Raw genomic sequence first — 53,867 nt, forward strand, 5'->3', positions numbered from 1 at the left:
GGGGAAACGGGCCAGTCGCAAGGCTGACACCGCACCCCGGTCCGACCCAACAGCCTGAGCTTTCGCTGCTCTAGCGGCGCAGGGTTGCCTAAGTCGGCGCGGAAGCCATCGATCGTTGCAGTCGCAACCACATAGTTTCTTCATGTGGCCGGGCTTGAAGAATTTTCGTCCATGACATGCGCTGCATCTAGCACAGGATACAAGAACATGTCGTCAACTTTATCGGGATGAAATCCATTCGTTGTGAGAGCAATATCCAATATTCTGCTGAGGGTCGCCATAGCAAGACGCGTGGCATGGATTGGTGTATTGTCCAGATATAGAAGCTGCTTCTTGTGGGGCCCTGGTACGCCATGCACAACTCTAGATCGGTAATTGTAAATATCTTTTATGCTGCTCAGTGTTTCTTTACTAGGACCCCAGCCAATACGAGAGAGCATCACAGCGGCGCGCAGGGAAATTCTGTGGATTATTTCACCACCACCAGAACCTCCCCCTAGGAGTGCTTCCAGACCTATACATAGGTCTACTATGCGGTCTTCGTCATCTCCTCGATTCCATGCAGCCACATAGCGCCGCGCAGCTACTCTAAGACTTGGATGTCCTCGACCAAGTTCGCCGTAGTAGACATTTATACGAGATATTTCGTCAGCCGATACTGGATACGCGTGTCTACAGTAATTGTCCAGCCGTGTCGCATAATCCCTGAGAAGGTAGACGGAACTCGTATTGCCATTACTGTCTATGTTGCCGAACCAGCCAATTGGTTCTAGCAACATTTGTGCATAGCCGACAGGGCTGGGATTTGCTAACGACGCAGCCTCGAAAAACCTGTCTACAGAGTCAATCGTTGACAGGTATGGAACAAGTTCAAAGTAGCTGCCGCAGCCACCGGCACTCGCGGCGGCATTACTCATTTTTAACGCGTGCGTGGCGCTAGCCATCATCCTTTGATCACGAGGGGATACGTGCGGCACCCTTCCGAGCAACGCTCGTTGACTGTCACATAGGCGAACTACCGAGTAGTCTTCAAAATCCCCTTCTGTCTCAACTGCAGCTCCGAGAATCGGGACATAGATATCCATCCGGAGGTCATCGCTTAGAAGATATTCTATCTGGTCATCAAAAAGGTCGCGTAAATGCGACACATCGATAGCACTCTCAATCGGATGAGCTGCCACATACCGTGCCGCTAGCAACACAGGGATCATGGCAACTTCGTGAAGCAGTACCTTGCTAACATCCAAAGGATCGCTTTCACGTATATCCGGCAGCAGAAATTTCCATGCAATTATCGGGTTCAGCTTGATATAGGAGTAAAGGTCGTCCAGGCCACTCAAGTCTTCGTAGCTATATAGACTCGACCGACTTCCCGACGGAGGCGCGTCAAATAATGTTTTGTAGCCATGCTTCTCTACTCTCGGATCAGCAACTACCATTCCTTCCGCCAGCTCGTACTTATAGTTATAGATCCTAGCGATCGCATCCAGCGCGGGAACTCGGACTTTTCGCCACAACTCGTCCACATCGGGGCTAAGCTCCAAATCCATGAGTACATGGTAGACCCGAGATATCAAAGGTGGGCTCATGACGAACGACCGCACTAGAGAGCGACGCGCTCGAACCTGCCAAGAAGATGACCTCCCGCAAGGCGGTGTAGCCCTGCTCGCTCAGGCGTGTTTACCTGGGAGGATGCACGATGAGATCGTTTATCCGCTACTCGGAGGAAACGAGACGAAGATACCCAAACGGAACAAATGCTAAGCAATATGCTGAGAGGTTGCAGTGACGTCACCAGCCTCGTTTCGCTTCCATGCACGTGGGCGGGGCCGGCCGCGACCGGCCGAAGAGCCGCAGCGCGGACGGCATCCGTTCACGTGCAGCGGCCCGCCTGCGGGCCGCCTTGAAGGTGTAGAGAAGATCCTCATCCAGACGAGCCGGTCTTCGTGATGACGTGTGGCTCTGTGCTCATCCCCGTGTACCTCGGGGATGTTGGCCGGTAACTTCGCTGTGTGGCTACCAACGAAGAGCAGACGCGCTGGGTCGTGCATGGGGAGCGGCTGGTCTATGACAACCGGTGGATCCGGTTGGGGCTGGTCGATGTGGCGATCCCCGGTGGGGAGCGGTTCGAGCATCATGCGGTGCATCTGGATCGGGCGGCGATCGCGGTGGTGGTCGATGAGCAGGATCGGGTGCTGATGATGTGGCGGCACCGGTTCCTGTTCGACCGGTGGGGCTGGGAGCTGCCCGGCGGCCTGGTCGACGCGGGTGAGGACGCCATGACGACGGCGGCCCGTGAGGTGGAGGAGGAGACCGGGTATCGGCCCAAGGAAATCGAGCACCTGATCACCTACCAGCCGATGGCCGGCATGGTCGACTCCGAGCACAGCCTGTTCCTGGTGCGGGGCGCCGAGCTGGTGGGGAGCCCGACCGGAGAGGTCGAGGCGGATCTCATCGAGTGGGTGCCGATGGCGGAGATCCCGGCGATGATCGCCCGCGGGGACATCTGGACGTCGGGGACGTTGATCGGCCTGTACGCGGCGCGGGAGCGGCTCAGCGCAGCGAGCGGGTGACGGCGCGGACGAGTTCCTCGACGCGCCGGCGTTGCCGGCGGGATCCGGTGATGGTGGCGAGCTCCTGGGCGCGCTGGATATGCGGCTGGGCAGCTTCGGGGTCACCGGCGGCCAGCAGGGCATGGCCCAGGTCGCAGCGGACGCCGGATTCGGCGCGGTTGTAGGTGCCGTCCATCCCGGCCAGGGCGGAGCGCAGGTCCTCGACGGTTCCCGGATCGCCGAAGCGCACCAGGCAGCTGCCGCGCCAGCGGGCCAGGTGGTGGGTGTTGATGGACAGGTAGGGCATGTCGGGGTCGGCGTCGCCGTCCGGCAGGAGTGCGGCGGCCTGGTCGAGAGCTCTGCGACAGGTGGTCTCGTCGCCGAGGATGGCGGCGCCTTCGGCTTCGGCCGCGGACATCCAGGTGCGCAGCCGGGCGGGGATGCGTTCGCGGTAGGTGGCGTGGATGTACTGGAGGAGCTCGGTGCCTTCGGCCGGGCGGCCCAGCTCCATGAGGACGTAGGCCTGTTCTCCGGAGACGTAGGCGAGGAGGGCGGGGTCGTCAGCTTCGCGGGCGGCGGCTTTGGCCTGTTCATAGTGGTTCCAGGCGTCGTTGAGCGCGCCGGAGTGGATAGCCTGCCACCCGGCCAGGGATTCGGTTTCGGCGAGGACGTGTGCGAGTTGGGCGCGGATGCCGGGCCGGATGGCGTGCCGGTGGGCGCGGGTGACCTGGGAGATCTGGGCGCGCATCTTGTCGGCGATGGCGACCGCGCCGACCTTGCGATCCAGTAGGCGCAGGTTGTTGGTGTCGGTGGTGAGGATCATGACCGTGGTGGAGTCGACGACGGCGGCAGCGTTGAGACGTGCGGTCAGTTCGTCGGCCTGCTCCTGGTGGGCGTCGGCCTGGTGGCCGGCGGAGACGGTGGTGTCGGTCGGGGCCAGGCCGAGGAGCATGCGGGCGTGGTCGGGCAGGCCGAGGCCGGTGGCGATGCGCTCGTAGACCTCAAGTTCGGTGATCTGGCGCAGCCCTCGGGACAGTTCGCTGATGCGGCCCTGGGAGATGCCGGTGGCGGTGCTGATCCGTACCTGGCTGGCGCCGCTGTACTTGACGGCGAGTTTGAAGAGTCCGGCTATGTCGCGACTCTTAAGGATTTCTCTGCTTTCTTCCCGATCCCATATCTCGTCCGGGATCATGATCGGTTCGAAAGCGCTCCCGTGCATTCCGTCTCCCCGGCTGTCGGCCTTCGAGGTGGTGCGTCGCTACAGGACGGGACTCTATATCTCGCGGTGGGATATCAGCGTGAAATAGGGGGCCCAACTTTGTTCGTCCATGCTTTCCGGCATGACAACGCCAGTTAAGTGCGACGAATGCGACGGACGCGGCTGGAAGATCGTCACCCGGCGGGGGTGCGTGGCGGCGGCAAGCCTGCACATGGAGGCGTCCGCGCGGGAGGACTGCCTGTACTGCGACGGTGCGAAACAGCTCGTCGAGATGTTCGAGTGGGAGGTGTTCCTCACCGCCGGCGGGACCGACGAGCTCGGACCGTGCGGCATCAGCTCCGGGCAGGCCACGGCGATGGACACGCTGCGTACGACACTGCGCCGGATGGCCGCAGAAGCGACAGTGTGGGGACGCATCACGCACCGGGTCTACGATTTCGGCACCGTCCCGGACGACTGGTCGCGGCGAGTGATCTTCAAGGCGACGATGGACCCGGCCGGAGAGGTGCGCTTCGAGCGGATCGCGCCGTGAGCGGACGGACCGGGGCATGGGGTGCGTCGTGTTCGGCGCCGCACCTTCCACCGCCGCTGGAAAGGCATTTACCGCTGTCGTGGTACGCGCCACGCCGTTTCGAGCGCGTGCGCGTGGTGGCCTGGACCTGCCATGAGCATCGGGTGACGTTCTACGAATTGTGCACGGCGGGCGGCTTGGCCTTTATCCGGCGGACGTTCACCGAAAAGGGAAAGCCGCTCGTTTCACACAGCGATGCCTGGCGCCATCGGGAGGCGGTCGGGATGTGGACCGGTTTGCTGTCCGGCGCGGTGAGATAGACGTTCTGGCTGCGGGCAGAGTCCTGACAGGGCGGCGCTCAGCCAGTACTGTGCTTATGCAGACAAGTGCAAGAGTGATCGGGCGGTTGAGATGAGCATGGGCTTCGCCCCGCCGAAGTATGCCCAGGTGATGACGGCCATTCAGCAGCGGATCGAGGCCGGCGAGTACGCCCCCGGGGACATGCTGCCGTCCGAGACTCAGCTGGTCCGGGAGTTCGGGGTGGGCCGCACCACCGTGGTGCGCGCGTTGCAAACGTTGGCCATGCAGGGCTGGATCGAGCGCGAACACGGGCGCGGCTCGTTCGTCAAAGGGCGGCCGGACAGCGCCCCGGACCGGGTCCGGCCGGGCCTGACCGTGGCCGAACAGGCCGAGAGCGCCGACAGCGTGCTCGACGTGCGCCGCCTCCCGGCGCCGCGGCACATCGCCCGGCTGTTGGGGGTGGAGGAACGCACCCCGGTGATCGCCCGCCGGCGGGTGACCACCCAAGGCGGGCAATCCTCCGCGGCCGAGACCTTGTGGTTCCCGCTGGAGGTCGCGCTCGGCACCGACGTGGACAAGCCCGAGCCGCTCCGGCACGGAGTTCGCCAGCATCTGCAGGCGGTCAAGCATCTGCGCTTCGACCACATCACCGAGCGGCTGACCGCGCGCACCCCTCGCAAGGAGGAGATCGAGCTGCTCGGCTCGTCCAAGCCGGTGCTCGGGGTGCTGGCCACCGTCCACGACGCGACGGGGACGGTGCTCATGGTGCTGGACGCGGCCTTGCCTGGTGATCTTCACGAGCTACAGGACGTCTACCCGGTGACCTGAACCCGCCCCCTCGTGCGGCAAGCGGGGTGTGCTGACCGATCATGGCGGCGGGTGTGCCTTGCCCAGTGATCTTCGCGGGTGAAGGATGGCTCCTCGAACTGATCGCGGCCTGCGGAGGTGTGATGTCGACCGATTCCCCGATCGATCCGCAAGACCTCCTCCGACGGCCTTCCCTGTTAGGAAAGCCCGGGGTCGGCTGTCTCGTTGCTGTGGTGCTTGCGTTGCTCTTCCCGGTCCTCCTCATCATGGCTCCTATGTGGATCAACGACGGGAAGCTGGATGACCTCACCGAGCGATTCTTCGCCCATCCACTGCCTCCACAGACGAGCTTCACCGACCACAGCGCCGATGGGTCCATTGCGCTGCGGGGGAACGGCAACCACTGCGACTACCTCGTCAGGTTCTCGCTCACCACGGGGCTCTCCGAGAAAGAGATCTTCGACTACTACGCCAAGGCCCGCATCCGCGGCATCGAGACGGAACCGGTGACGGTGACGGTGTACGGCCCCATGCACTCAAGCACGTTCGGCCAGATCGGCCACCACAACCGTCCCGTCGTCGTCGAGCTCTTCGACAGCACCGACGCTGGCTTCGATCTTCGCTGCCACTGATCCTCGGCAGCGCGCCCTCTCAGACATGAAGCTGGCGGACTCGCCCCCCTTAATCACTTGTGCGGACGAGTTGGAGAAGCTACTCTCAACTCAATCGGACAAGTGGACGAGCGGACATCGAGCGTCCCGATGAAAGGAACACCACCATGGCCATCCAGGGCCCCATTGCGATCAGCTTCGGGCAGGTCTTCCCGCACGGCTGCTACATCGTCGGCGACGTCGAGGCGGTCAAGGACTTCGACGCCTCCACCAACGGCCGGTTCGTCCAGGCCCGCGACAAGTCCACCGGCGAGCCGGTCTGGCAGGTCGCCGTCATGGACGCCGACCCCGCGGTGAAGGCCGCACAGAAGACCGTCGCGGTCAAGCTCCTGTCGGCGGTCCAGCCGGTTCCCCCGGCTCCGCCGGCGGACTCGCCGTTCGTCCCGGTGGAGTTCGACGGCATGACCGTCACCGCCTACGTCGGCCAGAACACCGGCCGCCTGGCCTGGTCGATCCGGGCGCGGGCGATGCGCACTCCCCGCACCACCACGGCGACGACAACCCCGGCCAAGCCGACCGCCGCGGCCGGCAAGGAGGCGGCGGCATGAACGAGCACACGCCCTACACCCACGTCACGGCGGCGATCGACGAGGGCATCACCCGGCTCAATGTCTCCTTCCGCACCCCTTACCTGCGGGTCATGGTGCTGAACGTCGGAGACAGACGCCCGGTGCTGGGCCTGTACGGCTCCGAAGGGGAGGTGTCGATCTCCACCACGGGCGGCGGGCCGGTCACCGAGCGGGACGTGACGCTCGCCCGGGAGCTCGCCGACGCCACCGCGCGCTACCTGGCCGACTGCGAGCGCCTGCACGCCGACCAGACGCCCACCCAGACCACCCGGCCCGGCGAGGCCTCGGCCTGACACGTAAGCGGGGCCGCCAGAAGCGGCAACTTCCGGCGGCCCCCGGTTCTCCCTCTCACGCGAATTCAAGGAAGAAGGCTCCAGCCTAATGTTCAGGAAACTTCCCGGCGATGAGGCACAACACCTCGTCACCACCACCCCCGACACCGCCGTGGTCTTCCGCCCGGCCGTCGTGCAGACCCCGGCCATCATCACCCTCGTCATCTTCGTCTGGCGCATGCTGGCCGGGCTGGTGCGGCTGCTGTGGCGTCACCCGATCGCCTCGGCCATCACCGCCGTCCCCGGGGTGACCTGGACCCTGTACGGCTGGTCGTGGGCGCTGCTCACGATCTTCGGGCTGCTGGCCGTCCCCATCGGCTGGGCGCTGATCCACCGCGCCTCGTTCCTGCGCCTGATCGGCTGGCGGCTGCTGGCCTTCTGGCGCCTGACCTGGGTGTATCGGCGGCACTGGCAACCGGTGATGATCATCTCCGGGCTCGGCCGGCACTTACGCGGCCGGGACTACCTGCCGCACCTGGGCAAGGTCACCTGCACCTCGTGGGCCGACCTGGTCACGGTGCGGATGCTCACCGGGCAGTCGGTCAAGGACTGGGCCGACCGCACCGATCACCTGGCGCACGGGTTCGGGGCGCGCTCCTGCCGGGTGTCCGTCGCGAGAGCTGGCCGGCTGCTGCTCGTCTTCCCCCGGCACGATCCTCTGGCCACTCCGCTGCCGGCCGTGCCGGTCCCGGACGAGGCGTCGGTGGGGCCGGTGGAGGTCGGCACCTGCGAGGACGGCAGGCCCTGGCGGCTGAAGGTTCACGGCACCCACGTCCTGGTCGCCGGTGCCACCGGGGCGGGCAAGGGCTCCATCCTCTGGTCGGCGATCCGCGGTCTGCTGCCAGCCGTCCGCGCGGGCCTGGTGCAGATCTGGGCCCTGGACCCCAAGCGGATGGAACTGTCCTTCGGCCGAGACCTGTTCGGCGACCGCTACGCCGCCACCCCAGAGCACTGCGCCGAACTGCTGGAGGCGGCCGTGGTGGTCATGCAGGAGCGAGCCGACCGCTTCGCCGGACTCCGGCGCACCCACACACCCACCGTCGAGGACCCGTTCGTCCTGGTCGTCGTCGACGAGGTCGCGTTCCTGACCGCCTACCAGGCCGACAAGGGATTGAAGCTGCGCATCTGCGCCGCGCTGGCCACCCTCACCACGCAGGGCCGCGCGGTCGGCGTCGGCGTCCTGGCGGCGTTGCAGGACCCGCGCAAGGAGGTCATGAACATCCGCAACCTGTTCCCCGACAAGATCGCACTCCGCCTCGACGAGTCCGAACAGGTGGACATGGTCCTCGGCGACGGGGCCCGCGACCGGGGCGCGCTCGCCGATCACATCTCCCCGATCCCCGCCCAAGGGGCCGGCGTCGGCTACGTCCGGCTGGAGACCTCCCCCGACCCGATCCGGGTGCGCGCGGCCTACGTTTCCGACACCGACATCCGCGCCATGGTCGAGGCGGTGACCGCGTGAGGGTCTGCTTCTACGGCACCGACGAGGAGATCACCCGCGTGTGTGAGCGGCCCGTCCTGGCCGTCCTGGGCCCGCGCCACGCTCAGCCCGTCCTGGCCTTCGAACTGTTCAACGTCCGCGTCACCGCCGACCCGTACGGGGCCGTCTTCCGACTGGCGGCCGACCTGTCCGAGGTGTGGGAGAGGGGCGAGCGTGACTGACCTGGCTTCCATCCTCGACGGCCTGCGCTGCGCGGTCTGCGGCGCGGTCGACACCCTGTGGCTGGACCTGCTCCACGGCCTCATCGAGTGCCACGCGTGCGGACAGGGCGCACTCCTCGACCCCGGCAACGACCTCGACGACCCCGAGGGGGACAGGTGAACAACCCGAACGACCGCAGACTGTCCCGGGCCACGCGGCAGAGGATGCCCCGCGCGCTGGACGTGGCGGTGGAGATCGCCAAGCACAACGGCGTATGCATCCGGCCGGTGGTGCTGCGGCGGCTGGACACCCACACCGGGGTCACCGAGGACGTCAACGTTCCCTGCGGGGCCACCATGGAGGCCAAGTGCCCGCCGTGCGCCAAGCGCAACCGCTACCTGCGCATGGCCCAATGCCGCGAGGGCTGGCACCTGGAGGCCGAACCCTCCGTCACCCCGGACGAGCCCACCGAGGAACAGCGCTGGCTGGTCGAGTTCCGCGCCGACATGCAGGCCCAGCGCGATGCCGCAGCGAAGGCCGGCGACGACACCACCGACCTGGACGCGGTACTCGCCGGGCTGGATGAGGAGATCACCGCGGCCGGAATGAGGGGCGGCCTGCTCGGCCGGGCCACCCCCAAGCGCACCCGGTCGACCCGGCGGCGCCAGGACGCCCCCGACCTGCCCCGGCGGGTCCGCCGGAACACCACCCTCGGGCAGACCTTCACCGGCCCGAACGGGGCGACCTACCGGCCGTCGCTGTTCGTCACCCTGACCCTGCCCTCCTACGGCAGGGTCCGCAACGGTGCCCCCGTCGACCCGGCCACCTATGACTACACGCGGGCTGCTCGGGACGCGCTGCACTTCTCCAAGCTCGTCGACCGGTTCGTGCAGAACCTCCGCCGGGTGGCGGACTACGACGTGCAGTACTTCGCCACCGTCGAACCGCAGAAGCGACTCGCCCCGCACCTGCACATGGCCATCCGCGGCACCCTGCCGCGCGCTGAGATCAAGGCCATAGCGGCGGCCACCTACCACCAGGTGTGGTGGCCTGCGGCCGACGAGGTGCGCTTCGACGGTGAGCATCTGCCCGTGTGGGCCGAGCGTCCGCAGCGGGAGGACGGCACCCCGTACCCGGACGGGCAGGCCGGCGACTACCTCGACCCGGCCACCGGGGAAGTGCTGCCCACCTGGTACGAAGCGCTCGACCGGCTCGGCGATGACGAGGACGTCGAACCGCTGCACGTGGTCCGCTTCGGCACCCAGGTCGACGTCCAGGGCGTCCTGGCGGGCTCCCCCGACGCCGACCAGTGCATCCGCTACCTGAGCAAGTACCTGACCAAGAGCCTGGGCGACACCCTCGACCCCGACAACTCGGCCCAGCGCGCGCACGCCGCCCGAATGGTCGAGGCCCTGCGGTACGAACCCTGCTCCCCTGCCTGTCCGAACTGGCTGCGCTACGGCGTGCAGCCCAAGGGTGCCAAGGCGGGCATGGCGCCGGGCCGGTGCCGGAGCAAGGCGCACAAGCCCGAGCACCTCGGCTACGCCGGTCGCCGCGTGCTGGTCTCGCGCAAGTGGTCGAACAAGACCCTGGCCGAGCACAAGCGCGACCGCCGTACCTGGGTCATGGAAGCGCTCGGCCTGGCCGACGAGCCCACCGATCCGCACCGCTACGTCTGGAAGCCCGTCCCGGCCGGTGACGGCGACGTTCCATCTCTCGCCCTGCGGCTGCTGCGTATGGTCGCCCAACGCCGGCGCTGGCGAGCGACCCTGCTCGCCCTGCAGGCCGGAGCCAACGAGCAAGATCTTTCGGCAACTCCAGCAACGAGGGAGGCGGCGTGACGGATGACCTCGACCTCGTGCTCCTGCGGCCGGAGAAGGCGGCGGAGCTTCTCAGCGTCAGCCGGACCACGGTCTACGCGCTGATGCGGTCGGGCGCCCTCCGCTCGGTCCGCGTCGGCACCCTCCGCAGGATTCCCCCCACCGCGCTCGCCGAGTTCGTCGCGCGCCTCGAACAGGAGCAAGCAGCATGAGCACCAAGAAGCGTGGCCACCACGAGGACTCGATCTACAAGGACGGCGACCGGTGGCGCGGGGCGATCTCCCTCGGGTACGGGCCCAACGGGGAGCGCGTCCGCAAGAAGGTCTCCGGCAAGACGCGGGCCGAGGTCGTCGAGAAGGTCCGGAAGCTCCGCGAGGGCATCGCCAAGGGTCTGCCGGTCCCCGATGACAAGATCACCGTGGGTGCGTTCCTCGACCGGTGGCTGTCCACGCTCCCCGGGCATGTCGCCGACTCGACCTTGGACGACTACGAGGACACGGTGCGGCTGCACCTCAAGCCGGGGCTCGGGCGGCACAAGCTCACCGCGCTGACCGTGGCGCACGTCGACGCGCTCTGGCAGGCCAAGCGGGCGACGTACAAGCCCAACAGCGTCCGGATCATGCGGGCGGTGCTCCGCAAGGCGCTGGGGCAGGCCGAGCGTGAGGGCCTGGTGGCGCGCAACGTCGCGGCGCTGTCAATGCCTCCCCGGATCAACACCGACGAGGGCCGCACGCTCACCGTCGACCAGTCCCGCCAGCTCCTCGACGCGGTCGCCGAGCACCGGATGGGAACGCTCGTCCTGCTCTCCCTCGTCTTCGGGCTCCGCCGCGGGGAGGCGCTCGGACTGATGTGGAGCGCCTTCGATCCCGAGGCTCGGACGCTGCGCGTGACGCACGCGGTGAAGCGGGTCAAGAACCGCGACACCGACACCGGCCGCAGGACCAAGCTCGTCATCTCCGAGCTGAAGACTCGCAAGTCACGCCGGACGCTGTGCCTGACGCCCGAGCTGGTCGACGCGCTCAGGCGGCACCGGGCCCTGCACAACGCCGAGCGCCTCCAGGCCGGACAGGAGTGGGCCGAGCACGGGCTGATCTTCCCCACGTCTTCCGGCAACCCGTCCGACCCCGACACCTTCTCGCACCTGTTCTCCAGGCTGGCGCAGAAGGCCGGCCTCGGCCACTGGCACCCGCACGAGCTCCGCCACTCCGGCGCCTCGCTCATGCTCGCCCAGGGCACGCCGCTGCACGTCGTCTCCGACGTCCTCGGGCACGCGAGCATCTCGATCACCAAGGACGTCTACGGGCACCTGATGGAAGGCGACAAGCGCGCGGCGACGGAGGCAATCTCCGGGGCCCTGCTGGGCAGGCCGGTGCCGTTGGCTCCCAAGTTGGCTCCCACCGACGCCGAAGAGACCGGTTGAGCACCACAACAAGAAAGGCTCCTGAGCGGATAATCCCTGCTCAGGAGCCTTCTTACATCTGCGCGGCCGAGAGGACTCGAACCCCTAACCTTCTGATCCGTAGTCAGATGCTCTATCCATTGAGCTACGGCCGCTCGCTGCGTAAGTAATCATAGCGGGTCCTGAGGGATGCCTCGAACCAGTTAAGCGATCGCCTTTCGGTCTGCGTCTCCGCGGCGGGCGCTCCGAACCGGGAGTGGCTCCGTCACCTGGGGATTCGCCTCGTGGGAGAAGACCAGACAGCATGGAGGACCGAGGAGAGGAACCCGGGTAGCGAGCCTCCATCTCGGCCGGGGGAAGCCGGGGGAAGCCGGGGAAGCCGGGGACTGCGGGAGTTCGTGATGGGGGAAGCCGCCTTTGGGATGACGCGACGGTGGACGGGGAGGGCACCCTCAGGACGGCTTCGCAGGTCCGGGCCGATCACTCTGCCACAAGAACCGGACCCCTGCCGGACAACCACAAGCCGGGCTCCCCGGAACCGGGGCTCCCGGATGCGTGCTCCCGGATGCGTGCTCTAAAAACCGGACTCCGAAGAACCAGCCCTCCGAGAGGCGGACTCTGAAGAGCTGATCTCCCGAGAGCCCGGTCCCCGGGAGCCGGTGCCGACGTCCAGTGTGCCCGCCGTCTTCTCCGGCGAGTCAACGTCCTTCTTTGGGAACGAGTCGGCGTCCTTCTTCGGGAACAGGGTGTAGCTCACCGGCCAGATCACGGCAATCAGCGGGATCTTGAGCAGGCCACCCATGAACTCGGTCAGCGCCGCGGTCCGCGCGGGGTCGTCGACGACGCGGATCAGGACGATCAGCAGGGCGCAGGTGATGCCGTACGCGAGAACGATCCGGAACCAGATGCCCCATTCGTAGCGGGCCCTGGCCATGCCGCCGGCCGGGGGGCGCCAGGGTTCGGGACCACCGGCGAAGCGGTGGGCGAACTTGGCGTCGGCCCATTTCACGGTCCGGTGGCCGAACATGATCGAGTAGCCGAGGTAGGCGGCGGCCAGACCGTGGTGCCACTGCGCCTGGGCGCCGCCGCGCATGTCGACGACCGCGGCGGCGAGCAGGACGATGTCGAGCAACGGCACCGACAGGAGCAGCACGGTGCTGAGCCGGCGCATGTCCCACAGGTAGCGTGCGGCGAGTCCGAGTCCCAGCAGGACCCAGAAGCCGATCTCGCAGCCGATAATGATCGCCAGAATCATGGCTCCAGGATCGCCGGGCAGTCCCGGCACGGGCATCGTCGGCACTGATGAACCGTTCTACATCCTTTTATGTACGGCGGACCCGCCCGCTGCCGGACCGCCGACCCCTACCTCGGATGATGAGATGAGAGGCATGAGACGGGATGACGCCCTGTGGGCCCTGGCGTCCTTCGCGTGCGGCCTCGTCCTGCTGGCCGTGGGCTCCTACCAGCACCGCTGGGCGTCCGCTCCGTTGTTCGTCGGACCACTGGCGGTCACGTGCGCCGGGGTCGCGGTACGCCGGAGCAGGCCGCTGCTCTCGCTGGGGCTCGGGGCGGCGGCCTTTGTCGGCGACTTCGCCATGGGCCCATCCCTCGGTACCGTCCTGATCGTCACGGACAACCTCTATGCCGGGGTCAGGTACGGCCCGCGCGCCCTGGGCAAGTGGATGCTGGGCGTCACCTCGGTCCTCGCGATCCTCATGGGCGTGGCGGCGTGGATCGTCCTCAACCATGTGGGACTCGGGGTGGCCCTGCTGGTGCAGGCGGGTCTCGTCGGGGTGACACCGGTCTCCACCGGAATGATCATGAGGCAGCTGGAGGACCAGGCTGCGGCCGAGCGGGCCAGGGCCGAGCAGGTGGCGCGCCTGGCGGAGCTGGACCGGACGGCGGCGGTGCAGGCCGAACGGAACCGGATGGCCAGGGAACTCCATGACATGATCGCCAACCACTTCAGCGCGATCGCCATCCAGTCGACCGCTGTGCTGTCCCGCAAGGACCTGGACGCGCAGTCCGTACGAACGGTGCTGGAGTCCATCCGGGAGAACAGCGTCGAGGGCCTGGGGGAGATGCGCGCGATGATCGGGCTGCTCCGGCAGGACGGCGAGGAGCCGGAGGCGGTCCGACGGCGGGTGACCGAGGCCGGAGAGCTGGCCGAGCGGGCGCGGGAGGCGGGTCTGGACGTGCGACTGCGTGTGGACGGTGACGTCCGGGAACTGCCCGCCTCGGTGGATCTGGCCGGCTACCGGATCGTCCAGGAGTCGCTGACCAACGCGCTCAAGCACGGCGGCAAGGCCGCCGACGTGGTGATCGGCTACCGGCCGGGGCTGGTCACGCGGGTCGTGGACAATCCGGTCAGCGGCGCGGGGCGGGGGCTTCCCCCCGGCGCGGGGACGGGGATCGTCGGCATGCGGGAGCGGGCCGCTCTGGTCGGCGGCCTCCTGGAGGCCGGTCCCCATGACGACGGCTGGCGCGTCCGCGCCGAACTGCCCACCCAGGAGATCGTATGACCATCCGAGTCCTCGTCGCCGACGACCACGCGGCGGTCCGGGCGGGCATCGTCCTCATCCTCGGCGGACACCGGGACATCGAGGTCGTCGGCCAGGCCGCGGACGGGGACCAGGCTGTGGCGATGGCCATCGACCTGCGGCCCGACGTGGTGTTGATGGACATCAGGATGCCCAAGCTCGACGGGATCTCCGCGACGCGCCGACTGAGCGGGGTGACGGACGTGCTGATCCTGACCACGTTCGACATCGACGAGTACGTCTTCGGCGCGCTGCGGGCCGGGGCCGCCGGCTTCCTGCTCAAGAACACCGAGGCCGACGCCCTGGTGGACGCGGTGCGCGTGGTGGCCAGGGGCGACGGCCTCATCGCGCCGTCGGTCACCCGGCGGCTGATCTCGGCCTTCGGCGCGTCGGTACCGGAGCGCAGGCCCCGGAAGACCGACGGCCTGACCCCGCGTGAGCGGGAGGTGCTGGCCTGCATCGGGCGGGGACTGTCGAACGCGGAGATCTCCGCCGAGCTGGACATGGCGGAGGCGACCACGAAGACCCACGTCAGCCGGTTGCTGAACAAACTGGGTCTTCGTAGCCGCGTCCAGGCCGCGATCCTGGCTCAGGAGCTCTCCCCGGAGAGATGACCGGCGGACCGGTGAACCCGCGCGTGTCCGAGCCACCGAGTCCGCAGATCCTCAAGTCCGGGGAGACGTGCCCGGGGGACGGGCACGCGAGCCACCGGACGGGGGTCCTACGGGTTCTCCGCCGGGACATACAGGGAGAGGGTCTCCGCGACGCACGCGGGCTTGATCTGACCCTCGACCTCCACGGTCAGGCGCATGTTCGCCAGGTAACCGGTGGGGGTCCGCTTGAGGTCGACGAGCTCGGCCCCGGCCCGGACCCGCGAGCCGACCGGGACCGGCGCGGGGAAACGGACCTTGTCGAGCCCGTAGTTGACGCCCATCGCCAGGCCGTTCACCTTGAACAGCTCGCCCATGAAAGAGGGCAGCAGCGAAAGGCTCAGGTAGCCGTGGGCGATGGTCCCGCCGAACGGACCCTGTTTCGCCTTCTCGACGTCCACGTGGATCCACTGGTGGTCGCCGGTCGCGTGGGCGAACAGGTTGACCTGTTCCTGAGTGATCTCGCGCCAGTCGGTGTGGCCCAGATGCTCTCCGACGGCGGCCTTGAGCTCGGTGACGTTGCCGAAAATCCTCATGAATGGAACTTTATTCGGTCGAGGGTACGGCGAGAAGGTTCACGACCGTGAACTCCTTCCCTCCGCCCACGTCCTTCGTCACGCACGTCGTGACCGGTCCGGTGGGAGCGGGCGCTTCGGACGGGCGGGAGGGAACGGCCGTGGCCGCAGGGCCGGGCGCCTCCGACGGGTGAGAAGGAACAGCCGTGGCCGCAGGGCCGGGCGCCTCCGACGGGCGGGAGGGAACGGTACCGCCGGGATCGGCCGTCTTGCACTCCTCCACCTGCTTCCTGCCCTCGTCCCAGTAGACGATCGAACTCGGCGAGGAGGAGATGCCCCGCCAGAAGCTTCCACCTCCCCGCTTGCCCTGCTGCGATATCCCGGCGAAGACGCCGCTCACCGGGTCGTACAGCGTCATGACGGGCGCGTACCCACCCGCCGCTCCGTCGCCGGAGAAGATCGTCAACTTCCCGAACCTGTCGAAGACCCCGTCCCCGACGCCGAACCCGGTGCTGAACCCCGGCAGGAGCCTGCGGCCGGAGCCGTCCAGCCGCTGGACCAGGGCCGTGTTCTTCATCTCTCCGAAGCACCAGGTGGGACCGCAGTGCAGCGCCTCGACCCCGCCGGGGACGTTCACCCCGGTGGTCTGCCCCGTCTCCAGGTTGACCACCTTGCTCTGGTTCTCCTTCCCGCCTTCGCCTTCCCTCTCCCCGACGTCGGCCGCCAGCGGCCAGGTCAGCAGGTGGAGGCCGTCCGTCCCCCGGAGGCGTTCCGGATTCCCGCCGCCCAGCGGGAGGCGGTAGACGCCCCCACCGTGCACCGACCACAGGAGGGAGTCCGTGGTGACGGCGATCCGGGTCACCTTGGACAGGTCGCCCGTGACCTCACCGACCCGTCTCGGCGTGCCACCGGATCGGGGCACGACCCAGAAGTCGGCCCACTCGTCGGGGTCGCCGGGCGTCGAACCCCACCATGCGATGTGATCGGCGCCCACCTCGAAGTCCTGCGCGAAGTACCCCTTTACCCCCGTGGCCGGCATGTTCGCGAGCACGGTGCTCCTGCGGGACACCGTGTCGTAGACCTCCAGGCGACCTGCCTTCTCGAACGACGACTCCGCGGAGAGCAGCAACTCCGTCGCGCTCAGGCCGGTGATCGGGCGGTAGCGCCGGCCGTCCGCGCTCTTGGCGGGGATCGTCGAGACCGCCTCGGGCCAGACCTCCGCGACGGGCCTGACCTGGGCCCGCGCGGTCTTCTCCGCCGCGGCCCTCTCGCCGTCGCTTACGGGGGTCGCCCCGTCCTCCGACGGCGGTGTGGCGCTGCTCACCGTGGCACCGTCCCCGCCCCCGCTGGAGAAGGTGTCCTTGGCCACCACCACGCCGCCGACCAGCGCGATCGTCCCCGCGACCGCGAGCATCGTCTGGGCCCGTACGCGGGTCCGCCGCCTGCGTTTCCGCAAAACCGCCGAGACCAGATCCTCGGCCGGATCGGGCGCGCTCTCCGCCGCCCTGGCCAGCACGCGGACCAGGGCCTCCTCATCCCTGTCGTCCATCACACTCGCTCCTTCTCAAGAGCGGCGGCCCTGACCCTGAGCTTGTCCAGGGCGCGGGCCGCCTGGCTGCGTACTGTGCCCCGGGAGACGCCGAGCAGGTCGGCGATCTCCTGGTCGGACAGATCCTCGTAGTAGCGCAGGACCAGTACCGCGCGCTGCCGGGGCGGCAATCCCTTCAACTCGTTCCACAGGCCGGCGTCGCCGCCGAGGCGGTCCTCGGTGTACGAGCCTTCGGGTACCGCGGCGACCAGCCGTTCCCTGCGTAATCGCCGCCAGGTGCTGACATGCAGGCGGGCCATGGTGGTGCGAACGTACCCTTCCGGGTCCTCTCGCTTCCTGACCCGCAGCCAGGCTCCTCCCAGACGCGCGAGAGCCTCCTGCGTCAGGTCTGCGGCGTCATCGGCGTTGCCGGTGAGCACGTAACCGTACCGGTACAGCGCTCGGCCCCGCGCGGCGACGAAATCAGCGAACTCCACGACCCCAGGACGCCCGTGGGACCGGATCTGTTGCATCCTTTGCGTCCTCTTTCTCGCCCGGGGTCGCCGCTTCGCGCGGGTCGGCCGCTCCGCAGAGGTCCACCGGTTCGCGCAGGTCCGCGCCTCCCCGAGGCCGGCCGCCTTTCCGGTCGCTCCCGAGCCGCCCGCTGAGCCGCCTCCCGAGCCGCTCGCTGAGCCATCCGCTGAGCCGCCTCCCGAGCCGCCCGCTAAGCCACCCGCTGAGCCGCCTCCTGAGCGGCTCGCATCACATTCCGGACAGGCCGTATCTTCTTTTCGCTGTACGGTCCGCGGCGCAATACCGGCCGTTCACGCGGGCTCCCTAGCGTGCCGCCATGAGACGACGTATGACGATCACCATTGGCGCGGCCGCACTCGCACTGGCGATGTCCGCACCGGCGATGGCCGACCCCGCCCCCGAACTCGGCTCCGGCTCCGGGCAGAGCGGCCTCGGGCGGGGTGACTTCGGGCGTGCCACGCTGACCGGTTTCGCCTCCTTGCCCGCGCTGACGTTCGTGCCCGGCAGCGAGCCGTCCGGGTCGCAGCTCGGCACGGCACCGATCAACGGGGTGACGCCGCCGTTCACCGGGCAGCCGGTGCAGGGTTTCAGCGGCATCGTGCGACGGCACGACGGCACCTACGACGTGCTTTCCGACAACGGCTACGGTGCCAAGGCGAACAGCGCCGACTTCCTGCTGCGGGTGCACCGGATCAAGCCCGACTTCCGGCGCGGCGAGGTCGCGGTGCTGGGCGGCTTCGATCTGAGCGACCCCCAGGGTCACGTGACCTGGCCACTGACCCGCTCCGACCGGAAGCTGACCGGCGCCGACTTCGACGTGGAGTCGATCGTGCGGGCCTTCGACGGCACCTACTGGATCGGTGACGAGTTCGGCCCATTCCTGCTGCACTTCTCCGCCTCGGGGGAACTGCTGGCGGCACCCGTCCCGCTGCCCGGGGTCAAGGCGCCGGAGAACCCGTTCCTCGGTGGCGAGCAGCCGAACCTGGGCAGGAGCAAGGGGTTCGAGGGCATGGCCCGTTCGGTGGACGGCCGCACGCTGTACCCGCTGCTGGAGGGCACCGTGACGGGCGACCCGGCGGGGACGCTCCGGATCAACGAGTTCAGCCTGCGCCGCAAGGCCTACACCGGCAGGCAGTGGACGTACCGGCTGGAGAGTCCGGACAACGCGATCGGTGACATGATCGCCGTCGACCGGCACCGGTTCCTCGTCATCGAGCGCGACAACCTTCAGGGCGACGAGGCGAAGACCAAGCGCATCTACCTGATCGACATCCGTCACGAGGACCTGCGCAAGACTCTCGTCGCCGACCTGCTCGACCTGGCCAACCCGCGTCGCCTGGGCGGGTTCGGGGAGACGTTCCGCTTCCCGTTCCAGACCATCGAGGACGTCGTGATCCTCGACGACCGGACCCTCGGCGTGCTGGACGACAACAACTTCCCGTTCTCCGCGGGCCGTACCCCGGGCAAGCCCGACGACAACGAGTTCATCACGGTGCGGCTGTCGCGCCCGCTGAAGGCCGACCCCCGCGTTTACCGGTGACGCGGACCGAGATGCCGTGACGCGCGCAGGGTTCCGTCCCGGTTGACCGGGACCGTCCGCCCGGGACCTGAAGGGTGACCGGCTCTCTCGGAGGGGTGTCCGTCCGGGAGAGCCGGCCGGTGGCGGCGGGCATCCCGAAGCCGATCCGGGACACCACAGGAACGAACCAGATAGAAACGCCTATTCTTAGACATAAGACAAACAATCACAACAAAAAAGAAGACGTCGTCAAATAAATCCCAGCCTCGCCCGGCATCATTTATTTACGCTACACCAACCATTCCAATGCGCTATCCGCTCGACCGCAGGGGTATCTCTCATCCGTTACCGCTTTCCGGGTAACGCTAAGTATCCGATGATTTCGGAGTCATAGTGAGACGGGGAGATGAAGTGCTTTCTCGCATGAGCAGACGGGCACCGGGACAAATCGCCGTGAGGCGCGCGGGCGCCCTGGCCGTCGCGGCCATGGCCGGCATCCTCGCGATGTCGTCGAACCAGGCACCGGCCAGTGCCACCACCTGGCAGGGTGAAACGCTCGGCTCGATCTCCCAACCGAACATCGGCCTGATCACCGCGGAGCGACCCCACCCCGACCGCAACAGGCCCGGCTTCCGGCCTTCGCACAAACGCCTCGGGAAGGCCATCAAGTGGGGCATGCCAGACTGGGGAAGCCCCCGGGGCCGCCGCCACAGCGCCGAGAACGGCCGGGAGCGCGGTTGGCAGAACGAGCGCAAGTTCATGAAGGGCCTGCGGGGCGCCTTCGGACGTCCCGGCCCCGGCAGGAACCACAGGCCTGACAGGTCCATCGACGACAGCGGGCCGATCACGATCGAGGTGCCCAGCGACGGATCGCAGCGGATCGTCAGAGACTTCGAGTTCTGAACGACGCAGCACGTTCCAGGACCCCGGCGTACCACCCGCCGGCGGTCGGCGGCCGCCCGGATGGACACTGCGGGCGGGTGGCCTGCCCGGTTCGGACCGGGCAGGCCACCCATACTTCCCCCACGTATCACCCGTCGCGTGTCAACGACGCCCGGATTCGCCCCCGAGGCGCATCGCAGGATCCAGGCGGCGGAGCGTCTCAGGGCGGGGGACCGCCGGGAGGATCACGACCTCGTCGTCACGGCCCGGTACGGCGGTCCGGCCGAGCGGACCGAGGACCGGAAGACATGGAAGGCGATCCCGGAGCAGGCCGGGATGCGGGAGGTCCGGGTCCGCGACGCTCCTCGTCGAGCAGGGAGTGAACCTCCAGGTCGTTCAGGAGGTCCCGGGCCGCACGAGGGTGACCACGACCGAACGTTATGCACATGTGCCCGCATCGCTCATGCGCGACACCGGCGAGCGGCCGGCCTCGGCGCTGTGGGGCGGGTCCTGGGCCCCCGTGGTGCCCCGGCCGCGATGAGAGCCGCGACCACGAACCCGCTGGAGATCGGAAAGGCCCTCCCCCGGATTCGGGAAGAGGGCCTCTCACCTGCGGAGGCTCGGGGGTCTGAACCCGGGTGGGCGGTAAGCCCAGACCGCATCAGCAGCTCGGATCCCGGCCGTTCTGACCGGTTCAACCTGCACCGTACGGCCTCGCCGGTCAAGGTAGGACGCCTCTGTACGGTGCGGCATAGCAACTCGAGCTGCGACTAGCGGCCCGGCCAGGCATCTGGGCGGGACTGTAGCTCCGGCTACGCGCTCGGCTCATTGAGGATCTGCGAAATGCGCTGGTGGGACAGGCGCATCACGCTGCCCACGTCACGAGTGGTCCACCCTTGGCCGGTGAGGAGGCGGGCGGCATGGCGGACGACGTCGCGCTCGGCCTGCTCGGCGAGGACACGCGCCTGACGTGCCTCGACGACAGCCGCGAGGGCGGCCTTGGCCTCCGGGTCGGCGGGGCTGACGTGGACGCCGATCGCTTCGGGCTCGTCCCGGAGGGCGTCGAAGATGAGCTGGGCGACGTTGCTTTTAACGTCCGCCCAGCTCGCGCCCTGGGCTTGGACGGTGCGCCCGCCAGGGAGTTCGGCGGTGGCGGTCCACTGCTTTCCGGTGCGCGTGGCGGTGGCGAAGTATGTGACGGCTTCGACGACGATGTCGTCGTCACTCGGGGGAATGAAGTCGGGCTGGTCGAAGATCAAATCGTGGTTCATCAGCTCCATGGCCTTCAAGTTAGGGGCCGCAGCACATATCGTCTAGATCGATAGCCAAAATTCGTCTAGTGGATTTGCCATCGCTTGTTTTAGCCGGGCTGCCGGGGCAGATAGGGGAACAGGTGCCGCAGGCGGGCATGGGCGTACCGCAGCCACCGGGCATCGGAAGCGAAGCCGGGCATCGCCTGCATCATCGCCAACGTCACCAGCTCCGCGTCGCTGAGCTGCGGTGCGATGCCCACGGCCGGCCGCCACGGGGCGAGCTGAGGTGAATTCTTCAGCAGGTCGTCGGTCTTCACATAAAGCACGGCGGCAAGGGAGTCCACGACATAAAGCGCGGCGGCAAGGGAGTCCACGTCTGTCTTCACCCACCGACGTTGGACCCCCTTCCTCTGTGCACACAGGCATCGCCTAAGATCGGCCGCTTATGCGGTGGTCCGCCTGGGAGGCAGTTTCTTGCCCTACTCCGGCAGAGAGACTTCGCGGTCGACACATGGGGGGCAGGTCGTGGATATGGCGCGCAGGGTTGTCACACGTGATCATCTGGCAGGAGTCGCACGCGCGGCTCTGGGCGCCGAACATCACCTCACCGGCATCTCACGGCTTCGCGGCGGCAGCAAGAAAGGCGTGTACCGCCTCACCTTCGATAATGATTCCACCGCGATCGTCTACATCTGGGACGACGCCGAGAACTACTGGCCCACCGCGCAGATCGATGAAGCCGAGAACCATGCGAATCCCTTTTCGCACGCCTCCGGCATCGACCTTTTCGTGGCCGCTCACACGCGCCTGGACGCCCTTGGAATCCGTACCCCGCGGATCTATCTGGCTGACCGGAGCAGGAGCCACTACCCGGCCGACATCGCGGTGGTCGAGGATGTGCCCGGCGCAACGCTGGAGGCGTTGCTCCAACAAGACCCGGACGGCGTGAAGGTGCCTCTGTCACGGCTTGCCGACGCGCTCGGCACGATGCAGCGGCACCGGGGACCGGGCTTCGGCAAAGTCGCCCTGATCGACAACGGCGGCATCTCCCAGGGCCACTCGTGTGAGCAGCTCGTCCTCGACCGCGCGCTCGACGACCTCGCCGAAGCCACCTCACGCGACACGCGGATCGCGAACGCCCGTGACTGCTTGGAGGACATCGTTCGCGGGCTGGCTGCCACAGTGCGCCCGCGCTCGGAGTACGGGCTCATCCACGGCGAACTTGGACCGGACCATGTGCTGGTGGCCCGGCATGGGCACCCGGTCCTCATCGACATCGAGGGCCTGATGTTCTTCGACGTCGAGTGGGAGCACGCGTTTTTGCGACTCCGCTTCGGCGAGCACTACCGGTGGCTGCACAGAAGCGGCCTCGACGAGCAGCGCCTGACCTTCTACACGCTGGCGATGCGCCTGTCGCTCGTCGCCGGACCGCTACGGCTCCTCGACGGCGACTTCCCCGACCGCGACGCCATGATGGAGATCGCCGAGCACAACCTCCAGCAGGCTCTTGCCTTCCTGCGTTAGGAGCGCGACGCGCCGATCATCACGTCGTTCAGATCAGTATCCGGGTCCACAAGGCCAGCCGTCTGCCGACTCTGACCGCCTACGACCACCGAACCCCTTGGAATCGATCATCCAGCCACCATCAGGCGATGGTGAGGGCCGTGCGGCCCTGCCCGCGAGTCCCCGCTACTGCCCCTTGATCACCGCCCCCGGGCACGCAACGGGCACGCGCGCCCACAGATCAGCAGAGGCATTCTGGACCGAGCTCGGCGGCTCGGCCACGATGAGGACATGACTGGAAGCGGATCAGCGCAGCCGCCGACGGCGGGCGGAGGAGCAGGCTCGCGCCTGAACTGGACGGCAGTGAGCGCTCTGGCGGGTGCGATTGCCGCCGTGGTCGCGCTGGTCGCCTACCTGATGCCGCCGACCCCGCCTCCGCCGCCCCAGTCCGACACGGTAGTTCCCGCTCCGGCCCCGCAGTCATTGTCACCGGATCCGGTCGCCCCCCGGCATGCACCGCCGACCCCGAGGCCATCGCCTGAGTCCAGCACGCCCCAACCACCAAGCCCCACGCGAGTGGTCCCGGTTTCCCCCCCACCGCTGTCAACGGTCCGGCCCGGCGGTTGCGACGAGGCAGCGGCGGCGCTGACCGCATACCGCCGGAACGCCGGGACCGTCCGCAGCAGCCAGGCGGCCGCGGCTCAGCAGACGTACCGCGACCTGATGGGCGCAGTCCTCGACGCGCAAGGAGCAGTGGGGGCGAAGATCAGTCGGCTGGCCGCCGAATTCCAGGAACTGAACTTCCGCTTGACCGGCATGACAGGCGGCGACCCCAACCAGGTGATCGCGGATATCAATACAGACGTCGCGGAGCTCAATAGGCTGTGCGGGTCCATCTGACCTGACGACACGTCACAGCACAGACTGGCGCGCGACGGCTGCGGAGCAGCGGGGCCACGGGGGCCGCGCTGGAGCGCCGTTCCCGCGTGCTCAACGCCTCCACCAGACAAACCCGACTCGGTCCCGCACGGTGATCGACCACGTTGCCCAGTGAGCCAGGGTGATGAACGAACCCTGGATCGTCGATCGCCCCCAAGCACGTACGGTGGCCAACCATGCTGTGGCGATCGTGAGGGCTCCGGTTGTGCGGCGGCGTGGCAACCCTGGTCGGGGCGTTCGGTCGGTGCGGTGGGGCCGGCGTGCGCCGCCCGGCCCGGTGCCCCGCCGCCGTTCGGAACCGGCCCCCAGGCCGCACGCCCGGACGGCGGGCGGGCGGAGGGCCGGGGATGCGGCGGCGCGCCGCGCCGCCTTGACGTGGCCGGCGCCCGGTGGAACGGTACCCGCTGGTCGGTCGCCCTGGCGCTCGGCATCCGGCGGGGCGAGGCGCTCGGGCCCGGTGGCAGTACGTCGACCTGGAGACCGGGATGATCCGGGCGTGGTTCCAGATCCAGCGGACCGAGTGACGGCACGGCTGCGCCGATCCGCGCACGTGCGGCGAGAAGTGGCACCGGCGGCCCTGCAGAAAGAACTGCAAGGAGCACGGGCACCTCCCCGGCTGCAAGCCGGGCTGCACCAAGTCGGGGCACACCTGCTACAGGCGGCCCTGCCTCAAGGACTGCATCGGCCACGCCGACAAGTGCCCGAAGCGTACGGGCGGCGGCATCGTCTTTCGGCAACGCAAAGGCAAGAGCAGGCTCACTCTCCAGTGCCCGCCGGAGCTGCTCGCGATCCTCAAAGCGCACCGCAGGGCCCAGGCGGCGGATCGGCTGCGGGCGGGGGACCGCTGGGAGGATCACGGCCTTGTCCTCGTCACCCGGCACGGCGGTCCGATCGAGCGCACCGAGGACTGGAAGACGTGGAAGGCGATCCTCAAGCAGGCCGGGGTGCGGGACGTCCGGGTGCACGACGCCCGCCACACGGCCGCGACGCTCCTCGTCGAGCAGGGGGTGAACATCCGGGTCGTGTAGGAGGTCCTGGGCCACACGCGGGTGACCACGACCGAACGTTACGCACATGTGTCCACACCGCTCATGCGCGACGCCGGGGAGCGGCTCGCCTCGGCGCTCTGGGGCGACTCCTGAGCCCCCGCTGTGCCCCCGTTGCAACTGGAGCTGCGACTACGAGCCCCGCAGAGATCAAAAAGGCCCTCCTCCCGGTTTCGGGAAGAGGGCCTCTGATCTGCGGAGGCTCGGGGATTTGAACCCCGGATGGGCGGTAAACCCAAACCGCATTAGCAGAACCTTGCTAGTCGTGGGGCCGCCCTCGGCCAGAACTTGTCTCGTGGTGTTTCTGCAGTTCAGCGGCCCTTCCCGGTGTGGGCTGGCAAGGTGCCGGTTGCACTCATCCGGGGCCGCTTGTGCCATCACGGTGCCATCAGGAGTGATCGAAGAAGCGCCCGTCGAGGTGTCTCATTTCCTCGTTGGCGGCCGTCCGCCCTTGCGAGAGCGACGTTCGGAGAGCTCAGCTTCAGCCTCGGCGAGGTCTTTCAGGTCTTGCTCATCGCCGTGCTCACGAATATCGGCTCGGATGTGGTCGAGCAGCCGGGCAGTTCGTGTCGTGTCGAGCCGCGCGGTGACGCGGCCGTACGCATCCCACATCACTCGAGGGATGCGGAACCGCGTGTGGTGGGTGTGTCCAGCACCCTCGGGCGCCGGCAAGTCCTCGGCCATCGCGCATCCCTTCTCTTGGTCCCACAAGGATTCTGACACAACTTATTGTGTGGGACCACGGTTCTTGTTATTGTGGTCCCACACGGTTAAGCATTGCGCGACGCGCCGCCTGACCTCGTACGACCCGTAAGAAGCAAAACGGCCCGCCCGGTGCTCGCAACACCGGAACGGGCCTCGGCAAGGAACCGCCTCTACGAAAGGTCCCTCACCGTGGACAACAACGGTACGACCACCACCCCCGTCACCGCCACCGCGGTGAACCTGCGCACCCGCTCTTCCGGCGTCGTCCACGCCGCCGTCAACGACCTGCCCGCCTGCCCCGCCCGCCCTCGCGCCACCAGCCCGGCCGGCGCCTACACGGAGACGCAGGAGCCCGTCTCCTGCAAGCACTGCCTGAAGCTGACCGCCACCGAGCCCGCCGAGCGCGTCGAGGTCGAGGCGCCCGCGCAGCCGGCCGAGGCCCGCGAGTACGGGGTGCGTGGCACCGTCAACACCCCCGAGGGCGTCCAGGTGCGCGTCTACGCGGGCGAGTCGCTCGAGCACGCCACCACGAAACTGCTGCGGGACCTGCACGGGGTGCAGCAGCGCGGCGGCCTGGCGGTCGACGGCGCCGTGGTCTCTCGCACCCCGGGCGGGGAATGGGAGCCCATCGAGACCACCCGCCACGACGACTCGGTGCAGCTGGTCGACGTCACCGCCTTGACCCCCGCCCAGCTCGACGGCATCACCTGCGTTCGCTGCGGGACCGAGGCCGACCGGATGCTGCCCGCAGGCACCGTGGCCGGGTACGGGCAGGTGTTCCAGTGCTCCCCGGCCTGCGCCCCCTCCGAGCCGACGTCCTCCGCCTGCCCGGCCTGGTGCGACGGCGACGACCACGGCGGCGACCCGGTCGGCGAGCGCGCCCACTGGTCCGCCACCAGCGACCTGCCCCTCTCCCTGGAAGACCTCGTTGACGACGTGGACGGCGGAACCTACCGGCCCGCGCTGCTGGCCGAGCTGCTGAACGTCGAAAGCGACACCCGCGGCACGCACATCCACCTCAGCGACAACGTCTCGGCCACCTGGGGGCGCAAGCTCACCGTGGCCGAGGCCGACGAGCTCGCCGACCACCTGCGTGACCTGACCGCGCAGGCCCGCGCCTCTCAGGTGCCGGTGCCCCGCCCGGCGAAGCCCATGCCGTTCTGGCAGACCGTCCCCTGCCCGGCCTGGTGCGACGGCCTGCACGACGACGGCGACCACCCCGACGACCGCGGCCACTACAGCGGCCTGCACACCAGCCCGCTCACCCAGGAACCGCCGGTGCAGGTCGCCCCGAACGTGTGGGGGCCGGAAGAGCTCCACCTGTCCCTGCACCAGGGCGAGCGGGAAGCCGTGCCGGTGGTGCGGCTCAGCCGCGGGGGCCGCACTGACCGCATGGTGACGATGACCCTCGCCGAGGCCGAGCAGACCCACGCCAACCTGGGCGCCCTGCTGGCCGAAGCTCGCGCCGCCCGACCGGCCGTCACCGCCCACGGGTGCGCGCTGTGGTGCGTGCAGCACGACGACTGCACCGAGGGCGGCCGGCACCCCGCCGACCCGCGCGGCGGCATGTGCCGGGCCGGAAGCGCACCGCTGCCCGGCGGCCGGTACGGCAGGCCCGGCCACGTTGACCTGACCTACGACGCCGAGGACGGGCACCTCATCCAGATCAACAACGACAGCGATGCCGTGCTGACCCTGGAAGAGGCCGAGCGGCACGCGCGTACGGTCCTCGACCGGGTGGCGCTGGCCCGCACCACGATCCCGGCCAGCCCGGCCCCGCTGGAGAACGTCGAGGGCGCCTGCTCCGACCCGGCCTGCCGCATCTGCAAGACCGCCTGACCCCCTCACAGACGGTCCCGGGCCGGTGCATCACCACCGGCCCGGGGCCTGGACCTCATCCCTGACACAGACAGGAGACGTGATCGTGTCTCAGAACCTACCGGCCTCCGCGCGGTGGTGCCCGGTGTCGTGGTGCCCGATCCGGCACGACGACGCCCCGGCCCGCTTCCACCGCCTGAACCTCGGCCCGTTCCCCGGGCCCACCCTGGAGGAGTCCGCCGAGTCGGCGGAGATCCGGGTTGCCCTGCTGCAGGACGAGACGGACGGCGACCTCGACGAGCCGCTCGTGCGGATCTCCTACACCCTGTACGGGCGGCAGCGGGTCATGGAGGTCGCCCCGTCCGATGCCGCCGACATCGGGGACCTGTTGACCGCGGTGGCCGGCAACCGGCATCAGGACTTGGCGTCCACCCTGGTGGGCGTCTTCTGGTTGACCGGCGGTGAAGTATGAACGGCGAGGAGATCCCCGCGTTCCTCGACTCACTCACGCCGATCGAGGCGTACATCATGCTCGCCTACCTGGCGTGGTGTGCGCCGCAGCGGTTCGCCGCGGCGGTCGCGCAGGTCGAGGAGTTCCGCGTCATCGAAGCAAGCTTGGCCAGGGGTGCCCGATGATCCGCACCGCGCGGCGGGCTCCGGCCCGGTGGCCGTTGCTGCTGCTGGCGCTGCCCGCCGGCGTGGCCACCTGGTCGGGATGGGTTGGTCTCGGCGAGAAGACCGGCTTCGGTCTTGTCACACCCCTGCCCGGCATCGCCGATGACTTCCAGATCAACACCGCGATCACCCTGCCGATTGGTGTGGAGACCTACGCCGCGTACGCGCTGGGAACGTGGTTGTCATCGAGCCCGATGGTGTCGGCCTCAACCCGGCGGTTCGCCAAGTGGTCGTCGATCGGGTCGCTGCTGCTGGGCATGCTCGGGCAGGTCGCCTACCACCTGTTGGAGGTGGCGGGCTTCGTCACAGCACCGGGGTGGATCGTCACGGTGGTGTCGTGTCTGCCGGTGCTGGTGCTCGGCATGGGCGCGGGTTTGGGCCACATGCTGTCGAGAGACGCACAGGAGCACACCGAGGCGGAAGCGGTACCCGTCCCTGTGGGCAGCCCAACCCCGCTGTCTCGCGAAGTGGCTGAGGCGCTCATGACGGCCCGGTACTGGGCTGCCCACCGGGGACACTTCATTGATCTGCCGGCGGAGTTGTCGGAGGTCTCGGCCGGGGTGGAGGGGACGCCGGATGTCTTCACCGCCGAGTCCTGGGACGCCTTCACCACCTCGACCGTCTCCGAGGCTCGGACCGTGCCCGCGGCAGCTGTCGATGCGGATACCCCTGAGGTCGATTCCACTGCGGGGGAACCGGCCGATTTACCTGCCGAGCCTGTAGAGCCACCTGCGAAAACGACGGTTCTCGTACCCGCTCCCGATCCCCTGTGGGCGACCGCCGCACAGAGGTACGCGGACGTTCTCGCCGAGGGGCAGGTGCCGCCTTTGTCGCGGATCAAGAAGGACCTGAAGGTCGGTCAGCCGCGCGCCGCGCGGGTCCGCCTCTACCTCGACCAACTCGCCCAGTCCTAGACCAGGTCCGCCCCCGGATCGACCGTCCAAAGCAGGTCCGGGGGCGGGTCTCCAACCAAGTGGAGGTAACCCATGATTCACTACCTGTCCCGTCCGAGCACCTCTGCGGGCGGTGATGCGTGATGGTCGACGTCGCCCACGAGGTCGCTGGCGTCCGGGCCGAACTCGCCCGAGCCGACACCAAAGCAGCCACCCTCCTCAGCCTCGCTGGCACCGCCACCAGCGTCGTCGGCGCCCTGGCCGCGCTTGGCGCCACCCGCCTGCCCGGGCCCGCCCAGACCGCCGTGTGGGTGGGGGCCGGACTCCTCGCCGCCGCGGTCGCCGTACTGCTGTGGGCCGTCCGCCCGGCCCTGGCCCGGCCCGGCGCCGGCTTCGGCTGGGCCGTCTACGCCTACAGCACTCCGGACGCCCTCGCCGCGACCACGCCCACGGACCGCGGGCACCACCAGCGGGCCGAGCTGATCGGTCTGTCCTGCCTCGCCCGCGCCAAGTACCGGCGCATCCGCCTGGCCGTGGACCTGATGTTCGCCGCACTCACCGTCCTGGTCGCCGTCCTTCCCATGGGGGCGTTGTGATGATCGGCAGCAGCGCGCCCCGTCCTAGCGTGTGGGCGGGCCTGTGGGCGGTCATCCGCCTGTTCCTCACCGCGGCGGACGACCTGCTCGCCGCCCTCGCCGGCGCCCGCCCGCTGCGCTCGGACGCCCACGACGTCGCCCGGGTCGTCGGCGACGCCTACCGCACCGGTAAACACCACGTCGCCGAGGGCCACGTGATCGACGACGAAGACGATGAGGAGGACGAGCGATGACCGCGGACCGGCCCGGCCGGGCGCGCATCCCCGAGCTGTCGAACATCCCGTGGGGCGGCCCGAAGGCCATCACCGACTACGCCAAGATCGGGCGGGCTCTCGTCCGTGACCTCGGCGGCGAGTTCGAGATGGGCGCCGAGGAGCTGTACGCGGTGCTCATCCGCTCGTTCAAGGGTCACCCGATCCTCGCCCTGCTCGGCGCCCCCGACGTGCGCCTTCGCGCCCGCCGGGTCACCCGGCGGCTCAAGCGGGCCGCGGAGCTGCAGCGGGGGTCCGCGGTCGAGCTGGTGAAGTTCCACCAGCAGTTCCGCAAGGAGTTCATCGAGCAGCTGCCTTCGATCCGTGACAAGAAGAAGGTCGAATTCAACTGGGACGACGACTGATGGCCGCCCGGACGAAGGAACTCGCCACCGTCGAAGAATCGTCGGTGAACAAGGTCGTCGCCAAGGGCGTGTCCAAGCTCGTCACCCTGTCCAGCCCGTGGGTGGTCGGGGTGCTGACCTTCGGCGTGGGGTGCGCCTTCCACGTCATCCTCGACTCCGACGACCCCGACGTGGTCGCCTGGACGGCGTTCCTGATGAGCGCCGCCGTGCTGGTGCTGACCGCCGTCACCTACGGCCAGTCGCACGCCCGCGGCCCGTGGGGGCGTATCCACACCACGGCCACGACGCTGCTGTCGGGGCTGTGGGTGACCGGCGCCACGATCAACGGCCCGCTGACGGTGGTCACCGGGCGCCTGGTGCTCATCGGCGGATTCACCCTCGCCCTGTCGTGGAACATCCGGACCGTGATCCGGCTCAAGGGCTGGGACGCGCCTGGGGCGATCTCCGACCCGTTGGCGCTGCTGTTCGGCCAGGGCGCCGCGAACGCCGGAATGCCCGCGATCGAGGCGCGCACCACGACGGCGACCGCGCACAAGGTCGAGGGGGCCGTGCAACTGGAGGCGGGCCGGCAGACCGCGGACGACCTGACGAAGAAGGTCCCGTACATCGAATCGGGGATCGGGTTGCCGCCGGGGTCGATCACCACGGCGATTGACCCGGACGACGCGAGCAAGGCGAAGGTGACGATCTCCGACCCGCGGGTCATGAAGCACCCGATCCCCTGGCCGGGCCCGTCCCGCCCGGGAGCGTCGATCGCTGATGCGCTGCGGCACGGCCTGTGGCAGGACCTGGATGAGCTGGCCTACGTCATCGTCGGCCATCACCTGCAGATCATGGGGCAGACCGGGTCCGGCAAGTCCATCGGCGGGGCGTGGAACCTGCTGGCGGAGATCGTCACCCGGTATGACGTCGCGGTGTTCGCCGTCGACGTCACCAAGGGGACGCAGACCTTGGGCCCGCTCGCCGAGGCGCTGCACCGGTTCGAGACGACCAAGGCCGGGGCCAAGGCGCTGCTGCGTGAGATACAGGAGCAGGTCAAAGAGCGCACCGACCAGCTCTCGGCGAAGAAGAAGCAGAAGTGGGTCCGCGGGTGTGGGCTGACGTACTGGGTCCTGTGGATCGAGGAGTTCCCTGACGTCTTCGACATGCTCACCGACAAGGAGCAAGAGAACTTCCTGTCGATGCTGAAGGCCATCCGCTCGGCCGGCGGCACGGTCGTGATGAGCCTGCAGCGCTCGGATTACACCCAGATGCCGACTCTCGCCCGCGGACAGCTCGCGAAGGCGTGCTTCGGCGTGGAGTCCGCCCATGACGCCGGGTTCGGCCTGTCGGAGGCGCAGCAGGACGCGAACGCCCGCCCGGAGCTGTGGAGCAACAAGCAGCCCGGCATGGCGTACTGGGATGCGCCGTCCATCCCGGATGAGCGGATCGCCATGCCGCTGCGCACCTACGCGTGGGGCCTGGTGGATGGGGAGATCGACGACGAGCGGGCCAACGAGGAGATGCGCGCGCACGCCGCGGCGTGGCCGGCCGCGGCGAAACCGGTCGACCCGGGCACCGCGGCCATCTCCCGGCTGCACGACGGCGCCCCGGCGCTCGGCGTGGCCACGGCGGAGCTGGAGCGGCCCGACGAGGTCGAGGACGAAGACGACGAGGAGGCGGTGGAGAACGTGACCGCCGAGTACCTGACCACCGACGACCCCGACCCCGACATCCACGCCGGGCCCGACGACCCGATCACCGACCGCCCCGACGATCCCGAATGGGAGTTCGCCCCGCCCGCGCAAACGATGACCCCTCAGGAGCGCGGAGCGGCCCTCATCGCGCACCTGCAAGGGTTGTGGGATGGTGGGGCCCGGAACTTCGCCACACGCGATCTCAGGCCGTTGTGGGAGTCCACCGACATGTCGCGGGCGTGGGCACAGAAGCAACTCAAGAAGCTCATCGAGGCCGGGGTGCTCGACTACGACGATGACGAGCAGCGCTACCTGATGCCGGAGCGGCCCCACGTCGACTGAACCCCGCAGTGAGCCCGTCAGCCTGACGGGCTCACGGCTGCGCATGAGCTACATGCCCAAGCCGGGCTACCTAGGAGCGGGTGACGGGAAGCCTCGGTGGCCCCCACACCGACTCCCACCCCATCGCCAGCAGCCACCATACGCCCATGCCCAGCGCGACGCCCAGAAGGAGCGTTACCACGACCAGCGTCACCAGGGCGCGCCAAGAGAACCGGGCGGGGCGGCGTTGGAGAGTCATCATGACCCCAGCAAAGCAGGTGGGCGGACGACACTCCACCCCCGGCGCCAGTCGCAGAAAGGTCTCACATACGGCTGCGCGTGGGCTGCCCGCGCACAAGATTTGATCTTGCTGTCATGGGTGCCACGGGAGGGTGCCACACCCCTGCCACGAGGGGTGCAACGGAGGGGTGCCACGCACTGTGGCACCCCTTGTGACCTGTAACCCTCTCCCGCGTTGCACCCCCATCCCCTCCGCGAGGTGCCACACCGCAGGCGCACCCGCCATGAGTGGTGATGGGCCCGGTTTTGCGACCGTCAGGGTGACGGTCGCAAAACCGCCCCGACTTCCCGCGATGAGCCGACGTCTTGAGGGACACGGTGCCCCCCCCCCGACTCGACCGGCGCTCCCCTGCGCCGAAGGGGCGTTCCTCATGACATGGCGAAGGCCCCACACATAGCCTGAGGTTGTCGAGACCGTTACGGATACGTGCGGGGCCTACTCATGCGCGATGGTAGTACGAACGCCCCGGCCGGCGAAGAGGGTATTGGGCGGCGGATCGCCCACGCTCGCAAACTGCGCGGCCTGACACAACAGCAGCTCGCCGACCGGGTGCCCTGCTCCAAGAGCCTCATCGCCCAGGTCGAACGAGGGCACAAGCCAGCCACGCAAGCCCTCGTCACCGCCGTAGCGCGAACCCTGCGAATCAACCTCGGCGAGCTGACCGGCCAGCCGTACCGCAACCCCAGCGCCAGCGAGGACCGAGTCCACGAGTGCATCCCCGAGATCCGGCGCGCACTCCTGTCATGGGACCTGCCCGACGAGGACCTCCAACCGCCGACGATCGAGCAACTGCGCACCAGCGTGCGCCACGCATCCGCGCTGGGCAGGAAGGCCCGATACACCCGGCTCGGACAGATGCTTCCGGGCCTGCTGGAAGAGCTGACGCGAGCCGTCCACGTCAGCGAGGGGGCACGGCGTGATGAGCTCTTTGGACTGCTCTCCGAGGCGTACACCGGGGTGACAGCAATCTCCTACACGTTGGGCTACTTCGACCTGCGCAGCCTCGCCATGGATCGCGTGGCGTGGGCGGCTCAGGCGTCACAGGACCCGCTGCGGGTCGCCCGCACGCAGTGGCAGCGCTCAACGCTGTTCCTGGCGACGGCCACCTACGACAAGGGCCTGATGCTCCTGGAGCGGGTGCGGCGAGACATCGGTGAGGACCTCGGCCGGTTGACCCCCGCCGAGGTGAGCGTGTACGGCGCGGCGCATCTGCGATCCGCGATCTTCGCCGCCCGTGCGGCAGACCGGCAAACCGCGTTCGACCACATCGAGCACGCCCGCGAGGCCGCCCGTGTGCTCGGCCAGGACGCGAATCACTACGGCCTCGAATTCGGCCCCTCCAACGTGATCATGCACGAGGTCGCGACCGCCGTGGAGATGTACGACGGCGGCGAGGCGGTCCGCCGTGCCCGGCAAGCTGTCCTCTCGCCGGCGGTCGCGCCGGTCCGGCTCGGCCACTACTACATTGACCTGGCGCGCGGCTGGCTCTACCAGGGGGATCGACAGAAAGCCCTGGAGACGCTGCTCGCCGCCCGCCGTGTCGCCCCTCAACAGACGCGCAACCATCCGATGGTCCGTGAAACCGTGCGGATGCTCGTCGACTTGGAGCGGCGGCGTGCCCAAAGTCTCAGCGGCTTCGCGAGCTGGCTCGGTCTGCCGTAGCGGACGAGTTTCACGAACCTGTGATACTTCACCGCCCCGCGTGACGGTCACGCTGTCTCCATGCATCGGGACATGGAATCACCGCATGCGCCGGACGTTCAGGGGTCGCTCCCGCTGACCGGCGACCAGGCCGACGCGCTTGCCGCGGGCATCGCCCGAGCGTTCCCCGCGTGGAGGATCTGGCAGGCCGGCGGCATCTGGTACGCAGCCGGCCCGTGCCCGCGGCCGGGGTGCCGCTGCGCTCGGACGCTGCACGCCCCGGGCCCGGGGGGCCTGTACCGGCAGCTCGACGACGCCGAGCAGCGCACCCACGCTCGAAGGGAGGCGCTGCTGTGACGTTCCCGAACGACCCTGCCCTGTGGCGCCCGCAGTTCTCCGAGGAGGCGGCAGAACTCGCCGAGCGGCAGCTTGCCGCCCTCCAGCAGAACTTCCCCGGCTGGGACATCACCTGCGTGGCCGACCTTTCCGCCCCGGTCTGGTACGCCATCCGGCGCACCCCGCTCACCGCCCGGCAGAAGGTCGCCGGCGTGTGCGAGACGCTCATGCGCTCCTCGGCCGAGGAACTCGCGCAGGAGCTGACCATCCAGGTCGAGCTGGTGCACCGGACGCGAGCCGTGAACACCTTCACCTCATGAGCCGGCGCGGCGGCACGGACGCCCCCGTGCCGTGCCGTCGCGCCTCCCAACACCCCGCGGGCGGTGGTGCGCAGACCAGGGGCCGCCCGCGGGGGTGAACGCGGCCGGACGACGTCTCGGGCAAGGCGTCGTCGAACGACGATCGCGAGCGGCGCCCCGACTCGTCCTCACGGCGGGGCGCCGCGCTGCCTGTTCAACGCAGCACGTCGGAAACGAACCAGCCGAGGAGGCGTTCGTGAGCACTGCCGCAACGAGCACACCATCAAGCGCTGTGCCGCGCGTTGAGGAAGTCTTCAGGCACGCAGAGCGGGAGATCCGCCGGGCCGCGGCTGGCCTATGGCCGGATGCCGCCGTACGGCTGGGTGAGCACGTGCCGTCCGTCACCGGCTACGTCCACCGCCTGCACGTCGATGACCGCGAGTTGTTCGCGAAGTACTCCGTCCTCGGTGTGTCGCTGGTGTCGCTGCTGCGTGGCGCCTACGGCGATTGGCCGCAGGTCCGGCGCATGCAGGCGGCCTACATCCTGCGGCCGGACGCGCTGCTGACCCGGGAGGCCGCGCAATTGCGCTTCCTGGGCAGCCTGAGACGGCCCCAGGTGTGCGCGGTGGCCGGCGCCTCGTGCGGGGTGCTGTTCACCGAGCCGGTGACCGGCGAGAGCCTGGCCCGTCTGCTGCTGGCCCGCCCGCACGACGCGGCCGAGCTGCTGGGCGCCGCCTACAACGAGCTCGACTGCCTGCACCGGCCGCGCTCCGCACGCAGCCTCGCCCGGCACGGGGTCATCGACGAGCGCAGCATCACGGGCACGTTCCTGCGCAAGTTCAGCGGCACCGGCGGCGCGGTGTACATCGACCGGCTCGGCGCGCACCCGGGCAGCCCGGCCGAGCGTGATGCCCTGGTGGCCGTGCTGCACCGGGTCGTGGCCCGGCTGCGTCGGGATCGCACGGTCATGCTCGCGGCCGACACCCGCACCGTCTTGGCCTACGGGGATCTCAAGCCCGAGCACGTCCTGTTCCCGGACGGGCCAGCCGCGCGTCCGGTGTTCATCGACCCCGGCCTGCTGCGCGCCGGACCCTGCACCGACGCCGCGAAGCTGATCAGCCGCACCATCCTGATGCTGATCTCCCACCGGCCCGGCCAGGACACCGTCAAGCAGGTGACCGAAGGGCTGGCGATGTTCGCCGCGGCCCAGGTGCGAGCCCTGCCGGACGAAGCGCGCGACGGCTGGCTGCGAGAACTGCTCGCGCTGTGGCTGATGGACACCATCAACATCCTGTCCACCTACCTGTCGGCGCCGGCCGAGCTACCGATCCCCACCCAAGGCCATCGGCTGGTGCGGCGGGCCACCGCGGTGTGCGCCATGGCCGACGCGGTGAGCCGGGACCTTGCCGCAGGGATCGACCCGCGCGTGGTGTGGGAGCGCGGTCTGCCCTTGGTCCAGGGGGCGGCGCTGTGAGCCCGGTCGAGGCGGTGGGGGTGGTCGGCGCCGGCGCGGTCGGCCAGGCCGTAACGGCCGCGCTGGTCACCTCCGGGCTGCCCAGCCGGTTGCTGCTGGCCTCTCGCACCGAGGAGCAGGCCGCCGCGCTGGCCGCGGACCTCGACGACATGCGGCAGACCGTAGCCTCCCCGGTGCGGCCGTCCCCGTGCCGGGTCGGCGACCTCGTGGACTGTTCCGCTGTGGTCGTAGCCGTCCGCGCGTCCTTCACCAACACCCGCGGCCGGGACATCCGCATGGGCGGCGCCGCGGCGAACGCCCCGGTCATCCGCGCCCTCGGCGAGGTCCTGCGCGGTTATGCCGGGACCGTGCTGGTGGTGACCAACCCGGTGGATCTGATGACCCGCCTGCTCGCCGAGACCTCCGGGTGCGCACGCGTGTACGGGGTGGGCTCCAACCTCGACACCGCCCGCTACCGTCTGGCCCTGGCCCGGCTGCTGGGCGTCCCACCGGACGCGGTGCGCGGGCATGTGATCGGCGAGCACGGCGACGCCGCGGTGGTGTGCGCGTCGGCGACCACTGTCCACGGCCGGCCCGTCGAGGTCCCCGTGCAGCAGATCCGCGGCGAGCTGCGCACCCGGCCCGGCCGGATCAGCGCCGGGGTTGGCCGCACCCGGTCCGGGCCCGCCGGCGCGGTGCTGTCCACCCTGCGCAAAGCTCTCGGCCTGGACGACGGGGTGGAAGAGCTGTCGGCCCCGTACGGCGGGGGGTGGCTGGGGGTTCCGCTGCGGTTCACCGCCGGGCGCCCCGTGCCGTGCCTGCCCGATCTCGACCCCGCCGAACAGGATCAGTTCGCCGCCGCCGATGCCAAGCTCCGCGCCGCCTACCAGGCGATACGACACCCCTGATGAAAGGATCTTCCCATGGGTACCCGCACCGCCGTCCGACTGCACGCCGCCAACGCCAGCGTGGCCGTCCACAGCAACACCCCGGCCGTCACCGACTGGGCCCGCCGCTACGTCGGCCCCTGGTGGCACGCCGTCTCGGTGCCCGCCGCCAGTGTGGGCGTCGAACCGCTGATCATGGCTGACGTCGACCCCGGCCTGTATGAGGCCATGGCGGGGCTGGTGCACGCCCGCCCGCATGAGGAGACCGTCTATGCCCGGACCCCCATCCTGACGGCGCGCGACACCGATGACAGCGTCATCGCCGTGTCCCCCGCTGATCAGCTGGCCTACCGGTCCGAGCCCGGCATCGGCGCTCTGATCATCGCCGGATGCGAGGCGGAACCGGTGGCGCTGGCCGCCGCCCGGCTGGCCCGCGAGATGATGCGCGGGCAGCTGCTGCGCGACGGCTGGGTGGTACTGCACGCCTCCGCCGTCACCGCCCCCGACGGCCGCACCGTCCTGGCCTTCGGCTCCAAAGGCTCCGGCAAGACCACCACGGCGCTCCTGCTCGCCTCCCAAGGGTGGGGGCTCCTGGCCAACGACCGCGTCTTCGCCCGACCCTGCGCCGACGGGGTCGAGATCAGCCCGTGGCCGTCAGCAGCCGCGATCGGGCTCGGCCTGCTGGACGCGCTCGGCTGGTACGACATCACCCGCAAGCGCCTGCAGGCCGGGGAACAGCTCCACCCGACCCAGGACTCACGGGTCACCGCTGCGCTCCTGGCCGGCGACCGCACGCCACTGTGGGAGCCGGGCGGCAAGCGGGAGCTGAAAGCCCAGGTCTTCCCCGACCAGTTCGAGACCTGGTTCGGGCTGCGCCTGTCCACCAGCGGGCACGCCGCCGCGCTGCTGTTCCCCCGCATCGAGCCCGGCGCCACCCCGGGCATCGCCGAGACGACCAGCACCTTGACCGACCACGACTTCATGAGCGGGGCGACCGAGGACCGCTACCCCGACATCTTCGGCCTGGCCCAAGGCATCGACGGCGGAGGCCGCGCCGAAGACCGGGCTGCGGTCGCCGCCCAGATGGCGGAGCTGCCGCACCACTCCGTCGTCCTCGGCCACGACTGCGCGGACAACGCCGCCTTCCTGGCCAAGCTCGCAGAGGCTTGCTGACGGTCTATCCGGCCACATGACGACGGGCCCATAGATCCGGATGCCGTGAGTAGCGATGCGCCCTTAAAGGCTGCTCACGGAGGTGAACGCGGCCGGACGACGCCTTGCCCGAGGCGCCGTCGAACGCCGGCCGCGGTGGTGCCCCCGCCTTGACTCGTCCTCAGGCGGGGGCACCGTCATGTTTGGGCACGCTGTACGTCACCAGCTCCGGCCGGAACCCTTCGAACCTCCACCATGATGGGAAGCCAGATGCACCAGCGCATCTCGTCTGGGACGATTCGAGATCTCCCAAACGAGAGGGGCAGATGGGGTGCATAGGGTATCGGGCGGCGTGGGTTCCTGAGGTTGAGGACCGAGGCTGGGAAGAGGCCGCCAATCTCGCCGTCACCTGGGTGATAGCCGAGTGCAAAGCGCAAAAAGCTACGCCGGTCGTGGTGGCCAACACGATGGGCTCCGTCAGCAGCATCAGCGTGCTGGCGCAGATGGCTGGTCAGTACGGTCTAGCCACGCCGCAGTCACAGGGCGCCACACGTGGCGGTGGCCCGGTGCTGGCCTACGTTCCGACGTTGGAGGCGTTGGAGCTGGCCATCAACGCAGCCCGAGGTTCATCTCTGTGCGTGGTCGAAGGCTTCGGGCAGCCTATCGGCGGGTGGGCCGCAGCCGTCGAGGCCGAAGACCTCACCAGTGGGGAGCCATCCGATCCCCTCGAACCCGCCCTCGTCGAGGCGCTGGAATCGCTCATCTTCTACGGCAACAACGGGTGGGGTGACCAGTTCGGAAAGCAGCAGGCGCAGCGCATCCTCGCCAGGCTGCCGCGTGAGCAGCGGGACCCGGAGTTCATCGCTGGCTACGTGATGGGCAAGGGGCAGTCGGCGCATGGTGCCAAGAATCTGCAGGCCATCATCGAGAAGCTGCGGTAGCTCGTTTTGTGATGCCAGAGGCCTGAGGGCACCTGGAGGTCCAACCTGCTGGGCATGACCGGACAACCACCGCGTATCAGGCGGCGTCTCCCCTCGTCCGTGTCCTCTGCCTCTGGAGAACCTCCGTGCCCTCCCTACGCGCTCTCACTGCCCTTGCCGTCCTGGTGTCCACCGCTCTACTTGCCCCGCCGGCCCAAGCCGCAACGACCGCTGAGACGTCGGCCGCGACGACCTACCGCGGGGAGGGTGACCAGGTTCTGCGGATCCGGGCAACGACCAAGCCGGGCATCATGAAGATCACCCATGATGGGGAGGGGTACTTCTCGGTGTGGACACTCAAGTCCAACGGCAAGGAGAACGACCTGCTCGTCTCCGCTGGCGAACTGTACAAGGGGACCGTCGCCTACAACACGAGCGCCTCCGGCAGCACGGCCGCGTTGAAGATCTCAGCGGACGGAGTGTGGACCGTGCAGTTGCTCCCGTTCAGCAAGGCCCGCTCCTGGTCAATCACCACGAGGGGAAGCGGGGACGACGTGCTTCGGCTGGCTAAGACCAGCGTGGGACTGCGCACTTTGAGAATCCGTCACACGGGCGAGGGCTACTTCTCGGTGTGGGCGGTCAATGCGAATGGTCGCCTGCATGACCTGCTGGTGTCGGAGACCGACGCCTACAGCGGGTCGGTGCCGTTACCGGCGGGGACCCGGTACGCGGTGGTCAAGGCGTCGGGGCCGTGGTCAATCGTCCGGAGGTAGGCCAAGCACGCCGACACCGCCTCTCAGGTCAGTGGAAGGGGAAGGCCCCGAGCTGTTTCCGCTCGGGGCCGTAAACAGGTGGGTCAGCCGCGGTTGCCCATCTTGAACGACAACCGGGTGACGATCTCGTCAGCGGACATCCGCTCGGTGGTGTTGAAGTTCTCGATGTTCAGCAGAGGACCACCACCTCCCGGTGTCGCACCGCCGGAACCGGCCGAGGCAGCCGATCCAGCACTCGCGGGGCCAGGCCCGGCAGGCGACCACGAGGCGGCGCCCTGCACCGGCCGCGACATGCGCGACCAGTTCGTGCCACCACCAGGCAGAGCGACGCCCGCCGCCCCGGTCACGCTGGCAGCGCCCTGAATCATGACCTTCTGCTCAGCCGGGGTCGCCTTGCCCTTCGCCTTGCCGTCCCGCGGGCTGCGCTCGCTGCCCTTGCCGCCGCTACCGCCCTTGGCGTCCCCGCCGGCGGCCGACGCCGCAGCGGACACCGCCTCACCCAGCAGGGTCACCGCGTCGGTGAGCGGCGGGATCTGAACGGCGATGACCTCACCCCACCCGGTCGCGGCCTCCCCGAGCCCGTCGACCGCGCCCGTCAGGGTGCCGGTGTCGCCGAGCGCCGCGTCCAGGGTGGACGTCGCCGACCCCAGGGAGCTGGTGAGACCGACCGCGGTCGTGTTGATCTCCGACCGCAAAGCATCGATCCCCGTCACAGTGACCATCGCCCCACCGGCAGGGCCGCTCCCGGCGATACTCCCAGCGGCGAACGAACCGCCCGCCGAGCCGGCGTCGACCCCTTGCGGGACGACGGCCATGCCCATGATCCCGGCGGCTTCCTGCAGAATCTGCAGGCCGCGCCCTCTCTTGCCGGGGTCCAGCGGGATGAAAGCCTCGGCGCCAGCCTCACCGAACACGACGTTCGGCCCAGCCCGACCGGAGATGAGGTACGGGGAGCGGGCGATCATCGCGCCTGGATTCGCTCCCAGCGGGCGGATGCCGCCTTGGGCCATGTAGTCCGGGCGGCCGTCCCGGTACTGGATGCCGCCCCACGCGTTGCCGCGGGCCGAGGTGGGGTTGAGGCCGCCGACGAGCTTGAGCTGAGCCCGACGTTGCAGGTCCTCCAGCCAGCGCGCGACGACCTTCAGCCGGGCCTCAGCCTCCTTGATATCCATATCGATCTTGATTTGCTTCGACTTCAGCTTCTCCAAGACCTCCTGCAGCCCCTTGCCGCCAGCCATGGCCTTCTTCGCGTCCTCCGCGGAGATGCCATACGCCTGCGCGAGCAACAGGATCTGCTGCTTCGCCTCACCGCTCTTGCCCGCCAGCTCAGCCAGCCGGGGCAGCTGCTCCAGGATCACCCGCGTGCCGTCCGTCTGCTTCCCTGACAGGGTCGCAGCGCCGTCGGCCGCCGCCCGGATCGACGTGATGTACCCGGAGAACGCCTCCCGGGCCCGCAGCACAGCGTCCTTCTGCGCATCCGTCATCCCAGCGCTGACCTGGAGCTTGCCGTTGCTGGCGTCGATCGCCGCCGCGGCGGCCCGGTGCGCCGTCTCCATGTTCCGCATCGCCTGGAGCGCGTTCGTCTTCCCTGCGAACACGTCCAAAGCGGTGTTGAGCTCACCGACCTTCCGCCCGTGCTCGCCCGCGGCGTCACCGGCGACCTTCGACGCGATCGCGTCGAGCTCCTTCTGATGCTTCAGCTGGCCAAGCCGCGTCTCAAGGGCTGCAACGTTGTCCGCAGCTTCCCGCTCTGCATCAGATAGATAGATCGTATTCGCGATATTGAACCCGATGGCTTGCCGTTGCTTGTCCAACTCTGCGGTGACCGCCGCAATCTGCCGGTTCAAGTCACCGCCTCCAAGGGCGACAGTCTTCTCCGCGAACCGTTCCGCGGCAGTCGCGTTCGCCTCCAGGCGCGAGCCCAAAACCAGCAGCCCGCCGACCAGGCCCGCACCGCCAACCGCGCCCGCCACACCGCCCAGCTTGCCGCCCAGATCGCCGAGAGTGGCGCCCAGCCCTTTCGCCTTGTCCCGGGTGCGGCCGACCGCCTCGCCGAACGCGTCGAGCTTGCCGCGGGCCGCGTCAGCACGGCCGGGCAGCTCACCGAAGAACGATGCGACCTTCAGTCCGGTCTGCGCGGTCTTGATCGCGATGATCGCGACCGCGATCGCCGTGATGTGGGCCGGGTCCATCCCCGCCAGGATCTCGGCGAGCACGCCCAGCGCGGTCCACGACAGGCCTGCCACGGGGGCCAGTCCTTCGACGAGGGTCCCGCCCGCCTTCGCGAGGTTGAGTACGACCTCGACGGCGGCCGGGCCGTTCTCTTGCACCCAGAGGAGAAACTCGTGGAAGCGCGGGTTGATGTCGAGGTTCTGGCCCCACTGCGACCAGGCTTCGCTCATCCCTTCGATCGACCCGAGCACGTCTTGGGTGTACGGCAGGAACGCCTGCACGACACCGGCCAGGCCGGTGAAGGTGTTGATGCCGGTCCGCCCCAGGCTAGTGATCGCGCCGGGGATCTGCGTGTTGATGTCGAACAGGAAGTCCTGCCAGAACGGGCCCCGCAGCGCCTTCTCCGCGTCCTGACCGAGTTCGAGCAACGCCACACCCGCGGACTTGGCCATCGGCCCGGCCTCTTGCAGCCCCAGCCGCATGAGGTCGAGGCCTTGGTGAATCGCCGGGAACACATCCGGCTGGAGACTCTGCTGCCACGCGAGGTACTCATCCTGAAACGCCTTGAGGTCCGTGGCCAACTTGCGCTCGGCCTTGGACAGGTCAGCGAAGGCGTCCGCGGCCTTCGCAGCCGCCCCGCCACCACCGGACATCGCCTGCTGCTGTTGCAGGTGCAACTGCTTGAGCTGCTGCTCGGCCTGCGCGACCTTGTCCTGAGCCTGCCGGAGATCTTCCAGCCCACGCTGGTACTCGCGGGTTCCCTCGACCCCGGCACGGTTGGCCGCCGCGGTGTCCTTCTTCGCCCGCTGGGTCTTGACCTCCTGCTCACGGGCGCGCTGCTGGGCCTGCTCGACGCTGAGCATGGCCCGCTCAATCTCCAGTTGGGAGGACTTGGGGTCGGCCATGACCTGGGCGAGACGTGCCTCGGCCTCCCGGACGGCGAGCGCGGCATCCTTCTGGGACAGGACCGACCGCTCCAGGGAGAAGTTCATGTCCTCCAAGGCGCGGCGCCCGGCCTCGCGTGCGCGGGTCAGATCCTCCTGGGCTTGACGCTCGTCCCGCTGGGCGTCGGCGAGACGCTTCTCCGCCTGCTCCAGCTGCATGGCCTGGAGCGCCGCCTGAGCCGCTGACTGGCCCGCCCCGCCGGTTGCCCCTCCGGCGGCCTTTGCCGCCGCCTCTTGGGCTTTCAGGGCCTCGTTGATGCGGCCCAAGGACGGCACCGCGACCGCCGCGAAGCTGGCCGCACCGGCGCCAGCCGCGGCGAACGCGCCACCAAGCGCGGTCACCCCCACCGCGACCGTGGTCACTGCGGGCAGCGACGCCAGGGCGGCCCCGACCATGCCGATGCTGGCCAGGGCTCCGCCGACGTCGGCGTTGACGTCGACTCGGGCGGTGCGGCCGTCGACCCGGGAGACTTCCCCGTCGATCGCCCGCAGTTCGGCCAGCGCGGTACCGAGGTCGGCGCGGACGTTAATGTCGACCTCGGTCTGCTGGAGTTGCTCCAGTTCCCGCTCGATCTGCGCGAGCTCGGCGCGGGCGGCGTCGGCGTCGATGTCGACGCCGATCTTCTTGTCCGCGAGCGCTTCGAGCTGGGCGCGGAGCTGCGCGAACTTGATCTCCGCAGGGCTGGAGTCCGCGTCGATCTCGATCTTCGGCAGGGCCTTGGTCGCCGCCTCCAGCCGCTCCCGCATCCGGTCCGCGGAGGCGCCGGTCTCGGTCATCTTCCGGCTGAGATTCGTCGTCTCCTGCTGCGACTTCCTCATGTTCGCCACGAACCCGGAGACATTTGCCCTCAACGAAACCGAAACGCTGCGCTCAGCCGTTGTACTCACCACCCTCAGCCAGAGCAGCGGCGATCTCCGCTGTGACCTCCTCGACCGTCATCTCGTGTCGATCCGCCAGCACCGCCAGCGATAGGTCACGAGCCGCGTCAAGAACATCGACCAGGCACACCAACCCGGGCGGAAGATTCGCCCTCGACCAGCGAGCCATCTCATGGACCGCCCCCAAATCGTGATCAGACATGCCGTCGAAAACCTCGGCCATGCGCGCCCACGCCAGCGCAGTCGCATCACCCATCAGCAAGCCCCTTTCTTCCCTCGGGGTGGTGTGTGCCAGGGCTCCGGATAGCGCAGGCCCGATCACAAGCCGGAAGGAAAAAGAGCCTCCCGGGCCTTCGATCCGCGCACCGGCGAACGGAAGCACCACAGGCGATACCGGCGGCGGTGACGTTGACGCCGAGCCCTGGCACACCCCGCCCATCACCAGACCCGGCCTTCCCTCAGTTCTCGCAGCACCTGCGCCTGCGCGTCTTCAGTCGATGCGCCTGCCTCCCGCAACGCCCAGTACCGCTTCACCGAGGGCGGGTCCGGGTCTGTGGCCTGAGGCGCGGTCGGCGGGGCGGGTGACCGGGCGGCTTCCGCGTACGCCCACCGCGCCTCAGGCTCCGAGATCCCCCGGCCGATCGCCGCCACCCGAGCCGCGCTCTCGCTCAGGCCAAGGGTCCGGAATAGCTGAACCACTTCCTCGAGCGGGTCCCCGGTCGTGGTCTGGCCAGCCCGACCACGCGCCGCGATCCGGGCCACCGACTCCGAAAGACCGATACTCGTGAAGATCTCGAACAGCTGCTCTTCGATCACCACACCTGAGCGTTCCACCTCCTGGAGCGCCTCGAATTCGCTGTAGCCCAGCGCCCGCCACGACTCGAACACCTGCAGGGCATCGCCCCGCAGATCATTTGCTTTCACGCGCACCTCCCGTGCTCATCGAGGTGGGCCAACACCCGGGCCATGGCAAGCAGCCACCAGCCCCGCGCGTCCCTGCGACCCATCCCGCCGGCTGCGAGCTGCTGCACGCGGCGCCGGGAGACGCCCAGCAGGTCCGCAGCCTGCGCGGTGTCGATCCACTCATGGTCAGACCATGCGCCCAACCCGTCGTCCGGCGTTTCGTCGTTTCGCCGTGACGCTGTGACCTGCGCTGCCCAAGTCTTCGCCAGCTTCCGCAGCTCGGCCCGGGCGGCGACCTCTTCGGGGTCGTCCTCGTAGTCGAGGATGAGCACGGCGCGCGGTGCCGACAACAGCCGGTTCCACTTCGCCGCCACCCGAGCGCTGATCAGCAGGGAGGGCCCATCAACGTACGTCACGGCTCCTCGCCCTCGACCAACGCCAGCCGGAGGATCAACCGCTCCAGATGATCGGCGACCACCTGGTCACGGGTACGGCCGTGCAGGGCTGCCAGCACCGGCAGCCGGGACTCTGCCACTGTCCCGAACAGCGACTCGAACAGGACCGACACGTTCGCCGTCTGGCACAGAAGCACCGCCCGCGTCTGCTCGGCGTCGAGGGACTCGGCAAGCAGCCTCATGCCGCGGCGGTCGCCGGCTTCATGAAGGCGAAGCAGGGCAAGAGCGACCTGACGGGCCGGTGCGTCGCTGCGGGGCACGCTGGTCACTCGCCCTTGGTAACGGCGGCGATCTGCGCGGGCACGATCTCCGCTGCCCAGTCGGGCCACGCCTTGCGGATCGTGGCGGCCTCAGCGGAGCTGCCGAGCACGACCAGCACCCGGTCACGGTGCGCATCCAGGGAACCGCGGATCACTTCGGCGAGGATCGCGCCCTGCTGCTCAGTGATGCGCACCAGCCGTGATTCGAGGTCGAGCCGTACCACCTCTCCCAGGACTCGAGCGGTGCGGTCCATGGCGCGCTCGTACAGCGTCAGCTCAGCGCGCAACTGCTCCGCGCCGTTTTCGTTGGCCCGCCGCCACTCCTCCGCTCGCATTTCGGCGACGCGGCCGGCGAGAAAGTCTTTGAAGCTGCGGATCTCCCCAGCGACCTTGAGGAGCTCGGTGACTGGGTTGGTGACGGGCTCGCCGCCGGGGTTGTAGTTGCTCATGATCTTTCGTGCTCTCTGTTCGGCGAGCCGCTCAGCGGCGCGGCGCTTGGCTTGGGGACTCCGGCCGCCGTGGGCGTGGCAGACGGTGGAGCCGTTCATGGCGAAGGCTTCGCAGGGCTGGCCGTCGCGGCTGCGTTTGGAGCTACAGCGGCGGGCCTGCCGGGTCTTCATAGGGGCGCTCCGATGGGTCCGCCCGCGGGGGGCACTCCGATGGGTCTGTGAACGGTCCGGGGCGGGGATGTGGGGGCCGGGAGGGGGTTTACAACCGCATTGGGTATCCGGTGCTATCTCTTCTGCCTGCGTGTTCTGGCAGGGATGGCACGGTGATGGCACAGCTTCCAAGATCGCGTAGAGCTGTCATAGCGGTCATGTTTGGGCGTCCCGGGCAGGGTGCGCGGCGGAGATGGGGTGGAGCCGGGGGTGGGCCGGTTCCTGGTTGGGGTGTCCGTCGTTTTCGGCGGTTTGGAGGTCGAGGCCGCCGTCAGTGAAGGGGACGCCGAGTTCGGCATCGAGGCGGCGGGCGGCGCTGGCAAAGAGCTGGGCGACGACGACGCGCAATGTCACCTTGAGGTAGGCCGCGTGTAGCCCTGGGGAGAGCTGGGCGAGTTCGTCGTCGATGACCCGCTGCACCTGGTCTTCGTTGTCGCGGGCGCGGCCGAGGGTGACGGCGAAGCGTAGGACGTCGGTTCCGGTGGGGGCTGAGAGGGTCATGGTTCTTCTTCCGTGGTCTGTGCGGTGAGCTGGTCGGCGAGCGTGTGGCAGGCGGCGCGGAGCTGGTCGTCGAGGTCGGCGAGGACCCGGCGGGCGTGCGCCGCGGTGCGGGTGGTGCTGTAGGCGACCACGAGGCATCCGGCGGCGCGGCGGGTGAGGCTGCCGGCGGGGGCCTGGTCGGCGATGGCTTGGGCGAGGTCCGCCAGCTCGGTGTTGGTGGTCACGGCGTCGCCTCGCTGGGTCCGCTTGGCTGCTGGTCGGGGTGCCAGACGGTTCGGTGGGGGCCGAGCTGGTCGATGTTGGTGAGGTGGCCGTGTTCGTCGGTGACGATGGCGTGGCCGCCGGTGGGGGTGATGTGCCAGGCGACGATGGGCGTGGTGTGGGTGGTTTCGCCGTCGAGGGTGTAGGTGACGAGCCAGCCGCCGCCGGGGAGGACGGTGGCCGGCGGTGGCGGCGCGTCTTCGATGTGGTCGAAGCCGTGGAGGGTGCGGGCGGGCTCGAGCGTGTTGAAAGGGCTGAGGACGAGGGGGGTGTGGTCGTCGCGCCAGGCGATGACGCGGCGGCGGGTCTCGTGGTGGCCATGCCGGTAGATGGCGACGTGGCCGGGCTCAGGGATCACGGTGTTGGTGGCCTTTCGGAGGTAGATCCGGGAGGCGGAGTTCCCGCAAGTTGAGCGTGGTTCGGTGAGGACTTCGGGGCACTTCGGGAGGACGGAGCGCGGGGGGGCATGGTCGCCCGCCTTGTGGGTTGGCACCGCCGGTTCGCTCTCGCCCCTCCTTATATAGGGAGGGGCGAGAGGGCGAGATTCGGCCAGGCCCATTAGGGGCGAGGTCTGGGGCGCGTCTGATCTGCTGAAATGCAAGATCAGGGGCGAGACGGGGCGAGATCGGGGCGAGAGAGTGAAGCGGGGCGAGACGGGGCGGGTTTGACCTGCGGAAACGTGATGGATGATCACTCGTTGAACGCCCTCTCCAAGATGTGCCGGTGTGCGTTCCCGTGGCGTTCGATGCGCACGTATCCCTCGTTGACGAGGGTTTCCAGGGCGAGACGGGCGACCTCGTGCTTGCCGCCGACAGCGCCTTCGATGGCGCTCTTCGACAGGCCAGCGGGTTTGTCCTTGAGCGCGTTGGCGATCTTCGCCATGACGTGTGTGGGGCGGAAGGCGGAGTCCTTGGAGTGCCCGGCGGGTGGTTCGATCGTGACCTCGACGAACTGCTCGTGGTGGGAGGTGACGACGAGGTCTCCGAACCACTTGCGGTCACCAGCGGAGGGCAGGGAGTGGCGCCGGAGTTGGCCGGGCCGGTCCTTGCTGATATAGAGGCCAGATCGGCCGGTGACGCCGACGCCGAAGGGCTCGCGGTTCTCGAGGCTGTACATGGCGCCGTTGAGGCCGTTGAGCTTGTGGACGGCGCCGATGGCGTAGCGGCCTCGGCTCTCCTTGTCCTTGGTGACGTGGTCGAGGCTGACGACGGCCGCGCCGAGTGTGGTGATGGGCTTGACGAGCATCTGGCCGAACTGGGCGACGTCCTTGTTGCTGAGCGGGTCGAGGCCGTGCAGTGTCATGCCCTCGGTGACGCCGTCGAGAGTGACGAGGGTGGGCTTGATGTCGCCGAGCGCATCGACCAGGTCTTCGCGGCTTCCCGGTACGTTGAGCGGTTCCTCCGGCCGGATGTACGCGAAGTACTTGCTGATCACGTCAGTGGCGACGCCCATGGCCAGGAGCCGCCCGACGACGCCGCCCTCGTCGTCCTCGAAGTCGAGGTAGATGGTGCCGCGGCCGGCAAGCATCTCGTGGGCGTGGGTGGCGAGCATGGCCCAGGTCTTGCCTGCCTCGGATTCGGCGACGACGGCGTGTGCTCGACCGGGGTAGAACATGCCGACTCCGTCGTCTCGGGCGCCAACGGTGGGCTGCGGGGGTCGGTAGGTGCCGTCGAGGACTGCAGACAGGTCGGCCGGCCGCCAGGTGCGACGGGCGGCCGTTGTCTGCTCGTGCTCCGCTTGGACTTCGGCGCCGGTCTTGTCGACGTCGGGGGCCCACGCGGGTTCGGTCGGGGTGCTCACCCGTGGTTCTCCAGGTTGTACGGCTTGGGCTCCCACACGGTGATGAAGTCGCCGGTGGTGCCGCCCGCAGCGAGGTGGTCGGCGGCGTCCTTGCCGTGGGCGGCCTGAACGACGCAGATGGAGCGGGTGACGGGCATCAGGTTGGCGACGATCGCCTCGGCGTGCTCGCGGCCGGCTTTGTCTCGGTCGGCGACGATGGAGACGTCTGCGCCGTGGAAGTACTGGGCGAACTCGGGCCGCCACTTGCCCGCGCCCATGGGGTTGCAGGTCGCGGTGATGAGCGGCCGGGCGCGGAGGGCTTCGACGTCCTTCTCGCCTTCGCAGATCATCACGACGCGTTCCTCGCGGACGGCCGCGAGGATCTCGGGCAGCCGGTACGGCACCAGCCGCACGGCGATCTCACCGTCGTCGCCGCGGAGGCTCCACCGGCGCCCAGAGCGTTTGGTGGGGTCGGGCCGCCACTGTCGGAAACCCTGGCATCCGTTGCCCTTGAGCGTGCACCGGGCAACGCCGTACAAGACGGTGCCGTGCTCGTTGCGGTAGAGGTACTCAGCGGCCTTGTCGTGTCCACAGGGCATCCAGCGGTCGTGGCGGTCGCTGTTGCGCTGTTGGTGCCGGTCCTGCGGTTCGGCAGGCCACAGGGCGGACATGGGCAGGTTGAGCGCCGCCATGATGTCCTCGGTGGGGCACTTGGGGCCGCCGTGACAGTTCAGGACCACGATGCCGTCCTGCTTCATGCCGACCGACAGGGACGGCTGGCGGTCATCATGGGCGGGGCAGCGTGCGCTCTTCTCGGTGGCGGAACCGCGGGGGGCGTGCCCGGTGACCTCGTAGAGCCGCTCGAGGACGTGGGCGAATGCGGTGCTCATGTGAGCCTCCGGACGGTGAGGCCGTGCTGTGCGGCGAGGGCGTCGAGCTGGTCGTCGCCGGCAGGGCAGTCGTTGGCGTGGTCGATGGCGACCGTGTGGGGGTTGACGATGCGGCGCTCGGCTCCGCAGTCGCAGTGCCCGTGCAGGGCGGCGCGACGGCGACGGCTGATGGCGTGCTTGATCGCGGCCGGGTAGTCGTCGAACAGGGTGGGGATGGCCATGAGGAACGGGCCGACTTCCCATACTTCGCTGTCGCCGACGGTGCCGACTTGGCGGGGGGTGGCGGTTTGGGCTTGGGCGAGTCTGGCCTCAAGCTGTTCGCGCCACAGGGCCCGTCGGCGGCGGGCTTGCTTGCCGTTCACTTGGTCGCCGCCTCGGTGAGGGCCCCGGGTTGCCGCATGAGCCGGTCGAGGTGGCGGAGTTGCTCGAGCCGTTCGGTGAGCCGGGCCCGGTCGCGGGCGGGAAGCCGGCGGATGGCCTGGATGATGCGCGGGCTCATCTGCCCTCCCCGCCGGCGAGGGGGATGGTGAGGAGCGGCCCGTGCCGGTCGGCTTCGGCGTCGAGCAGTTGGTCGACCTCCCGGTGGAGGGCGGCGCGCAGCAGTTCGACGTTCTCGATCGCCCCGACCGGGCTGGTGGCGAGGTTCGCGGCGGCGCGGGCGCGCTGGGCGATGCTGTTCCGGGCCGCCGTGATGGCCGCGGAGTACTGGCCGAAACGCTCGGGCGAGAGCTCGGCGTCGAGGGGGTCGCCGGAGAGGAGCTGGTAGCGGGCGTGGCATCCGCCGGTGACGGGCCCGCTGGGCGGGGCGTCGACGCTGCCGCGGTGGGCGTGGGCGTGCCCACAGTGGGGGCAGCGCTCAACGATCGCGAGCCAGCAGGTTCGGCGCCCGGCGGGCGGGTAGGCGATGCCGGTGACGGTGGGGGCGTCGTCGGCTACTCTGGCGGTGGTGATGGCGCTGGTGAGCGTCGAACTTGTGGGCCGGTTCCCGTTGTGGCGACGGGGGCCGGCCTTCGTCATGTCAGGCGGCATGGTCATCTCCGGTGCTGGCCGAGCTGTACAGCAGCACAACCAGATCGTGTGTGGGGATCTTGATCTTTCGGCCGAGGCGCAGAGCCCGAGTTGGCCACTCCTTGCGGCGGATGAGGTCATAGGCCAGCCAGGGGGAGACACCGAGCACGGACGCGGCGGTCTCAACGTTCGTGGTGGCGCCGAGCGCTTCAATCGCCTCACGAGTCCAGGGCGTCTTCATGGCTAGGCGGCGCTGCCGTTCTGCTCCGCCCGCAGACGCTCGATGTAGTCCACAAGCGCAGAGCGGGGGATTCTGCGGGTCCGAGGACCGTCGATCAGGATCGATTCGATCGCGCCTGACTTGATCAGCGCGAACACCCGGCTCTTAGCGATCTTCAGCTTGGCCACCGTCTCGTCCACGGTGTAGACGAGTTCATCGTCGCTCTGCATGAGTCCTCCATGATTTCTGCAGGCTTCATGGCAAAGGGAAGCAGACCATAGGCCAGAGCGCAACTCCTGCAGGGTTCATGGAGATATGACGCAGCTCTTTTGAACTTGGCTGAACTTGCCGTACGGTCGGACCATGAAGCACCGAGGGTTGAGAGATCCGAACTGGACACCTGACGATCCGGAAGGGGATGACTACAGCCCACAAGAGCTGGAGAAGAACCTGAAGGAGTGGTTTGGTGGTGATCTCTGGCGCGTCTGGCACAGGGACGTGACAATCCCCGGAGCGGAGCTCTACGCCAGGTACACGAAGAATGAGCTGGGCCGCTTTGTGCTGTCCGGCCTGGTAATGCTTGGTGAGGCGATCCCTGCCGAAGTGCTGCGGAAGGTCCCTGTCGCAGCACTCGAAAACTCGATCAACATCAGCCAGGACACCGTACGGGAAGAGGTCGACAAGCTCCCACCTCTAAGGCGAACGCCAGGAATGGATCCCGTGGAGTTCTCCCGCCTGGTTGCCGAGCACTTCAAGACATGGAACCGGGCCGTTCCCCATCCCGCCGCCGCAATGGCCGCCGATGCAGATACGAAGGTGACCACGGTTCATGGATGGATCAGGGAAGCTCGCCTTCGAGGCTTCTTGCCTCCGGCTAGACGAGGTAAGGCCGACCTGGGGGACCGTTTCGAGCGCCAGCGAGAACTCGAAGAGGCACAAGCCGCCCTCGATGAAGCAAAGGCCGCTGTGAAGCAGGACCGCGAACGACTCAAGCAAGCGATCATCGACGCGGGCGGCGAGTACATCGAGGCCCCACCCCCACCCAAGGAGGAACCGTGAAACCGTACAAGGCGTGTTCCTGCCGCGCCCCCGAGACGGGCCGGCTCCTCGGCAACAAGTGCCCTGACCTCAAGCTGTACGAGACCGACAAGGACGGCGCTCCGAAGCTCGACAAGGCTGGCCAACCCCGGTGGCGGTGGAACGCCAAGCACGGCGCATGGTACGGCCGGTACGAGGCGCCGCGCTCCGCGGACGGCAAGCGCCGGCAGCCGCGAGTGGGCCCGTTCGCGACGGAGAAGGAATGCCTGACCGCGCTCGCCGAGGCACAGGGCCAGGTGAGCCGCGGTGAGCACGTCGACGACCGGAACCTGAAGGTCGGTGACTACCTCACTGACTACATCGCCGGCCGCCAGGCCGTCGAGGACGACTTGGCCAAGAGCACCGTCGAGAGCTACCGCGAGGCCATCGACCTGTACTTCAAGCCGGGCCTCGGGCACATCCGTCTCGTCGACCTGCGCGACCACCACATCCGCGAGCTGTACGCGGCCATGCGGAAGATCAACCGTCCGGAGGCCGACAACGACCCCTCGGACCTGATGCGACGGCTCGTCGGGGCGCGCGCCAAGCGGGACGGTCGCCGCTACTCCACCCGGCCGCTCACTCCGGCCCGGATCAAGCGGATGCACGCCGTACTCTCCAAGGCGCTCAACGACGCCGTACGGGCCGGGAAGATCACACGGAACCCGGCGTCAGTCGTCACCTTCGGCAAGGCGAGGAAGGCCAAGCCGCTGCTGTGGACGGCCGAGCGCGTCGAGCGGTGGAAGGAGACCGGCAAGAGCCCGGCCAAGGTGATGGTGTGGACACAGCACCAGACCGGCGCCTTCCTCGACGCCGTCGAGGATCAGTGGCTGTATCCGCTGTTCCACCTCGCGGCCTACTGGGGGCTGCGCCGCGGCGAGCTGGTCGGTCTCGAATGGGCCGATGTTGGCCTCGACACCCGGCGCGTGCACATCCGCCAGGCGCAGCCCGACGACGAGCTCGACGACACCAAGACCGAGAACTCCGACCGCGTCATCACGATCGATGAGGACACCGCGGCCACCCTCCGGGCATGGCGCAAGCGGCAGCTCGCCAAGCGCCTGGAATGGGGTGAGGCGTGGGTGGATTCCGGCCGGGTCTTCACCCGGGAGGATGGCTCTGCCCTCCGCCCCGAGTACGTCTCTGAGCGGTTCGGCACTCTGACGGCGCGGGCTGGCCTGCCGCCCGTCCGCTTTCACGACCTCCGCCACGGCGCGGCCACGATGCTGCTCGCCGCCGGCGTCCCCATCAAGGTCATCTCCGAGATCCTCGGCCACGCGACTGCGGCCTTCACGAGCGACGTCTACACGTCGGTGGCCGAGGAACTCGCCGAGCAGGCCGCTCAGGCGATCGCCGCCTTCGTGCCGCGCCGGAACCGAATCTGACCGCCTGTGCCATCTATGTGCCATCAGGGAGCCGAAGTGATCGCTGAAATGACGAAGGGAGCCCGTGATTTCTCACGAACTCCCTGGTCACAGCGGAGGCTCGGGGATTTGAACCCCGGATGGGCGGTAAACCCAAACCGCATTAGCAGTGCGGCGCCATAGACCTGACTAGGCGAAGCCTCCTGGTTGCCGTGTGGCTCAGCACAGAGTACCGGCCATCCGGCGAGGCGGCAAAGCGGTTGGCTGTCGCGTCGTGAGAGGGAGGTTCGGGGAAGTTATCCACAGGTAGTGGACAACCCGGTCCACATCTGTGGACAAACGTGTGATCTCCCTGCGAGGGAGGGGGAAGAGCCTGTGGATTACCGCTCTGCGAGACGCCGGATCCCGGTGGGCGGCCAGCGAGAAGGCCCCTCTCCCCGGGGCGGGAGAGGGGCCTTGAGGTGATCTCGGAGATCAGGCGCGGTTGGCCTCGCCCTCAATCTCGATCTTGACCTTCTTGCCGACCAGGACGCCGCCGGTCTCCAGGGCCTGGTTCCAGGTGAGGCCGAACTCCTCGCGGTCGATCTCGGCCGAGATCGAGAAGCCCCACAGCTCCTGGCCCCACGGGTTGGTGCCGGCGCCGCCGTACTCGACGGTGAGCTCGACCGGCTTGGTGACGTCACGGACGGTGAGGTCACCGAG

The 53,867-nt window shown here is 68.7% G+C and carries 64 protein-coding genes, 2 tRNA genes and 1 pseudogene (1 of these 67 running past the window's edge); 38 read left to right on the plus strand and 29 right to left on the minus strand.

Annotated features, from left to right (window positions below; translation table 11 throughout):
- Positions 1-140: 140 nt before the first annotated feature.
- On the minus strand, positions 141-1,550 hold the full coding sequence (locus ABD841_RS17675) for a hypothetical protein (RefSeq protein ID WP_344972750.1): 1,410 nt from the start codon (positions 1,548-1,550) through the stop codon (positions 141-143).
- 462 nt (positions 1,551-2,012) lie between these two features.
- Between ABD841_RS17675 and ABD841_RS17680 the strand changes: the two genes are divergently transcribed.
- The gene (locus tag ABD841_RS17680) at positions 2,013-2,573 is read left to right on the plus strand and encodes an NUDIX hydrolase (protein WP_344972751.1); all 561 of its coding nucleotides are present in this window, start codon (positions 2,013-2,015) and stop codon (positions 2,571-2,573) included.
- On the opposite strand, the gene ABD841_RS17685 is transcribed toward ABD841_RS17680, so the two are convergent.
- On the minus strand, positions 2,554-3,771 hold the full coding sequence (locus ABD841_RS17685) for an NsdA family TPR-like regulatory protein (RefSeq protein WP_344972753.1): 1,218 nt from the start codon (positions 3,769-3,771) through the stop codon (positions 2,554-2,556). The two genes, ABD841_RS17680 and ABD841_RS17685, sit on opposite strands and share 20 nt — an antisense overlap.
- Positions 3,772-3,892: 121 nt before the next feature.
- Between ABD841_RS17685 and ABD841_RS17690 the strand changes: the two genes are divergently transcribed.
- From ABD841_RS17690 to ABD841_RS17745, 12 genes are all read left to right on the plus strand, one after another.
- A complete protein-coding gene (locus ABD841_RS17690; RefSeq protein WP_344972754.1) occupies positions 3,893-4,303 on the plus strand; it encodes a hypothetical protein in 411 nt (136 codons plus the stop codon).
- Entirely contained in the window at positions 4,300-4,602 is a 303-nt protein-coding gene (locus tag ABD841_RS17695) for a hypothetical protein (protein WP_344972756.1), read from the plus strand. Before ABD841_RS17690 ends, ABD841_RS17695 begins: the two co-directional genes overlap by 4 nt.
- Before the next feature lie 91 nt (positions 4,603-4,693).
- Positions 4,694-5,410 (plus strand): GntR family transcriptional regulator, encoded by a 717-nt coding sequence (locus tag ABD841_RS17700; RefSeq protein ID WP_344972757.1) that lies wholly within the window; start codon positions 4,694-4,696, stop codon positions 5,408-5,410.
- Positions 5,411-5,664: 254 nt separating this feature from the next.
- Positions 5,665-6,021: a hypothetical protein gene (locus ABD841_RS17705; RefSeq protein ID WP_344972759.1), complete on the plus strand. Its 357-nt coding sequence runs from the start codon at positions 5,665-5,667 to the stop codon at positions 6,019-6,021.
- A gap of 146 nt (positions 6,022-6,167) precedes the next feature.
- Positions 6,168-6,608: a plasmid replication, integration and excision activator gene (locus ABD841_RS17710; RefSeq protein WP_344972761.1), complete on the plus strand. Its 441-nt coding sequence runs from the start codon at positions 6,168-6,170 to the stop codon at positions 6,606-6,608.
- Positions 6,605-6,922: a hypothetical protein gene (locus tag ABD841_RS17715; RefSeq protein ID WP_344972763.1), complete on the plus strand. Its 318-nt coding sequence runs from the start codon at positions 6,605-6,607 to the stop codon at positions 6,920-6,922. The genes ABD841_RS17710 and ABD841_RS17715 overlap by 4 nt, the downstream gene beginning before the upstream one ends.
- Positions 6,923-7,010: 88 nt before the next feature.
- Positions 7,011-8,423, plus strand: coding sequence for an FtsK/SpoIIIE domain-containing protein (locus ABD841_RS17720; RefSeq protein ID WP_344972764.1), 1,413 nt, complete (start codon positions 7,011-7,013; stop codon positions 8,421-8,423).
- Positions 8,420-8,623 (plus strand): hypothetical protein, encoded by a 204-nt coding sequence (locus ABD841_RS17725; protein ID WP_344972766.1) that lies wholly within the window; start codon positions 8,420-8,422, stop codon positions 8,621-8,623. Before ABD841_RS17720 ends, ABD841_RS17725 begins: the two co-directional genes overlap by 4 nt.
- On the plus strand, positions 8,616-8,783 hold the full coding sequence (locus tag ABD841_RS17730) for a hypothetical protein (protein WP_344972768.1): 168 nt from the start codon (positions 8,616-8,618) through the stop codon (positions 8,781-8,783). Before ABD841_RS17725 ends, ABD841_RS17730 begins: the two co-directional genes overlap by 8 nt.
- On the plus strand, positions 8,780-10,444 hold the full coding sequence (locus tag ABD841_RS17735) for a replication initiator (RefSeq protein ID WP_425581997.1): 1,665 nt from the start codon (positions 8,780-8,782) through the stop codon (positions 10,442-10,444). Before ABD841_RS17730 ends, ABD841_RS17735 begins: the two co-directional genes overlap by 4 nt.
- On the plus strand, positions 10,441-10,635 hold the full coding sequence (locus ABD841_RS17740) for a helix-turn-helix domain-containing protein (RefSeq protein ID WP_344972770.1): 195 nt from the start codon (positions 10,441-10,443) through the stop codon (positions 10,633-10,635). The genes ABD841_RS17735 and ABD841_RS17740 overlap by 4 nt, the downstream gene beginning before the upstream one ends.
- Positions 10,632-11,843 carry a tyrosine-type recombinase/integrase gene (locus tag ABD841_RS17745; protein WP_344972772.1) on the plus strand — a complete coding sequence of 404 codons (1,212 nt, stop codon included), beginning with the start codon at positions 10,632-10,634 and terminating at the stop codon, positions 11,841-11,843. Before ABD841_RS17740 ends, ABD841_RS17745 begins: the two co-directional genes overlap by 4 nt.
- Before the next feature lie 61 nt (positions 11,844-11,904).
- On the opposite strand, the gene ABD841_RS17750 is transcribed toward ABD841_RS17745, so the two are convergent.
- Together ABD841_RS17750 and ABD841_RS17755 are read right to left on the minus strand one after the other, a co-directional pair.
- Positions 11,905-11,977 (minus strand) — tRNA-Arg (locus tag ABD841_RS17750).
- Between the two features lie 419 nt (positions 11,978-12,396).
- The gene (locus ABD841_RS17755) at positions 12,397-13,077 is read right to left on the minus strand and encodes a hypothetical protein (RefSeq protein ID WP_344972773.1); all 681 of its coding nucleotides are present in this window, start codon (positions 13,075-13,077) and stop codon (positions 12,397-12,399) included.
- 133 nt (positions 13,078-13,210) lie between these two features.
- On the opposite strand from ABD841_RS17755, the gene ABD841_RS17760 reads away from it, so the two are divergent.
- Together ABD841_RS17760 and ABD841_RS17765 are read left to right on the plus strand one after the other, a co-directional pair.
- Positions 13,211-14,344 (plus strand): sensor histidine kinase, encoded by a 1,134-nt coding sequence (locus ABD841_RS17760; protein ID WP_344972774.1) that lies wholly within the window; start codon positions 13,211-13,213, stop codon positions 14,342-14,344.
- Positions 14,341-14,976 carry a response regulator gene (locus ABD841_RS17765; protein WP_344972776.1) on the plus strand — a complete coding sequence of 212 codons (636 nt, stop codon included), beginning with the start codon at positions 14,341-14,343 and terminating at the stop codon, positions 14,974-14,976. The genes ABD841_RS17760 and ABD841_RS17765 overlap by 4 nt, the downstream gene beginning before the upstream one ends.
- A gap of 107 nt (positions 14,977-15,083) precedes the next feature.
- On the opposite strand, the gene ABD841_RS17770 is transcribed toward ABD841_RS17765, so the two are convergent.
- From ABD841_RS17770 to ABD841_RS17780, 3 genes are read right to left on the minus strand one after another with little or no spacing between them, the layout of a single operon-like run.
- Complete coding sequence (locus tag ABD841_RS17770; protein ID WP_344972778.1) at positions 15,084-15,548, minus strand: MaoC family dehydratase; 465 nt, start codon at positions 15,546-15,548, stop codon at positions 15,084-15,086.
- Between the two features lie 10 nt (positions 15,549-15,558).
- Positions 15,559-17,076: a hypothetical protein gene (locus tag ABD841_RS17775; protein ID WP_344972780.1), complete on the minus strand. Its 1,518-nt coding sequence runs from the start codon at positions 17,074-17,076 to the stop codon at positions 15,559-15,561.
- Positions 17,076-17,552: a SigE family RNA polymerase sigma factor gene (locus ABD841_RS17780; RefSeq protein ID WP_344972781.1), complete on the minus strand. Its 477-nt coding sequence runs from the start codon at positions 17,550-17,552 to the stop codon at positions 17,076-17,078. Before ABD841_RS17780 ends, ABD841_RS17775 begins: the two co-directional genes overlap by 1 nt.
- A 365-nt stretch (positions 17,553-17,917) precedes the next feature.
- Here ABD841_RS17780 and ABD841_RS17785 point away from each other — a divergent pair, with 365 nt between their 5' ends.
- Together ABD841_RS17785 and ABD841_RS17790 are read left to right on the plus strand one after the other, a co-directional pair.
- Positions 17,918-19,129 (plus strand): esterase-like activity of phytase family protein, encoded by a 1,212-nt coding sequence (locus tag ABD841_RS17785; protein ID WP_344972783.1) that lies wholly within the window; start codon positions 17,918-17,920, stop codon positions 19,127-19,129.
- 432 nt (positions 19,130-19,561) lie between these two features.
- Positions 19,562-20,011, plus strand: coding sequence for a hypothetical protein (locus ABD841_RS17790; protein ID WP_344972784.1), 450 nt, complete (start codon positions 19,562-19,564; stop codon positions 20,009-20,011).
- Between the two features lie 791 nt (positions 20,012-20,802).
- Here the strand turns inward: ABD841_RS17790 and ABD841_RS17795 are convergent.
- Both ABD841_RS17795 and ABD841_RS17800 read right to left on the minus strand, forming a co-directional pair.
- Entirely contained in the window at positions 20,803-21,261 is a 459-nt protein-coding gene (locus ABD841_RS17795; protein WP_344972785.1) for a hypothetical protein, read from the minus strand.
- Between the two features lie 92 nt (positions 21,262-21,353).
- Positions 21,354-21,587, minus strand: a pseudogene (locus ABD841_RS17800) (IS982 family transposase); the annotation flags it as partial.
- A 187-nt stretch (positions 21,588-21,774) separates the two neighbouring features.
- Here ABD841_RS17800 and ABD841_RS17805 point away from each other — a divergent pair.
- From ABD841_RS17805 to ABD841_RS40860, 3 genes are all read left to right on the plus strand, one after another.
- Positions 21,775-22,767, plus strand: a complete 993-nt coding sequence (locus ABD841_RS17805; protein ID WP_344972789.1) for a phosphotransferase family protein — start codon at positions 21,775-21,777, stop codon at positions 22,765-22,767.
- 702 nt (positions 22,768-23,469) lie between these two features.
- Entirely contained in the window at positions 23,470-23,646 is a 177-nt protein-coding gene (locus tag ABD841_RS17810; RefSeq protein WP_344972790.1) for a hypothetical protein, read from the plus strand.
- 929 nt (positions 23,647-24,575) lie between these two features.
- Positions 24,576-24,713 carry a tyrosine-type recombinase/integrase gene (locus ABD841_RS40860; protein ID WP_425582001.1) on the plus strand — a complete coding sequence of 46 codons (138 nt, stop codon included), beginning with the start codon at positions 24,576-24,578 and terminating at the stop codon, positions 24,711-24,713.
- A gap of 441 nt (positions 24,714-25,154) precedes the next feature.
- On the opposite strand, the gene ABD841_RS17820 is transcribed toward ABD841_RS40860, so the two are convergent.
- Positions 25,155-25,415 (minus strand): hypothetical protein, encoded by a 261-nt coding sequence (locus ABD841_RS17820; protein WP_344972793.1) that lies wholly within the window; start codon positions 25,413-25,415, stop codon positions 25,155-25,157.
- A 210-nt stretch (positions 25,416-25,625) separates the two neighbouring features.
- On the opposite strand from ABD841_RS17820, the gene ABD841_RS17825 reads away from it, so the two are divergent.
- From ABD841_RS17825 to ABD841_RS17860, 8 genes are all read left to right on the plus strand, one after another.
- Positions 25,626-27,275, plus strand: a complete 1,650-nt coding sequence (locus ABD841_RS17825) for a DUF6907 domain-containing protein (protein ID WP_344972794.1) — start codon at positions 25,626-25,628, stop codon at positions 27,273-27,275.
- A gap of 85 nt (positions 27,276-27,360) precedes the next feature.
- Positions 27,361-27,726, plus strand: coding sequence for a hypothetical protein (locus ABD841_RS17830; protein WP_344972796.1), 366 nt, complete (start codon positions 27,361-27,363; stop codon positions 27,724-27,726).
- Positions 27,723-27,890, plus strand: a complete 168-nt coding sequence (locus ABD841_RS17835; protein ID WP_344972798.1) for a hypothetical protein — start codon at positions 27,723-27,725, stop codon at positions 27,888-27,890. The genes ABD841_RS17830 and ABD841_RS17835 overlap by 4 nt, the downstream gene beginning before the upstream one ends.
- A complete protein-coding gene (locus ABD841_RS17840; protein ID WP_344972799.1) occupies positions 27,887-28,843 on the plus strand; it encodes a hypothetical protein in 957 nt (318 codons plus the stop codon). The genes ABD841_RS17835 and ABD841_RS17840 overlap by 4 nt, the downstream gene beginning before the upstream one ends.
- A 122-nt stretch (positions 28,844-28,965) precedes the next feature.
- A complete protein-coding gene (locus ABD841_RS17845) occupies positions 28,966-29,418 on the plus strand; it encodes a Pycsar system effector family protein (protein WP_344972801.1) in 453 nt (150 codons plus the stop codon).
- The gene (locus ABD841_RS17850; RefSeq protein WP_344972802.1) at positions 29,418-29,651 is read left to right on the plus strand and encodes a hypothetical protein; all 234 of its coding nucleotides are present in this window, start codon (positions 29,418-29,420) and stop codon (positions 29,649-29,651) included. Before ABD841_RS17845 ends, ABD841_RS17850 begins: the two co-directional genes overlap by 1 nt.
- Positions 29,648-30,034 (plus strand): hypothetical protein, encoded by a 387-nt coding sequence (locus ABD841_RS17855; protein ID WP_344972804.1) that lies wholly within the window; start codon positions 29,648-29,650, stop codon positions 30,032-30,034. Before ABD841_RS17850 ends, ABD841_RS17855 begins: the two co-directional genes overlap by 4 nt.
- Positions 30,034-32,052 (plus strand): hypothetical protein, encoded by a 2,019-nt coding sequence (locus ABD841_RS17860; protein ID WP_344972806.1) that lies wholly within the window; start codon positions 30,034-30,036, stop codon positions 32,050-32,052. Before ABD841_RS17855 ends, ABD841_RS17860 begins: the two co-directional genes overlap by 1 nt.
- A 70-nt stretch (positions 32,053-32,122) precedes the next feature.
- On the opposite strand, the gene ABD841_RS17865 is transcribed toward ABD841_RS17860, so the two are convergent.
- Positions 32,123-32,293 carry a hypothetical protein gene (locus ABD841_RS17865; protein WP_344972808.1) on the minus strand — a complete coding sequence of 57 codons (171 nt, stop codon included), beginning with the start codon at positions 32,291-32,293 and terminating at the stop codon, positions 32,123-32,125.
- 480 nt (positions 32,294-32,773) lie between these two features.
- Between ABD841_RS17865 and ABD841_RS17870 the strand changes: the two genes are divergently transcribed.
- From ABD841_RS17870 to ABD841_RS17905, 8 genes are all read left to right on the plus strand, one after another.
- Positions 32,774-33,994 carry a helix-turn-helix domain-containing protein gene (locus ABD841_RS17870; RefSeq protein WP_344972810.1) on the plus strand — a complete coding sequence of 407 codons (1,221 nt, stop codon included), beginning with the start codon at positions 32,774-32,776 and terminating at the stop codon, positions 33,992-33,994.
- Positions 33,995-34,066: 72 nt separating this feature from the next.
- Positions 34,067-34,330 carry a hypothetical protein gene (locus ABD841_RS17875; protein WP_344972812.1) on the plus strand — a complete coding sequence of 88 codons (264 nt, stop codon included), beginning with the start codon at positions 34,067-34,069 and terminating at the stop codon, positions 34,328-34,330.
- Positions 34,327-34,629 (plus strand): hypothetical protein, encoded by a 303-nt coding sequence (locus ABD841_RS17880; RefSeq protein WP_344972814.1) that lies wholly within the window; start codon positions 34,327-34,329, stop codon positions 34,627-34,629. Before ABD841_RS17875 ends, ABD841_RS17880 begins: the two co-directional genes overlap by 4 nt.
- Before the next feature lie 370 nt (positions 34,630-34,999).
- Entirely contained in the window at positions 35,000-36,082 is a 1,083-nt protein-coding gene (locus ABD841_RS17885) for a hypothetical protein (RefSeq protein WP_344972816.1), read from the plus strand.
- On the plus strand, positions 36,079-36,969 hold the full coding sequence (locus tag ABD841_RS17890) for a lactate/malate family dehydrogenase (RefSeq protein ID WP_344972818.1): 891 nt from the start codon (positions 36,079-36,081) through the stop codon (positions 36,967-36,969). Before ABD841_RS17885 ends, ABD841_RS17890 begins: the two co-directional genes overlap by 4 nt.
- A gap of 15 nt (positions 36,970-36,984) precedes the next feature.
- Positions 36,985-38,121 carry a hypothetical protein gene (locus ABD841_RS17895; RefSeq protein WP_344972820.1) on the plus strand — a complete coding sequence of 379 codons (1,137 nt, stop codon included), beginning with the start codon at positions 36,985-36,987 and terminating at the stop codon, positions 38,119-38,121.
- 434 nt (positions 38,122-38,555) lie between these two features.
- Positions 38,556-39,041 (plus strand): hypothetical protein, encoded by a 486-nt coding sequence (locus tag ABD841_RS17900; RefSeq protein ID WP_344972822.1) that lies wholly within the window; start codon positions 38,556-38,558, stop codon positions 39,039-39,041.
- Positions 39,042-39,331: 290 nt separating this feature from the next.
- Positions 39,332-39,793 carry a hypothetical protein gene (locus tag ABD841_RS17905; protein WP_344972824.1) on the plus strand — a complete coding sequence of 154 codons (462 nt, stop codon included), beginning with the start codon at positions 39,332-39,334 and terminating at the stop codon, positions 39,791-39,793.
- 83 nt (positions 39,794-39,876) lie between these two features.
- Here ABD841_RS17905 and ABD841_RS17910 read toward each other — a convergent pair whose 3' ends face one another.
- From ABD841_RS17910 to ABD841_RS17985, 16 genes are all read right to left on the minus strand, one after another.
- Positions 39,877-43,728, minus strand: a complete 3,852-nt coding sequence (locus ABD841_RS17910; protein WP_344972825.1) for a coiled-coil domain-containing protein — start codon at positions 43,726-43,728, stop codon at positions 39,877-39,879.
- A gap of 52 nt (positions 43,729-43,780) precedes the next feature.
- Positions 43,781-44,044, minus strand: a complete 264-nt coding sequence (locus ABD841_RS17915) for a hypothetical protein (RefSeq protein ID WP_344972827.1) — start codon at positions 44,042-44,044, stop codon at positions 43,781-43,783.
- 182 nt (positions 44,045-44,226) lie between these two features.
- Complete coding sequence (locus ABD841_RS17920; protein WP_344972829.1) at positions 44,227-44,712, minus strand: hypothetical protein; 486 nt, start codon at positions 44,710-44,712, stop codon at positions 44,227-44,229.
- The gene (locus ABD841_RS17925; RefSeq protein ID WP_344972831.1) at positions 44,709-45,107 is read right to left on the minus strand and encodes a hypothetical protein; all 399 of its coding nucleotides are present in this window, start codon (positions 45,105-45,107) and stop codon (positions 44,709-44,711) included. Before ABD841_RS17925 ends, ABD841_RS17920 begins: the two co-directional genes overlap by 4 nt.
- Positions 45,104-45,328, minus strand: a complete 225-nt coding sequence (locus ABD841_RS17930; protein WP_344972833.1) for a hypothetical protein — start codon at positions 45,326-45,328, stop codon at positions 45,104-45,106. The genes ABD841_RS17925 and ABD841_RS17930 overlap by 4 nt, the downstream gene beginning before the upstream one ends.
- An 83-nt stretch (positions 45,329-45,411) precedes the next feature.
- Positions 45,412-46,026: a hypothetical protein gene (locus tag ABD841_RS17935; protein ID WP_344972835.1), complete on the minus strand. Its 615-nt coding sequence runs from the start codon at positions 46,024-46,026 to the stop codon at positions 45,412-45,414.
- Positions 46,027-46,221: 195 nt separating this feature from the next.
- Entirely contained in the window at positions 46,222-46,566 is a 345-nt protein-coding gene (locus ABD841_RS17940; protein WP_344972837.1) for a hypothetical protein, read from the minus strand.
- On the minus strand, positions 46,563-46,790 hold the full coding sequence (locus ABD841_RS17945; RefSeq protein WP_344972839.1) for a hypothetical protein: 228 nt from the start codon (positions 46,788-46,790) through the stop codon (positions 46,563-46,565). The genes ABD841_RS17940 and ABD841_RS17945 overlap by 4 nt, the downstream gene beginning before the upstream one ends.
- Entirely contained in the window at positions 46,787-47,185 is a 399-nt protein-coding gene (locus ABD841_RS17950; protein ID WP_344972841.1) for a hypothetical protein, read from the minus strand. The genes ABD841_RS17945 and ABD841_RS17950 overlap by 4 nt, the downstream gene beginning before the upstream one ends.
- Positions 47,186-47,517: 332 nt before the next feature.
- A complete protein-coding gene (locus tag ABD841_RS17955) occupies positions 47,518-48,627 on the minus strand; it encodes an AAA family ATPase (RefSeq protein WP_344972843.1) in 1,110 nt (369 codons plus the stop codon).
- A complete protein-coding gene (locus ABD841_RS17960) occupies positions 48,624-49,496 on the minus strand; it encodes a toprim domain-containing protein (protein ID WP_344972845.1) in 873 nt (290 codons plus the stop codon). The genes ABD841_RS17955 and ABD841_RS17960 overlap by 4 nt, the downstream gene beginning before the upstream one ends.
- Entirely contained in the window at positions 49,493-49,858 is a 366-nt protein-coding gene (locus ABD841_RS17965) for a hypothetical protein (RefSeq protein ID WP_344972847.1), read from the minus strand. Before ABD841_RS17965 ends, ABD841_RS17960 begins: the two co-directional genes overlap by 4 nt.
- Positions 49,855-49,995 (minus strand): hypothetical protein, encoded by a 141-nt coding sequence (locus ABD841_RS17970; RefSeq protein ID WP_344972849.1) that lies wholly within the window; start codon positions 49,993-49,995, stop codon positions 49,855-49,857. The genes ABD841_RS17965 and ABD841_RS17970 overlap by 4 nt, the downstream gene beginning before the upstream one ends.
- Complete coding sequence (locus ABD841_RS17975) at positions 49,992-50,513, minus strand: hypothetical protein (protein ID WP_344972851.1); 522 nt, start codon at positions 50,511-50,513, stop codon at positions 49,992-49,994. Before ABD841_RS17975 ends, ABD841_RS17970 begins: the two co-directional genes overlap by 4 nt.
- 1 nt (position 50,514) lies before the next feature.
- The gene (locus ABD841_RS17980) at positions 50,515-50,745 is read right to left on the minus strand and encodes a hypothetical protein (protein ID WP_344972853.1); all 231 of its coding nucleotides are present in this window, start codon (positions 50,743-50,745) and stop codon (positions 50,515-50,517) included.
- Between the two features lie 2 nt (positions 50,746-50,747).
- A complete protein-coding gene (locus tag ABD841_RS17985; RefSeq protein ID WP_344972855.1) occupies positions 50,748-50,954 on the minus strand; it encodes a helix-turn-helix domain-containing protein in 207 nt (68 codons plus the stop codon).
- 133 nt (positions 50,955-51,087) lie between these two features.
- Between ABD841_RS17985 and ABD841_RS17990 the strand changes: the two genes are divergently transcribed.
- Together ABD841_RS17990 and ABD841_RS17995 are read left to right on the plus strand one after the other, a co-directional pair.
- Positions 51,088-51,783 (plus strand): hypothetical protein, encoded by a 696-nt coding sequence (locus ABD841_RS17990; RefSeq protein ID WP_344972857.1) that lies wholly within the window; start codon positions 51,088-51,090, stop codon positions 51,781-51,783.
- Positions 51,780-53,186: a tyrosine-type recombinase/integrase gene (locus ABD841_RS17995; RefSeq protein ID WP_344972859.1), complete on the plus strand. Its 1,407-nt coding sequence runs from the start codon at positions 51,780-51,782 to the stop codon at positions 53,184-53,186. The genes ABD841_RS17990 and ABD841_RS17995 overlap by 4 nt, the downstream gene beginning before the upstream one ends.
- A gap of 93 nt (positions 53,187-53,279) precedes the next feature.
- On the opposite strand, the gene ABD841_RS18000 is transcribed toward ABD841_RS17995, so the two are convergent.
- Positions 53,280-53,369, minus strand: a tRNA-Ser gene (locus tag ABD841_RS18000).
- 270 nt (positions 53,370-53,639) lie between these two features.
- Positions 53,640-53,867 carry the final stretch of a YceI family protein gene (locus ABD841_RS18005; protein ID WP_344972861.1) on the minus strand. The gene runs 333 nt beyond the window's last position, so 228 of the gene's 561 nt are visible here — the last part of the coding sequence; the start codon falls outside the window, past its right edge — the gene reads right to left on this strand; its stop codon occupies positions 53,640-53,642.

Origin of the sequence: Streptosporangium fragile (assembly GCF_039534445.1) — a bacterium.
GTDB lineage: Bacteria > Actinomycetota > Actinomycetes > Streptosporangiales > Streptosporangiaceae > Streptosporangium > Streptosporangium fragile.

Bases quoted from the DNA above. Each gene is read 5' to 3' on its own strand.
- ABD841_RS17675 (WP_344972750.1), bottom strand. From the start codon at position 1,550: ATGGATTTGGAGCTTAGCCCCGATGTGGACGAGTTGTGGCGAAAAGTC.
- ABD841_RS17685 (WP_344972753.1), bottom strand. From the start codon at position 3,771: ATGCACGGGAGCGCTTTCGAACCGATCATGATCCCGGACGAGATATGG.
- ABD841_RS17690 (WP_344972754.1), top strand. From the start codon at position 3,893: ATGACAACGCCAGTTAAGTGCGACGAATGCGACGGACGCGGCTGGAAG.
- ABD841_RS17700 (WP_344972757.1), top strand. From the start codon at position 4,694: ATGAGCATGGGCTTCGCCCCGCCGAAGTATGCCCAGGTGATGACGGCC.
- ABD841_RS17705 (WP_344972759.1), top strand. From the start codon at position 5,665: ATGTGGATCAACGACGGGAAGCTGGATGACCTCACCGAGCGATTCTTC.
- ABD841_RS17710 (WP_344972761.1), top strand. From the start codon at position 6,168: ATGGCCATCCAGGGCCCCATTGCGATCAGCTTCGGGCAGGTCTTCCCG.
- ABD841_RS17715 (WP_344972763.1), top strand. From the start codon at position 6,605: ATGAACGAGCACACGCCCTACACCCACGTCACGGCGGCGATCGACGAG.
- ABD841_RS17720 (WP_344972764.1), top strand. From the start codon at position 7,011: ATGTTCAGGAAACTTCCCGGCGATGAGGCACAACACCTCGTCACCACC.
- ABD841_RS17745 (WP_344972772.1), top strand. From the start codon at position 10,632: ATGAGCACCAAGAAGCGTGGCCACCACGAGGACTCGATCTACAAGGAC.
- ABD841_RS17755 (WP_344972773.1), bottom strand. From the start codon at position 13,077: ATGATTCTGGCGATCATTATCGGCTGCGAGATCGGCTTCTGGGTCCTG.
- ABD841_RS17760 (WP_344972774.1), top strand. From the start codon at position 13,211: ATGAGACGGGATGACGCCCTGTGGGCCCTGGCGTCCTTCGCGTGCGGC.
- ABD841_RS17765 (WP_344972776.1), top strand. From the start codon at position 14,341: ATGACCATCCGAGTCCTCGTCGCCGACGACCACGCGGCGGTCCGGGCG.
- ABD841_RS17770 (WP_344972778.1), bottom strand. From the start codon at position 15,548: ATGAGGATTTTCGGCAACGTCACCGAGCTCAAGGCCGCCGTCGGAGAG.
- ABD841_RS17775 (WP_344972780.1), bottom strand. From the start codon at position 17,076: ATGGACGACAGGGATGAGGAGGCCCTGGTCCGCGTGCTGGCCAGGGCG.
- ABD841_RS17785 (WP_344972783.1), top strand. From the start codon at position 17,918: ATGACGATCACCATTGGCGCGGCCGCACTCGCACTGGCGATGTCCGCA.
- ABD841_RS17795 (WP_344972785.1), bottom strand. From the start codon at position 21,261: ATGAACCACGATTTGATCTTCGACCAGCCCGACTTCATTCCCCCGAGT.
- ABD841_RS17805 (WP_344972789.1), top strand. From the start codon at position 21,775: ATGGCGCGCAGGGTTGTCACACGTGATCATCTGGCAGGAGTCGCACGC.
- ABD841_RS17810 (WP_344972790.1), top strand. From the start codon at position 23,470: ATGGGCGCAGTCCTCGACGCGCAAGGAGCAGTGGGGGCGAAGATCAGT.
- ABD841_RS17820 (WP_344972793.1), bottom strand. From the start codon at position 25,415: ATGGCCGAGGACTTGCCGGCGCCCGAGGGTGCTGGACACACCCACCAC.
- ABD841_RS17835 (WP_344972798.1), top strand. From the start codon at position 27,723: ATGAACGGCGAGGAGATCCCCGCGTTCCTCGACTCACTCACGCCGATC.
- ABD841_RS17840 (WP_344972799.1), top strand. From the start codon at position 27,887: ATGATCCGCACCGCGCGGCGGGCTCCGGCCCGGTGGCCGTTGCTGCTG.
- ABD841_RS17845 (WP_344972801.1), top strand. From the start codon at position 28,966: ATGGTCGACGTCGCCCACGAGGTCGCTGGCGTCCGGGCCGAACTCGCC.
- ABD841_RS17850 (WP_344972802.1), top strand. From the start codon at position 29,418: ATGATCGGCAGCAGCGCGCCCCGTCCTAGCGTGTGGGCGGGCCTGTGG.
- ABD841_RS17855 (WP_344972804.1), top strand. From the start codon at position 29,648: ATGACCGCGGACCGGCCCGGCCGGGCGCGCATCCCCGAGCTGTCGAAC.
- ABD841_RS17860 (WP_344972806.1), top strand. From the start codon at position 30,034: ATGGCCGCCCGGACGAAGGAACTCGCCACCGTCGAAGAATCGTCGGTG.
- ABD841_RS17865 (WP_344972808.1), bottom strand. From the start codon at position 32,293: ATGATGACTCTCCAACGCCGCCCCGCCCGGTTCTCTTGGCGCGCCCTG.
- ABD841_RS17870 (WP_344972810.1), top strand. From the start codon at position 32,774: ATGCGCGATGGTAGTACGAACGCCCCGGCCGGCGAAGAGGGTATTGGG.
- ABD841_RS17875 (WP_344972812.1), top strand. From the start codon at position 34,067: ATGGAATCACCGCATGCGCCGGACGTTCAGGGGTCGCTCCCGCTGACC.
- ABD841_RS17895 (WP_344972820.1), top strand. From the start codon at position 36,985: ATGGGTACCCGCACCGCCGTCCGACTGCACGCCGCCAACGCCAGCGTG.
- ABD841_RS17905 (WP_344972824.1), top strand. From the start codon at position 39,332: ATGAAGATCACCCATGATGGGGAGGGGTACTTCTCGGTGTGGACACTC.
- ABD841_RS17910 (WP_344972825.1), bottom strand. From the start codon at position 43,728: ATGAGGAAGTCGCAGCAGGAGACGACGAATCTCAGCCGGAAGATGACC.
- ABD841_RS17915 (WP_344972827.1), bottom strand. From the start codon at position 44,044: ATGGGTGATGCGACTGCGCTGGCGTGGGCGCGCATGGCCGAGGTTTTC.
- ABD841_RS17930 (WP_344972833.1), bottom strand. From the start codon at position 45,328: ATGAGGCTGCTTGCCGAGTCCCTCGACGCCGAGCAGACGCGGGCGGTG.
- ABD841_RS17935 (WP_344972835.1), bottom strand. From the start codon at position 46,026: ATGAAGACCCGGCAGGCCCGCCGCTGTAGCTCCAAACGCAGCCGCGAC.
- ABD841_RS17940 (WP_344972837.1), bottom strand. From the start codon at position 46,566: ATGACCCTCTCAGCCCCCACCGGAACCGACGTCCTACGCTTCGCCGTC.
- ABD841_RS17960 (WP_344972845.1), bottom strand. From the start codon at position 49,496: ATGAGCACCGCATTCGCCCACGTCCTCGAGCGGCTCTACGAGGTCACC.
- ABD841_RS17970 (WP_344972849.1), bottom strand. From the start codon at position 49,995: ATGAGCCCGCGCATCATCCAGGCCATCCGCCGGCTTCCCGCCCGCGAC.
- ABD841_RS17975 (WP_344972851.1), bottom strand. From the start codon at position 50,513: ATGACGAAGGCCGGCCCCCGTCGCCACAACGGGAACCGGCCCACAAGT.
- ABD841_RS17980 (WP_344972853.1), bottom strand. From the start codon at position 50,745: ATGAAGACGCCCTGGACTCGTGAGGCGATTGAAGCGCTCGGCGCCACC.
- ABD841_RS17985 (WP_344972855.1), bottom strand. From the start codon at position 50,954: ATGCAGAGCGACGATGAACTCGTCTACACCGTGGACGAGACGGTGGCC.
- ABD841_RS17990 (WP_344972857.1), top strand. From the start codon at position 51,088: ATGAAGCACCGAGGGTTGAGAGATCCGAACTGGACACCTGACGATCCG.